Source organism: Streptoverticillium reticulum (assembly GCF_047456005.1).
Classification (GTDB): Bacteria; Actinomycetota; Actinomycetes; order Streptomycetales; family Streptomycetaceae; genus Streptomyces; species Streptomyces reticulum.
Genome location: NZ_CP179755.1, coordinates 5236906 through 5293218, shown reverse-complemented (window position 1 = coordinate 5293218; position 56313 = coordinate 5236906). Strand labels below are relative to the sequence as shown.

At 72.2% G+C, this 56313-nt stretch carries 51 protein-coding genes and 4 tRNA genes (2 of these 55 cut by a window edge); 33 read left to right on the top strand and 22 right to left on the bottom strand.

Going from position 1 to position 56313, the window contains the following annotated elements; genetic code table 11:
* On the bottom strand, positions 1-947 hold the start of the coding sequence (gene kdpB / locus ACMATS_RS24215; RefSeq protein WP_414169018.1) for a potassium-transporting ATPase subunit KdpB. The gene continues 1207 nt to the left of window position 1, outside the view; only the first 947 of its 2154 coding nucleotides appear in the window; its start codon is at positions 945-947; the stop codon falls past the left edge of the window.
* 139 nt (positions 948-1086) lie between these two features.
* Positions 1087-2058 (bottom strand): agmatinase, encoded by a 972-nt coding sequence (gene speB / locus ACMATS_RS24210; protein WP_390781057.1) that lies wholly within the window; start codon positions 2056-2058, stop codon positions 1087-1089.
* A gap of 192 nt (positions 2059-2250) precedes the next feature.
* On the opposite strand from speB, the gene ACMATS_RS24205 reads away from it, so the two are divergent.
* On the top strand, positions 2251-3048 hold the full coding sequence (locus tag ACMATS_RS24205) for a phosphatase (RefSeq protein ID WP_391151274.1): 798 nt from the start codon (positions 2251-2253) through the stop codon (positions 3046-3048).
* Between the two features lie 22 nt (positions 3049-3070).
* Here ACMATS_RS24205 and tesB read toward each other — a convergent pair whose 3' ends face one another.
* The 3 genes from tesB to ACMATS_RS24190 form a co-directional block, all read right to left on the bottom strand.
* Complete coding sequence (tesB, locus tag ACMATS_RS24200) at positions 3071-3958, bottom strand: acyl-CoA thioesterase II (RefSeq protein ID WP_390781055.1); 888 nt, start codon at positions 3956-3958, stop codon at positions 3071-3073.
* 23 nt (positions 3959-3981) lie between these two features.
* A complete protein-coding gene (locus ACMATS_RS24195) occupies positions 3982-5139 on the bottom strand; it encodes an acyl-CoA dehydrogenase family protein (RefSeq protein WP_414169017.1) in 1158 nt (385 codons plus the stop codon).
* 148 nt (positions 5140-5287) lie between these two features.
* The gene (locus tag ACMATS_RS24190; protein WP_414169016.1) at positions 5288-5911 is read right to left on the bottom strand and encodes a TetR/AcrR family transcriptional regulator; all 624 of its coding nucleotides are present in this window, start codon (positions 5909-5911) and stop codon (positions 5288-5290) included.
* Positions 5912-6002: 91 nt separating this feature from the next.
* On the opposite strand from ACMATS_RS24190, the gene ACMATS_RS24185 reads away from it, so the two are divergent.
* From ACMATS_RS24185 to glmS, 7 genes are all read left to right on the top strand, one after another.
* Entirely contained in the window at positions 6003-7634 is a 1632-nt protein-coding gene (locus ACMATS_RS24185) for a carboxyl transferase domain-containing protein (RefSeq protein WP_390781053.1), read from the top strand.
* A gap of 17 nt (positions 7635-7651) precedes the next feature.
* Entirely contained in the window at positions 7652-9706 is a 2055-nt protein-coding gene (locus tag ACMATS_RS24180) for an acetyl/propionyl/methylcrotonyl-CoA carboxylase subunit alpha (RefSeq protein WP_414169015.1), read from the top strand.
* On the top strand, positions 9703-10641 hold the full coding sequence (locus ACMATS_RS24175) for a hydroxymethylglutaryl-CoA lyase (RefSeq protein ID WP_390781051.1): 939 nt from the start codon (positions 9703-9705) through the stop codon (positions 10639-10641). Before ACMATS_RS24180 ends, ACMATS_RS24175 begins: the two co-directional genes overlap by 4 nt.
* Before the next feature lie 9 nt (positions 10642-10650).
* Complete coding sequence (locus ACMATS_RS24170) at positions 10651-11811, top strand: acyl-CoA dehydrogenase family protein (protein ID WP_390781143.1); 1161 nt, start codon at positions 10651-10653, stop codon at positions 11809-11811.
* A gap of 58 nt (positions 11812-11869) precedes the next feature.
* Positions 11870-12787, top strand: a complete 918-nt coding sequence (locus ACMATS_RS24165) for a DUF4429 domain-containing protein (protein ID WP_414169014.1) — start codon at positions 11870-11872, stop codon at positions 12785-12787.
* An 86-nt stretch (positions 12788-12873) separates the two neighbouring features.
* Positions 12874-13149 carry a hypothetical protein gene (locus tag ACMATS_RS24160; protein ID WP_390781049.1) on the top strand — a complete coding sequence of 92 codons (276 nt, stop codon included), beginning with the start codon at positions 12874-12876 and terminating at the stop codon, positions 13147-13149.
* A gap of 104 nt (positions 13150-13253) precedes the next feature.
* Positions 13254-15074, top strand: a complete 1821-nt coding sequence (glmS, locus tag ACMATS_RS24155; protein ID WP_336413326.1) for a glutamine--fructose-6-phosphate transaminase (isomerizing) — start codon at positions 13254-13256, stop codon at positions 15072-15074.
* A gap of 354 nt (positions 15075-15428) precedes the next feature.
* Here the strand turns inward: glmS and ACMATS_RS24150 are convergent, their stop codons facing one another.
* Positions 15429-15950, bottom strand: a complete 522-nt coding sequence (locus ACMATS_RS24150) for a universal stress protein (protein WP_336413325.1) — start codon at positions 15948-15950, stop codon at positions 15429-15431.
* Between the two features lie 409 nt (positions 15951-16359).
* On the opposite strand from ACMATS_RS24150, the gene ACMATS_RS24145 reads away from it, so the two are divergent.
* The 4 genes from ACMATS_RS24145 to ACMATS_RS24130 all read left to right on the top strand — a co-directional run bounded on the left by ACMATS_RS24145 (position 16360) and on the right by ACMATS_RS24130 (position 19310).
* Positions 16360-16692 carry a hypothetical protein gene (locus ACMATS_RS24145; RefSeq protein ID WP_414169013.1) on the top strand — a complete coding sequence of 111 codons (333 nt, stop codon included), beginning with the start codon at positions 16360-16362 and terminating at the stop codon, positions 16690-16692.
* A gap of 368 nt (positions 16693-17060) precedes the next feature.
* A complete protein-coding gene (locus ACMATS_RS24140; protein ID WP_414169012.1) occupies positions 17061-18413 on the top strand; it encodes a helix-turn-helix domain-containing protein in 1353 nt (450 codons plus the stop codon).
* A 5-nt stretch (positions 18414-18418) separates the two neighbouring features.
* Positions 18419-19024 carry an oligoribonuclease gene (orn, locus tag ACMATS_RS24135; RefSeq protein ID WP_390781046.1) on the top strand — a complete coding sequence of 202 codons (606 nt, stop codon included), beginning with the start codon at positions 18419-18421 and terminating at the stop codon, positions 19022-19024.
* Between the two features lie 213 nt (positions 19025-19237).
* Positions 19238-19310: transfer RNA gene (locus ACMATS_RS24130), tRNA-His, on the top strand.
* An 82-nt stretch (positions 19311-19392) separates the two neighbouring features.
* Here the strand turns inward: ACMATS_RS24130 and ACMATS_RS24125 are convergent.
* Both ACMATS_RS24125 and ACMATS_RS24120 read right to left on the bottom strand, forming a co-directional pair.
* A complete protein-coding gene (locus ACMATS_RS24125; protein ID WP_390781045.1) occupies positions 19393-19953 on the bottom strand; it encodes a CAP family protein in 561 nt (186 codons plus the stop codon).
* Between the two features lie 85 nt (positions 19954-20038).
* Positions 20039-21097 (bottom strand): LacI family DNA-binding transcriptional regulator, encoded by a 1059-nt coding sequence (locus tag ACMATS_RS24120; RefSeq protein ID WP_414169011.1) that lies wholly within the window; start codon positions 21095-21097, stop codon positions 20039-20041.
* Positions 21098-21307: 210 nt separating this feature from the next.
* Here ACMATS_RS24120 and ACMATS_RS24115 point away from each other — a divergent pair, with 210 nt between their 5' ends.
* From ACMATS_RS24115 to ACMATS_RS24100, 4 genes are all read left to right on the top strand, one after another.
* On the top strand, positions 21308-22627 hold the full coding sequence (locus tag ACMATS_RS24115; RefSeq protein ID WP_414169010.1) for an ABC transporter substrate-binding protein: 1320 nt from the start codon (positions 21308-21310) through the stop codon (positions 22625-22627).
* Positions 22624-23631, top strand: a complete 1008-nt coding sequence (locus ACMATS_RS24110) for a carbohydrate ABC transporter permease (protein ID WP_414169009.1) — start codon at positions 22624-22626, stop codon at positions 23629-23631. Before ACMATS_RS24115 ends, ACMATS_RS24110 begins: the two co-directional genes overlap by 4 nt.
* Positions 23632-23634: 3 nt before the next feature.
* A complete protein-coding gene (locus ACMATS_RS24105; protein ID WP_414169008.1) occupies positions 23635-24492 on the top strand; it encodes a carbohydrate ABC transporter permease in 858 nt (285 codons plus the stop codon).
* A gap of 76 nt (positions 24493-24568) precedes the next feature.
* Positions 24569-25966, top strand: coding sequence for a GH1 family beta-glucosidase (locus ACMATS_RS24100; RefSeq protein ID WP_414169007.1), 1398 nt, complete (start codon positions 24569-24571; stop codon positions 25964-25966).
* 10 nt (positions 25967-25976) lie between these two features.
* Here ACMATS_RS24100 and ACMATS_RS24095 read toward each other — a convergent pair whose 3' ends face one another.
* On the bottom strand, positions 25977-26846 hold the full coding sequence (locus ACMATS_RS24095; RefSeq protein ID WP_390781039.1) for a spermidine synthase: 870 nt from the start codon (positions 26844-26846) through the stop codon (positions 25977-25979).
* A 31-nt stretch (positions 26847-26877) separates the two neighbouring features.
* Positions 26878-27339, bottom strand: coding sequence for a hypothetical protein (locus ACMATS_RS24090; RefSeq protein ID WP_390781142.1), 462 nt, complete (start codon positions 27337-27339; stop codon positions 26878-26880).
* Between the two features lie 306 nt (positions 27340-27645).
* Here ACMATS_RS24090 and ACMATS_RS24085 point away from each other — a divergent pair, with 306 nt between their 5' ends.
* The gene (locus tag ACMATS_RS24085) at positions 27646-29037 is read left to right on the top strand and encodes a tetratricopeptide repeat protein (RefSeq protein WP_390781038.1); all 1392 of its coding nucleotides are present in this window, start codon (positions 27646-27648) and stop codon (positions 29035-29037) included.
* Positions 29038-29132: 95 nt separating this feature from the next.
* On the opposite strand, the gene ACMATS_RS24080 is transcribed toward ACMATS_RS24085, so the two are convergent.
* Entirely contained in the window at positions 29133-29726 is a 594-nt protein-coding gene (locus tag ACMATS_RS24080; protein ID WP_390781037.1) for a histidine phosphatase family protein, read from the bottom strand.
* 190 nt (positions 29727-29916) lie between these two features.
* On the opposite strand from ACMATS_RS24080, the gene ACMATS_RS24075 reads away from it, so the two are divergent.
* From ACMATS_RS24075 to ACMATS_RS24045, 7 genes are all read left to right on the top strand, one after another.
* The gene (locus ACMATS_RS24075) at positions 29917-30858 is read left to right on the top strand and encodes a phosphatase PAP2 family protein (protein ID WP_414169006.1); all 942 of its coding nucleotides are present in this window, start codon (positions 29917-29919) and stop codon (positions 30856-30858) included.
* Positions 30779-31921, top strand: a complete 1143-nt coding sequence (locus tag ACMATS_RS24070; RefSeq protein WP_414169005.1) for a hypothetical protein — start codon at positions 30779-30781, stop codon at positions 31919-31921. The genes ACMATS_RS24075 and ACMATS_RS24070 overlap by 80 nt, the downstream gene beginning before the upstream one ends.
* Complete coding sequence (locus ACMATS_RS24065; protein WP_414169004.1) at positions 31918-33438, top strand: hypothetical protein; 1521 nt, start codon at positions 31918-31920, stop codon at positions 33436-33438. Before ACMATS_RS24070 ends, ACMATS_RS24065 begins: the two co-directional genes overlap by 4 nt.
* Positions 33439-33446: 8 nt before the next feature.
* Complete coding sequence (locus tag ACMATS_RS24060) at positions 33447-34796, top strand: AAA domain-containing protein (RefSeq protein ID WP_390781141.1); 1350 nt, start codon at positions 33447-33449, stop codon at positions 34794-34796.
* Positions 34797-35348: 552 nt separating this feature from the next.
* Entirely contained in the window at positions 35349-35717 is a 369-nt protein-coding gene (locus ACMATS_RS24055) for a hypothetical protein (protein WP_390781033.1), read from the top strand.
* Positions 35718-35875: 158 nt separating this feature from the next.
* Positions 35876-36421, top strand: coding sequence for a bifunctional DNA primase/polymerase (locus ACMATS_RS24050; RefSeq protein ID WP_390781032.1), 546 nt, complete (start codon positions 35876-35878; stop codon positions 36419-36421).
* 55 nt (positions 36422-36476) lie between these two features.
* A tRNA-Lys gene (locus tag ACMATS_RS24045) sits at positions 36477-36550 on the top strand.
* 64 nt (positions 36551-36614) lie between these two features.
* Here ACMATS_RS24045 and ACMATS_RS24040 read toward each other — a convergent pair.
* Complete coding sequence (locus ACMATS_RS24040; RefSeq protein ID WP_390781140.1) at positions 36615-37835, bottom strand: M6 family metalloprotease domain-containing protein; 1221 nt, start codon at positions 37833-37835, stop codon at positions 36615-36617.
* A gap of 431 nt (positions 37836-38266) precedes the next feature.
* Here ACMATS_RS24040 and ACMATS_RS24035 point away from each other — a divergent pair, with 431 nt between their 5' ends.
* On the top strand, positions 38267-40036 hold the full coding sequence (locus ACMATS_RS24035) for a putative bifunctional diguanylate cyclase/phosphodiesterase (protein WP_414169003.1): 1770 nt from the start codon (positions 38267-38269) through the stop codon (positions 40034-40036).
* 88 nt (positions 40037-40124) lie between these two features.
* Here the strand turns inward: ACMATS_RS24035 and ACMATS_RS24030 are convergent, their stop codons facing one another.
* Positions 40125-41153, bottom strand: a complete 1029-nt coding sequence (locus ACMATS_RS24030; RefSeq protein WP_414170780.1) for an LLM class flavin-dependent oxidoreductase — start codon at positions 41151-41153, stop codon at positions 40125-40127.
* Positions 41154-41502: 349 nt separating this feature from the next.
* Between ACMATS_RS24030 and ACMATS_RS24025 the strand changes: the two genes are divergently transcribed.
* The 5 genes from ACMATS_RS24025 (at position 41503) to ACMATS_RS24005 (ending at position 44617) form a co-directional block, all read left to right on the top strand.
* A complete protein-coding gene (locus ACMATS_RS24025) occupies positions 41503-42261 on the top strand; it encodes an IclR family transcriptional regulator (protein ID WP_414169002.1) in 759 nt (252 codons plus the stop codon).
* Positions 42262-42337: 76 nt separating this feature from the next.
* Positions 42338-42411 (top strand) — tRNA-Lys (locus tag ACMATS_RS24020).
* 88 nt (positions 42412-42499) lie between these two features.
* Complete coding sequence (locus ACMATS_RS24015) at positions 42500-42859, top strand: hypothetical protein (protein ID WP_414169001.1); 360 nt, start codon at positions 42500-42502, stop codon at positions 42857-42859.
* Positions 42860-42950: 91 nt separating this feature from the next.
* Entirely contained in the window at positions 42951-43796 is an 846-nt protein-coding gene (locus ACMATS_RS24010; protein WP_414169000.1) for a DsbA family protein, read from the top strand.
* On the top strand, positions 43793-44617 hold the full coding sequence (locus tag ACMATS_RS24005) for a cytochrome c biogenesis CcdA family protein (RefSeq protein ID WP_391151253.1): 825 nt from the start codon (positions 43793-43795) through the stop codon (positions 44615-44617). The genes ACMATS_RS24010 and ACMATS_RS24005 overlap by 4 nt, the downstream gene beginning before the upstream one ends.
* Positions 44618-44660: 43 nt before the next feature.
* Here the strand turns inward: ACMATS_RS24005 and ACMATS_RS24000 are convergent, their stop codons facing one another.
* Together ACMATS_RS24000 and ACMATS_RS23995 are read right to left on the bottom strand one after the other, a co-directional pair.
* Positions 44661-45251 carry a lytic polysaccharide monooxygenase gene (locus tag ACMATS_RS24000; protein WP_414168999.1) on the bottom strand — a complete coding sequence of 197 codons (591 nt, stop codon included), beginning with the start codon at positions 45249-45251 and terminating at the stop codon, positions 44661-44663.
* A 145-nt stretch (positions 45252-45396) separates the two neighbouring features.
* Positions 45397-45966, bottom strand: a complete 570-nt coding sequence (locus ACMATS_RS23995) for a C40 family peptidase (RefSeq protein ID WP_414168998.1) — start codon at positions 45964-45966, stop codon at positions 45397-45399.
* Between the two features lie 126 nt (positions 45967-46092).
* Here ACMATS_RS23995 and ACMATS_RS23990 point away from each other — a divergent pair.
* The 3 genes from ACMATS_RS23990 (at position 46093) to ACMATS_RS23980 (ending at position 50314) form a co-directional block, all read left to right on the top strand.
* Positions 46093-46166 (top strand) — tRNA-Lys (locus tag ACMATS_RS23990).
* A gap of 330 nt (positions 46167-46496) precedes the next feature.
* Entirely contained in the window at positions 46497-48362 is a 1866-nt protein-coding gene (locus ACMATS_RS23985; protein WP_390781025.1) for a glycosyltransferase family 2 protein, read from the top strand.
* Positions 48359-50314 carry a galactose oxidase-like domain-containing protein gene (locus ACMATS_RS23980; protein WP_390781024.1) on the top strand — a complete coding sequence of 652 codons (1956 nt, stop codon included), beginning with the start codon at positions 48359-48361 and terminating at the stop codon, positions 50312-50314. Before ACMATS_RS23985 ends, ACMATS_RS23980 begins: the two co-directional genes overlap by 4 nt.
* 2 nt (positions 50315-50316) lie before the next feature.
* Here ACMATS_RS23980 and ACMATS_RS23975 read toward each other — a convergent pair whose 3' ends face one another.
* The 7 genes from ACMATS_RS23975 to ACMATS_RS23945 form a co-directional block, all read right to left on the bottom strand.
* On the bottom strand, positions 50317-51354 hold the full coding sequence (locus ACMATS_RS23975; protein ID WP_390781023.1) for a glycoside hydrolase family 6 protein: 1038 nt from the start codon (positions 51352-51354) through the stop codon (positions 50317-50319).
* A gap of 173 nt (positions 51355-51527) precedes the next feature.
* Positions 51528-52211: a class F sortase gene (locus tag ACMATS_RS23970; protein ID WP_390781022.1), complete on the bottom strand. Its 684-nt coding sequence runs from the start codon at positions 52209-52211 to the stop codon at positions 51528-51530.
* Positions 52212-52230: 19 nt separating this feature from the next.
* Positions 52231-52881, bottom strand: a complete 651-nt coding sequence (locus ACMATS_RS23965) for a hypothetical protein (RefSeq protein WP_390781021.1) — start codon at positions 52879-52881, stop codon at positions 52231-52233.
* A gap of 142 nt (positions 52882-53023) precedes the next feature.
* The gene (locus ACMATS_RS23960; protein ID WP_390781020.1) at positions 53024-53803 is read right to left on the bottom strand and encodes an HAD-IIA family hydrolase; all 780 of its coding nucleotides are present in this window, start codon (positions 53801-53803) and stop codon (positions 53024-53026) included.
* A 118-nt stretch (positions 53804-53921) separates the two neighbouring features.
* Complete coding sequence (locus tag ACMATS_RS23955) at positions 53922-54977, bottom strand: 2-aminoethylphosphonate ABC transporter substrate-binding protein (protein ID WP_414168997.1); 1056 nt, start codon at positions 54975-54977, stop codon at positions 53922-53924.
* A gap of 33 nt (positions 54978-55010) precedes the next feature.
* A complete protein-coding gene (locus ACMATS_RS23950; protein ID WP_390781018.1) occupies positions 55011-55811 on the bottom strand; it encodes an ABC transporter permease in 801 nt (266 codons plus the stop codon).
* On the bottom strand, positions 55798-56313 hold the 3' end of the coding sequence (locus tag ACMATS_RS23945) for a 2-aminoethylphosphonate ABC transporter permease subunit (protein ID WP_414168996.1). It continues 525 nt past the right edge of the window; only the last 516 of its 1041 coding nucleotides appear in the window; its start codon lies off the right edge, out of view; it ends in the stop codon at positions 55798-55800. The genes ACMATS_RS23950 and ACMATS_RS23945 overlap by 14 nt, the downstream gene beginning before the upstream one ends.

The following is a 56313-nucleotide window of genomic DNA, read 5'->3' as shown; positions in this document are numbered from 1 at the left end:
AGCGCGACGACGTTGCGCTGGACGAGCCGGTCCATGCCCGCGATGCCGATCGCGGAGAGCAGGGCACCGATGGTCGTCGGGATGAGAGTGACCAGCAGGGCGACCAGAACGGTGATGGTCTGCGGCGCACCCGCCCAGTCGGCCATGGGCTGCAGCGAGACGACGGCCAGGATGAAGATGACGGTGAGCGAGGCCAGCAGGATGTTGAGCGCCAGCTCGTTGGGCGTCTTCTGCCGGCTGGTCCCCTCGACCAGGGCGATCATGCGGTCCAGGAAGGTGTGACCGGGGCGTGAGGTGATCCGGACGACGATCCGGTCGGAGAGCACCTTGGTGCCGCCGGTGACGCTGGAACGGTCGCCGCCCGACTCGCGGATCACGGGGGCGGACTCGCCGGTGATGGCCGACTCGTCGACCGAGGCGACGCCCTCGACGACCTCGCCGTCACCGGGAACGGTCTCGCCGGCCGCCACGACCACGAAGTCCTGCGGCCGCAGATCGGTCGCCGGTACCTGCTCCTCCTCCCAGTCGTAGCTCTGGATGCCGACCCGCCAGCTGCGCAGCCGCCGGGCGACGGTGGTGCTGCGCGTCCGGCGCAGCGCCTCCGCCTGCGCCTTGCCGCGGCCCTCGGCGACGGCCTCGGCGAGGTTGGCGAAGATGACGGTCAGCCAGAGCCAGACGCTGATCACCCAGGCGAAGGCCGAGGGTTCGAGCACGGCGGAGAGGGTCGTCAGGACGGAGCCGACCTCGACGACGAAGAGCACGGGGTGCTTGACCATCACCCGCGGGTGCAGCTTCCGGACGGCCTCCGGGAGGGACGCGACCAGCTGTTTGGGGTCGACGAGGCCACCGCCCACCTTCCGGTGGCTGCGCCGCCCGCCTCCGGTCGGGGGCGGCGGGTTCGGGGTGGGGGTCGCCTGTACGTCCTGGTCCGGCAGCAGGTGCAGCATCGGGATGGCCTTAGCGGTCGGATGGCGTGGAATGACCGACTCAGCCAATCGTCTCCGGCACATCTGCCGGGATCCCCTGACGGGCCTTTGTCGCAAGGCCCGTCAGGTCTGACGCCGTTTTAGCGCCGGAGCAGGAACCTCAGCCCCGGGCTGCTGCGATCTGCCGCGACATGATCGTGGTCAGCTCGTACGCCGTGTGCGACGCGGCCACGGAGGTGATCTCCGCGTGGTCGTACGCCGGGGCCACCTCGACCAGGTCGGCGGAGACCAGGTGGCAGTCGGCGAGCCCGCGGACGATCTCCAGCAGCTCGCGGGAGGTCAGGCCGCCCGCCTCCGGGGTGCCGGTGCCGGGGGCGTGGGCCGGGTCCAGGACGTCGATGTCGATCGAGATGTAGAGCGGGCGGTCGCCGATGCGCTGGCGCAGCTGGTCGGCGACCTCGTCCACGCCGCGGCGCATGACGTCGGCGGACGTGACGATGCCGAAGCCCATCTTGGCGTCGTCGTCCAGGTCCTTCTTGCCGTACAGCGGGCCGCGGGTGCCCACGTGGGAGAGCGCGGAGGTGTCGAGGATGCCCTCCTCGACGGCGCGGCGGAAGGGCGTGCCGTGGGTGTACTCGGCGCCGAAGTAGGTGTCCCAGGTGTCCAGGTGCGCATCGAAGTGCAGCAGGGCCACCGGGCCGTGCTTCTTGGCGACCGAGCGCAGCAGCGGCAGGGCGATGGTGTGGTCGCCGCCGAGCGTCATCATGCGCGCGCCGGTGCCGAGGATGTCGTCGGCCGCGGCCTCGATGGTCTCGACGGCCTCGTCGATGTTGAACGGGTTCGCGGCGATGTCGCCCGCGTCCGCGACCTGCGCCAGGGCGAAGGGGGAGGCGTCCTGCGCCGGGTTGTACGGGCGCAGCAGGCGGGAGGCCTCGCGGATGGCGTTGCCGCCGAAGCGGGCGCCCGGGCGGTACGAGACACCGGTGTCGAAGGGCACGCCGACGACGGCGACGTCCGCGGTGCCGACCTCGTCCAGGCGGGGCAGCCGGGCGAACGTCGCGGGGCCCGCGTAGCGGGGGATGCGGGAGGAGTCGACAGGGCCGCGCGGTTCACGGGGGGCGGGGGTGCTCATGCTGGGGCCTCTCGGGATCACGGACGGGTCACGGTCGCGTCGATGTGGTCACGTTCGCATCAACGTCGGGGCGGCCGCGGTGGCCGTACCCGAGGGTAGGCAGGGAGCCTGGTTCCGCACATGTACGGATTGCAGGGTCCGGAACGTCCATATGGACACCGCGTCCATCGCACGCCGGGGGAGAATCACCACATGCCGAGCACTCCGACCACGCCGATACCCAGCCGCAGCGAACTGATCGACCACCTCGTCCGCACCCGCATCGCGGGCGCCGTCGCGACCCCGCGCGAGAACAACCTCGACCACTACCGCAGGCTCGCGCAGGGCGACCGCAACTTCTGGTTCGGCCTGGAGCTCGGCGACCGCTGGACGGACGAGCAGGACGTCCTGGCCGTCATGGCGGAGCGCTGCGGCGTCAGCGACGACCTCGAACACCGCTCCGGGCAGGACACGATCGACCCGGAGCTCACGGCCGCGGCCCTGGAGCGCATGGCCATAGTGCTGCGCAAGGCCGCCGAGAGCCGCCTGAGCGTGCTGCTCGCCACCGGCCACCCGGGCGGCCTGCTGGACGTCCACCGCACGACGGCCGCCGCACTGCGGGCGGCCGGCTGCGAGATCGTCGCCATCCCCTTCGGGCTGCGGGCGGACGACGGCAACGTGCACCAGGTCGCGGACGTGGCGGTGTACGAGCGCGGGGCGTCCCTGTGGCACACGCACTCGCCGCACCCGATGGCGGCGATCCTGGACGGCCTCGCAGCCGGAGGACGGCCGCTGCCGGACCTGGTGGTCGCCGACCACGGCTGGGCCGGGTGCGCGGCGCAGCGCGGAGTCGACGCGGTGGGGTACGCGGACAGCAACGACCCCGCGCTGTTCCTGGCGGAGGCGGAGGGGACGCTGCAGGTGGCGGTGCCCCTGGACGACCACGTGGCGGACCCGCGGTTCTACGAGCCGATGACCGCGTACCTGCTGGGGGCGGCCGGGCTGCTGTGACGGCGCGGTGCCCCGCGGCGCATCACCCGCGGGGCACCCGCACCACGCCCTCCTGGATCACCGAGACCGCCAGCCTGCCGTCCGCCGTGAAGATCCGGCCCCTGGCCAGGCCCCGGCCGCCCTGGGCCGTCGGGCTCTCCTGGTCGTACAGCAGCCACTCGTCCGCCCTGAACGGCCGGTGGAACCACATCGCGTGGTCCAGGCTCGCGCCGACGACGTCGCCGACCGCCCAGCCGCCGCGCCCGTGTGCGAACAGCACGGAGTCCAGCAGCGTCATGTCGGAGACGTAGGTCGCCAGGCAGACGTGCAGTAGCCAGTCGTCGGTCAGTTTGCCGTTCGTCCGGAACCACACCTGCGACTTCGGCTCCCGCACCTCCCCCACGCTGGCGAACGGCGGTGCGTCCACGTAGCGCAGGTCCACCGCGTCCCGCGTCTCCAGGATCCGCTGCACGGTCTCCGGGCCGCCCAGCAGGTCGGTGTAGGCGGGCAGCATCTCGGCGGCCGTGGGCAGGGACAACGGGTCGGGCGCCGCGGGCATGGGCTCCTGGTGCTCCAGCCCCTCCTCGTACGTCTGGAAGGAGGCCGACAGGTGAAAGATCGGCTGCCCGTGCTGCACGGCGACGACGCGCCGCGTGGTGAAGGACCGCCCGTCCCGGATGCGGTCGACGGTGTAGACGATCGGCGCTGCCGGATCGCCGGGCCGCAGGAAGTAGGAGTGCAGGGAGTGCGCGGGCCGGTCGGCCGGCACCGTACGCCCGGCGGCCACCAGGGCCTGCGCGGCGACCTGCCCGCCGAACACCCGCGGCACGAGGGTGGGATGACTGGTGGTCCCGCGGAATATGTTCTCCTCGATCTGTTCGAGGTCGAGCAGACTCAGGAGCTCGTCCAGCGGCGTAAGGGGCTCGTTCATTGGGCCGGTGGTCCTTACAGGCCTTACAGGCCCATTGATTTGGCGACGATAGAGCGCATGACCTCGCTCGTGCCGCCGTAGATCCTGCTGACGCGGGTGTCCGCGTACAGACGGGCGATCGGGTACTCCATCATGTAGCCGTATCCGCCGTGCAGTTGGAGGCACTTGTCGATGACGACGGCCGCGTGCTCGGTGGTGAAGAGCTTTACGGAGGCCGCGTCGGCGGCGGTCAGCTCGCCCGCGTCGTGCGCGTCCAGGGCGCGGTCGACAACCGCCTGCATCGCGTCGACCTCGGACTTGCAGTCGGCGAGCACGAACTTGGTGTTCTGGAAGGACGAGACGGTCTTGCCGAACACCGTGCGCTCCCGCACGTAACCGGTGGCGAACCGCACGGCTGCGGCGGACTGCGCGTACGCGCCGACGGCGATGCCGAGGCGCTCCTGCGGCAGGTTGTGGGTGAGGTACTCGAACGCCCTGCCCTCCTCGCCGAGGCGGTCCCCGACGGGCACCACGACATCGGTGAAGGAGAGTTCGGCCGTGTCGGAGGAGTGCAGGCCGAGCTTCTCGAGCTTGCGGCCGACCGCGTAACCCTCGGAGGTGGCGTCGACGACAAGGATGGAGATGCCGCCGCGCCGGTCCTCGGGCGTGGCGGGGGCGGTGCGGGCGCAGACGAGGACCCGGTCGGCCTGGACGCCTCCGGTGATGAAGGTCTTGGCGCCGTTGAGCACGTAGTGCGTGCCGTCGGCGGAGAGCTCGGCCATGGTCCGCATGCCGGCCAGGTCGGAGCCGGTGCCGGGTTCCGTCATGGCGATGGCGGTCATCATGTCGCCGGAGACGAACGAGGGCAGCCAGCGCCGCTTCTGCTCCTCGGTGCCGTAAGCGAGGAGGTACGGCAGGCAGAGCGCGGTGTGCACGCTGCTGCCGCCGAAGCTGACGCCCGCGCGGGCACACTCCTCGGTGATGACGGCCTGGAACTTGAAGCTCGTCTCGCCCGCTCCGCCGTACTCCTCGGGCACCTGGATGCCGAACACGCCGAGTGCGCCGAGCTTCTTGTAGAACTCGCGCGGCACGGCGCCGGCTTCGCGCCACTGCTCGTAGGACGGGACGACCTCGGCGGCGATGAAGTCGCGGATGGTCTCGCGGAACGCCTCGTGGTCCTCGTTGAACACCGTGCGACGCATCATCGCCTCCCCGGCTGCTGCACAGCTGTATAAGCGCTTGCTCAGCCAGAAGCTACTCGGGGGTCACCGGACCTGTCCAGATCCGATTGCTCCGTGGCCCGATCGGCACCCCCTGTCCCGATCGGCCCCGCCGGTCCCGACAAGCCGGTCAGTCCGAGAGGGCCGCCAGGGCCCCCAGCGCGAGGCGGCGCAGCAGGGCGGCGGTGGCAGCACGGCCGGGCAGGGCGCCGGGACGGCCGAGGTGCGGCGTGGAGTTGAGGAGCCCGAACACGGCGTGCACGGCCGCGCGGGCCTCGGCCTCCGCCGCACCCGGGTGCAGCTCGCGCACGACCCCGACCCAGAGCTCGACGTACTGGCGCTGGAGCGAGCGCACCAGCTTGCGGTCGCTGTCGCGGAGCTGACCGAGCTCACGGTCGTGGAGGGTGATCAGCGCCCGGTCGTCGAGGGCGAAGTCGATGTGCCCGTCGATCAGCGAGTCGAGCACGGCGGACGGGCCCGCACCGGCCTCCGCCGCGTCGGCGACGCGCTGCCGGCCGCCCGCGAGGAGCCGCCCGCTGATCCCGACCAGCAGCTCGGCGAGCATCGCGTCCTTGCCCGCGAAGTGCCGGTACAGCCCGGGGCCGCTGATGCCGACCGCCGCCCCTATCTCGTCCACGCCGACGCCGTGGAACCCGCGCTCGGCGAAGAGCCGGGCGGCCTCCTGGAGGATCCGCTCACGGCGCGTGGGAACCGGGGCGACGACGGACTGGGCGCGGGTTGCTGCTTCCTTCACAAGGCAATTCTAGACAGCCGGGTTAGCGCGCGTTAACGTGGGGAACAGAGATGTTAACGCTCATTAACACGAGCAAGGGGGCTCGAGGACGATGCAGCAGGCACCGGTGCTCGGGAGCGCCGCAGATCCGGCGTCCGACGCCTGGCGGGCCAACGAGGCCGCGCACCACGAGCTGGCCGAGCAGCTGCGGCGGAAGCTCGCAGCGGCCCGGCTGGGCGGAGGCGAGAGGGCCCGCGAGCGGCACACCGCACGCGGCAAGCTGCTGCCGCGCGACCGGGTGGACGCCTTGCTGGACCCCGGCTCACCCTTCCTCGAGCTCGCCCCGCTCGCGGCGGACGGGATGTACGAGGGGGCGGCCCCGGCCGCGGGCGTGATCGCGGGCATCGGGCGGGTCTCGGGCCGCGAGACGGTGATCGTCGCCAACGACGCCACGGTCAAGGGCGGCACGTACTACCCGATGACGGTCAAGAAGCACCTGCGCGCCCAGGAGATCGCCCTGGAGAACAGGCTCCCCTGCCTGTACCTGGTGGACTCGGGCGGCGCCTTCCTGCCGATGCAGGACGAGGTCTTCCCCGACCGCGAGCACTTCGGCCGCATCTTCTACAACCAGGCGCGGATGTCGGGGGCCGGGATCCCGCAGATCGCGGCGGTGCTGGGCTCCTGCACGGCGGGCGGCGCCTACGTCCCGGCGATGAGTGACGAGGCGGTGATCGTGCGCGGCCAGGGCACGATCTTCCTCGGCGGCCCGCCCCTGGTGAAGGCCGCGACGGGCGAGATCGTCACGGCGGAGGAGCTCGGCGGCGGGGAGGTCCACTCCCGGGTCTCCGGCGTCACCGACCACCTCGCGGAGGACGATGCGCACGCCCTGCGCATCGTGCGCACCATCGTCTCGACGCTCGGCGACCGCGGCCCGCTGCCCTGGTCGGTGGAGCCAGCGGAGGAGCCGAAGGCCGATCCCGCCGGGCTCTACGGAGCGGTGCCGGTGGACTCGCGGACGCCGTACGACGTGCGCGAGGTCATCGCGCGCGTGGTGGACGGCTCCCGGTTCGCCGAGTTCAAGGCCGAGTTCGGGCAGACGCTGGTGACGGGCTTCGCCCGGATCCACGGCCACCCGGTCGGCATCGTCGCCAACAACGGCATCCTCTTCTCCGAATCCGCCCAGAAGGGCGCCCACTTCATCGAGCTGTGCGACCAGCGCGGCATCCCACTGGTCTTCCTGCAGAACATCTCGGGCTTCATGGTCGGCCGGCAGTACGAGGCGGGCGGCATCGCCAAACACGGCGCGAAGATGGTCACCGCCGTCGCCTGCACCCGGGTCCCGAAGCTGACCGTCGTCATCGGCGGCTCGTACGGCGCGGGCAACTACTCCATGTGCGGGCGCGCCTATTCGCCGCGCTTCCTGTGGATGTGGCCCAACGCGAAGATCTCGGTTATGGGCGGCGAGCAGGCGGCCTCCGTCCTCGCCACCGTCAAGCGCGACCAGCTGGAGGCGCGCGGCGAGGAGTGGAGCGCGGACGCGGAGGAGGCGTTCAAGGCCCCGGTCCGCCGGCAGTACGAGACCCAGGGCAGCGCCTACTACGCCACGGCGCGGCTGTGGGACGACGGCGTCATCGACCCGCTGGAGACCCGCCAGGTGCTGGGCCTCGCGCTCACCGCGTGCGCCAACGCCCCGATCCCCCCTCGAGACCCGGCCGCCCCCGGCTACGGCGTCTTCCGTATGTGAGAGGACACGGACCCACCATGTTCGACACCGTACTGGTCGCCAACCGGGGCGAGATCGCCGTGCGCGTCATCCGTACGCTGCGGGATCTGGGCATCCGTTCCGTCGCGGTCTTCAGTGACGCGGATGCGGACGCCCGCCACGTCCGGGAGGCCGACACGGCCGTGCGGATCGGCCCCGCCCCGGCATCTCGGAGCTACCTGTCCATAGAGCGCCTGCTGGCGGCCGCCGGGCGCACGGGCGCCCAGGCCGTCCACCCCGGCTACGGCTTCCTCGCGGAGAACGCCGCCTTCGCCCGCGCCTGCGCCGATGCGGGGCTGGTCTTCATCGGGCCGCCCGCCCCGGCCATCGAGCTGATGGGCGACAAGATCCGCGCCAAGGAGACGGTGCGCGCGGCAGGCGTTCCCGTGGTGCCGGGCTCCTCCGGCAGCGGGCTCGGCGACGCCGAACTGATCGCCGCCGCACGGGAGATCGGCATGCCGGTGCTCCTCAAGCCCTCGGCGGGCGGCGGCGGCAAGGGCATGCGGCTCGTCCGCGACGAGGCACTGCTCGGCGAGGAGATCGCCGCCGCCCGGCGCGAGGCGCTCGGCTCGTTCGGGGACGACACCCTGCTCGTCGAGCGCTGGGTGGACCGCCCGCGGCACATCGAGATCCAGGTGCTGGCGGACGGCCACGGCACCGTCGTCCACCTCGGCGAGCGCGAGTGCTCCCTGCAGCGCCGGCACCAGAAGATCGTCGAGGAGGCGCCCTCCCCGCTGCTGGACGGGGCGACGCGGGCCGCCATGGGCGAGGCCGCGGTCCAGGCCGCGCGGTCCTGCGGCTACACGGGCGCGGGCACGGTGGAGTTCATCGTGCCGGGCGGCGATCCCTCCTCGTACTACTTCATGGAGATGAACACCCGCCTCCAGGTCGAGCACCCGGTCACCGAACTCGTCACCGGGCTGGACCTGGTGGAGTGGCAGATCCGGGTCGCCTCCGGTGAGCCCCTCGGCTTCGGCCAGGAGAACGTGACGCTCACCGGGCATGCGGTGGAGGCGCGGATCTGCGCGGAGACGGCGCGGGTGAGCGGCGAGCGCGTCGACTTCCTGCCGTCCGCCGGCACGGTGCTCGCCCTGAACGAGCCGTCGGGCGAAGGCATCCGGGTGGACTCCGGGCTCGCGCCCGGCAGCGCCGTGGGCACGGCCTACGACCCGATGCTCGCGAAGGTCGTCGCGCACGGCCCGGACCGGGAGACGGCGCTGCGCAGACTGCGCGGGGCGCTGGCGGAGACCGCCGTGCTCGGGGTGGACACCAACGCGGGCTTCCTCCGCAGACTGTTGGAACATCCGGACGTGGTGTCCGGCGCGCTGGACACGGGGCTGGTCGACCGCGAGGCCGCGGCGCTCGTCTCCGCGACGGTGCCGGACGAGGTGTACGTGGCGGGTGCGCTGCTGGCGCAGGCACGGTTGTCCCCCGCGGAGGACGGGCGCTGGGTGGACCCCTTCGCGGTCCCGTCCGGCTGGCGCCTGGGCGGCGAACCCGCCTGGACGGCACACCACTTCCGCGTCCCGGGCCACGCCCCGGTGACGGTCCGCGTGCGCGGCACGGACGTCCTCCTGGACGACGCGCCGCTCGGCAGCGCCAGGCTGCTGCCCGCTCCGCGGCCCGGGGAGCTGAGCCTCGAACTCGACGGCGTCACCCACGTGTTCACCCGCTCCCCCGGCCCGGAGGGCGTCTGGCTGGCCCGCCGGGGCGACACCTGGCACCTCACCCCGCACGACCCCGTCGACGCCACCGGCGGCGCGGCGGCCGCCCATGCCGGCACCCTCACCGCCCCCATGCCCGGCACCGTCACCGTGGTCAAGGCGGCCGTGGGGGACAGGGTCACCGCGGGGCAGGGCCTCCTCGTCGTCGAGGCGATGAAGATGGAGCACCTCGTCTCCGCCCCGCACGACGGCACCGTCACCGAGCTGGACGTCACCGCGGGCAGCACCGTCGCCATGGACCAGGTGCTGGCGGTCGTCACCCCTCAGCAACCGGAACAACCGGAACAACCGGAGCAACCAGAACAAGGGGCACAAGGGGAAGAGTCATGATCAGCGGACTGCCGATGACCGTTCCGGACCCCGCCCTCCCGGACCGCGTCCGGATCCACGAGGTGGGCCCCCGCGACGGCCTGCAGAACGAGAAGGCCGTCGTCCCGGCGGAGATCAAGGCGGAGTTCATCCGCCGCCTCGCCGCCAGCGGCCTGTCCGTCATCGAGGCGACCAGCTTCGTGCACCCGAAGTGGGTGCCGCAGCTGGCCGACGCCGAGCAGCTGATGCCCATGCTGGCGGACGTCCCGGCCCGGCTGCCGGTCCTCGTGCCCAACGAGCGCGGCCTCGACCGCGCCCTCGCCCTCGGTGTCCGCGAGGTCGCGGTCTTCGCCAGCGCCACGGAGTCCTTCGCCAAGGCCAACCTCAACCGCACCGTGGACGAGTCGCTGGAGATGTTCGCGCCGGTCGTCGCGCGGGCCCGGGAGGCGGGCGGCAGCGTGCGCGGCTACCTCTCGATGTGCTTCGGCGACCCCTGGGAGGGCGCCGTCCCCGTCGACCAGGTGGTCCGCGTGAGCCGCCGCCTGCTGGACCTCGGCTGCGACGAGCTGAGCCTCGGGGACACCATCGGCGTCGCCACCCCGGGCCACGTCGCGGCCCTGCTGACCGCGCTCGGCGAGGCCGGGGTGCCCGTCGGACGGCTCGCCGTGCACTTCCACGACACCTACGGCCAGGCCCTCTCCAACACCCTCACCGCCCTGCGGCACGGGGTGACCACCGTCGACGCCTCCGCGGGCGGCCTCGGCGGCTGCCCCTACGCCAAGAGCGCCACCGGCAATCTCGCCACCGAGGACCTCGTCTGGATGCTGGAGGGCCTCGGTATCTCCACCGGGGTCGACCTCGGCCTGCTCACCGCCACCAGCGTGTGGATGGCCGCCCATCTGGGACGGCCCAGCCCCTCCCGCACCGTCCGCGCCCTCTCCCACCAGGAGCACTGAGCCATGTCGCTGGACCACCGCCTCACCCCCGAGCACGAGGAACTCCGCCGCACCGTCGAGGAGTTCGCGCACGACGTGGTCGCCCCCAAGATCGGGGACCTCTACGAGCGCCACGAGTTCCCGTACGAGATCGTGCGGGAGATGGGCCGCATGGGCCTGTTCGGGCTGCCCTTCCCCGAGGAGTACGGCGGCATGGGCGGCGACTACCTCGCCCTAGGCCTCGCCCTGGAGGAGCTCGCCCGGGTGGACTCCTCGGTCGCGATCACCCTGGAGGCGGGCGTCTCGCTCGGCGCCATGCCGGTCTTCCGGTTCGGCACGGAGGAGCAGAAGCGCGCCTGGCTGCCGAAGCTCTGCAGCGGCGAGATGCTGGGCGCCTTCGGCCTCACCGAGCCCGGCGGCGGCTCGGACGCGGGTGCCACGCTCACCACGGCCCGGCTGGACGAGGCCACGAACGAATGGGTGATCAACGGCACCAAGTGCTTCATCACCAACTCCGGTACGGACATCACCGGCCTGGTCACGGTCACCGCCGTCACCGGCCGCAAGCCGGACGGCCGCCCGGAGATCTCCGCGATCATCGTCCCGTCCGGCACCCCGGGCTTCACGGTCGCGGCCCCCTACTCCAAGGTCGGCTGGAACGCCTCCGACACCCGGGAGCTCTCCTTCTCCGACGTCCGGGTCCCGGCGGCCAACCTGCTGGGCCAGGAGGGGCGCGGCTACGCCCAGTTCCTGCAGATACTGGACGAGGGGCGGATCGCCATCTCGGCGCTGGCGACAGGCCTGGCCCAGGGCTGTGTGGACGAGTCGGTGTCGTACGCGAGGACGCGCGAGGCGTTCGGCAGGCCGATCGGGGCCAACCAGGCCATCCAGTTCAAGATCGCGGACATGGAGATGCGGGCGCACACGGCCCGGCTCGCCTGGCGGGACGCGGCCTCCCGGCTGGTCCACGGCGAGCCGTTCAAGAAGGAGGCGGCGCTGGCCAAGCTGTACTCCTCGGAGATCGCGGTCACCAACGCCCGCGAGGCCACGCAGATCCACGGCGGCTACGGCTTCATGAACGAGTACCCGGTGGCCCGGATGTGGCGGGACTCGAAGATCCTGGAGATCGGCGAGGGCACGAGCGAGGTCCAGCGGATGCTGATCGCCCGGGAACTGGGGCTCACGGACTGACGGTTCGGCGGCTCCCGGACGGTTCGTGCCGGGCGGGCCTGCTGGGAGAATTGCCCGCATGGTTGAAATCCTTCAGAAGGACGGCACTTGGGCGTTCGAGGGTGATGCGATACGCATCGTCCCGGGCTGGGACAAGGGGGTGCACGCCGCGCGGCAGACGCTCGGCGAGCTGACCGTGCCGCTGACGGCCGTTGCGGGCATCTCCTTCGAGCCGGGCCGCAAGGGCGGCCGGCTGCGCCTGCAGCTGCGTCACGGGGCCGACCCGCTGTCCCGGGCGACGGGCGGCCGGCTGCCGGACGCCGCCGACCCGTATCAGCTGACGGTCGACGCCTCGGGCGCGGACGTCGCCGCCTACCTGGTGGACGAGGTCCGCCAGGCGCTGCTGCTGGACCAGGTGCCCTCCGGCCCGGTGGAGCGCTATCTGCTGCCGGGCCCGGCCGTGCCGCTGTCGGTGTCCGCCGGTGACGGCACCGTCCACTTCGACGGCGAGTGCGTCCGGCTGGAGTGGAACTGGAAGACGGACGAGGACAAGCGGACGGCCGGCCCGACCGTGCTCCCGCTGGCGGAGATCCGCGCCGTGGAGTGGCGGCCGTCGGCCGGCCTGGAGAACGGCTGCCTCCGGTTCACCACCGCCGGCGGCCCGAGCAGGCTCCCGGCCAAGCGGGATCCGCACGCCGTGGAGCTGTACGGCTTCAAGAAGGACCCGCTGATGGCGCTGGTCGCCGCGGCGGTCACCGTCCGGCTGCCGCATCCGTCGGGCGGAGCAGGCGGAGCGGAACCGGCCGCCCCTCTTCCGGCGTCCTCTTCCGTGCAGCAGCTCGAAGGCGCCGCGCCCGCGGCCCCGGCGGCCGAGCCCGGCGCCGATCACGACACCCTGCTGCGCCGCCTGCGCGAGCTGGGTGAGCTGCATCACGCGGGAGTCCTCACCGACGAGGAGTTCACCGCTGCGAAGCAGGCCATACTTCGTCGCTTCTGACCGTTTCCTTTGCACTTCGACCGCAGCCCTGCCCGATTTCGGGCAGGATTCTTGCGAAAGCCTTCGGGACCCCTCAGTATCGACGGGTGCTCGAACGCCGCATGACCCACGACGACCTGGTCGACCACCTGGTGCGCAGCACACCGCTGCAGCGCGGTGAGGCCGCCCGGGTGGTGCTGGACGTGCTGGCGTACTTCGACGAGACGACCGAGGAATTCGTCCGCCGCCGTCACCGCGAACTGCAGTCCGGCGGCATGACGAACGCAGACATCTTCGAGCGGATCGCGGCCGAGCTGCCGCACAGGGCGGTGTCACCGCCCGAACTGTCGCTGCGGCAGCTGCGCCGCATCGTCTACGGCTGAGCGCACAGCGGCCCGCACGCCGCACCGCCGCCACGGCAACCGCCGTCGCCCCACGTCATCGTCGCCGCAGGGCACCACTGCTCGCTTACCTGGGAGGGTTACATATGTGCGGAATCGTCGGATACATCGGGAAGCGTGACGTCGCACCGCTGCTCCTCGAAGGCCTCCAGCGCCTGGAGTACCGCGGCTACGACTCCGCCGGCATAGCCCTGCACGCGAGCGGCAAGACCGGCGGCCTGAAGGCTGCCAAGGCCAAGGGCCGCGTCCGCGAGCTCGAGTCCCGCCTGCCCAAGCGCTTCAACGGCACCACCGGCATCGCCCACACCCGCTGGGCCACCCACGGCGCCCCGAACGACGTGAACGCGCACCCCCACCTGGACGCCGAGGAGAAGGTCGCGGTCGTCCACAACGGCATCATCGACAACGCCGCCGACCTGCGCACCCGGCTGACCGCCGAGGGCTTCGTCTTCGTCTCCGACACCGACACCGAGGTGCTCGCCCACCTCATCGGCCGCTCCCAGGCCGGCACCCTGGAGGAGAAGGTCCGCGAGGCCCTGCGGCACATCGAGGGCACCTACGGCATCGCCGTGCTGCACGCCGACTTCCCGGACCGCATCGTCGTCGCCCGCAACGGCTCCCCCGTGGTGCTGGGCATCGGCGAGAAGGAGATGTTCGTCTCCTCCGACGTCGCCGCCCTGGTCAGCCACACCCGCCAGGTCGTCACCCTGGACGACGGCGAGATGGCCACCCTCAAGGCCGACGAGTACCGCACGTACACCACCGAGGGCTCCGCCACCTCGGCCCAGCCGACCACCGTCGAGTGGGAGGCCGAGTCGTACGACATGGGCGGCCACGACACGTACATGCACAAGGAGATCCACGAGCAGGCCGACGCCGTGGACCGCGCGCTGCGCGGCCGCATCGACGACCGCTTCTCCACCGTGCACCTCGGCGGCCTCAACCTCGACGCCCGCGACGCCCGCGCCGTGCGCCGCGTCAAGATCCTCGGCTGCGGCACCTCGTACCACGCCGGCCAGATCGGCGCCCAGATGATCGAGGAGCTGGCCCGGATCCCCTCCGACGCCGAGCCCGCCTCCGAGTTCCGCTACCGCAACCCGGTCGTGGACCCCGACACGCTCTACATCGCGGTGTCCCAGTCCGGCGAGACCTACGACGTCCTCGCGGCCGTCCAGGAGCTCAAGCGCAAGGGCGCCCGCGTCCTGGGCCTGGTGAACGTCGTCGGCTCGGCGATCGCCCGGGAGACCGACGGCGGCATCTACGTGCACGCCGGCCCCGAGGTCTGCGTCGTCTCCACCAAGTGCTTCACCAACATGGTGGTCTCCTTCGGCCTGCTCGCCCTGCACCTGGGCCGCATCCGCGACCTGTCCGTCGCCGACGGCAAGCGGATCATCGAGGGCCTGCGCAAGCTCCCCGCCCAGATCTCCGAGATCCTGGCCAACGAGGAGCAGATCGAGAAGCTGGCCGCGGAGTACGCCGACGCCAAGTCGATGATGTTCATCGGCCGGGTCCGCGGCTACCCCGTCGCCCGCGAGGCCTCGCTGAAGCTCAAGGAGGTCTCGTACATCCACGCCGAGGCCTACCCGGCCTCCGAGCTCAAGCACGGCCCGCTGGCCCTGATCGAGCCCGCGATGCCGACGGTCGCGATCGTGCCGGACGACGACCTGCTGGAGAAGAACCGCGCCGCGCTGGAGGAGATCAAGGCCCGCAGCGGCCGCATCCTCGCCGTCGCGCACCGGGAGCAGGAAAAGGCCGACCACACCATCGTGGTGCCGAAGAACGAGGACGAGCTGGACCCGATCCTCATGGGCATCCCGCTCCAGCTGCTCGCCTACTACACGGCGAAGGCCATGGGCCGCGACATCGACAAGCCGCGCAACCTGGCGAAGTCCGTCACCGTCGAGTAGCCGCCGGACCGGCCCCGCACGGGGCCATGAGCTCTCGTACCTGTCCGCACCTGTCCGCGACAGGTCCGAGAAGGACGGTCCTCCCCGCACGTGCCACCACGCGCGCGGGGAGGACCGCCTCCCCTGTGCCGGCGTCGCCCTCGCGCCGGCGGTGATGCCGCCGGGGCCCGGGAACCGTCACCTCCCGTCCGGCAGCACGCAAGCGTCCTGTCGACGGATGCCTACCCCCCGGAACGGCGCCTGCCACCTCTGCGCCCGGGTGGATTCCGGAAACCGCCACTTCACCCCGCCCTCATGTCGCCGACGGCATGGGGGAGTTGACGTTTCCGCAGGGAATGACAAGCGGCGCACCGCTCAGGGAATGACCACCACCGGGCGCTGTGCGCGCCGCGCCAGCCGCCCCGCCACCGAGCCGAAGATCCGGCCCACCAGGCCGTGCGTGGAGCCGACGACGATCGCGTCCGCCGCGTACTCCCGCCCGACTTCCTCCAGTTCGTGGCAGATGTCCCCGCCGCGCTCCACCAGGATCCACGGGACCTCGGACAGGTGGTCCGCGCAGGCCAGTTCGAGGCCGAGGACCTCGGTGCGGTGGTCGGGGACGTCCACGAAGACCGGCGGCTCACAGCCCGCCCAGACGGTCGTCGGCAGCCGGTTGGCCACATGGACGATGATCAGCCCCGAGCCGGAGCGCCGGGCCATCCCGATTGCATACGCAAGCGCTCGCTCGCTCGACATGGAGCCGTCGAAGCCCACCACGACGCCGTGCTGGAATGCCGGATCGCAGGAATGACGTGTTTCTTCCGCCGCTTCGGGATTCGCCATCTGATCGGCGATCCGCTTGCGGTCCGCGGGTTCGGAGAATTCGTGACCGGCCATCGGTGTCTCGGCGAAGAAGTCCTCGGACGGAGGGATCGGCAGTGGGCTGGTTGAAGTTGTCGACGGAGCTGGGGGGCGCTGCCCGCAGATGGATCATGGACGGCAAAATCCGTCCGGGATTCATCTTTTCAAGTGCTTACCCCCAGGGTACGGCGCCACTCCCCGCCTGCCCAGATGCCTGCGGATGATGCACGCCCCCCGGAACCGGCCGTTCGGCACCGGGTCCCGCCGTGCGGAACCGCGGCACTCGGCGCCCTTGGCCAAGGCGCTCGGGCTTCCCCGGAGCATGCACGAGGGCGGCGCCCAGCGCAATGGGCCGGGCTTCCCGGAGATGCCCGTGTCCCCAGTGACCCGGGCGGCGGGAGCGGCGTTGTAGTACCACCAGCAGCCGCCACCAGGGAGCCGCTCCGTGCCCGGAACCCGTGACCACACCCGCGACGACGACACCGAGGGGGAATCCCCCGATCCGGTGAGCGACGTCGTGCGCTGGGCGGCCTTCAGCTGCGCCCTGGTCCCGGTCGTTCTGCTGATGTGCGGTCAGTCCTTCGGCGGTGCGGTCGGCAGCGCGGCCGGGCTGGTGGCCCTCACCTGCGTCTGCCACGCCCTGCTGCGCCAGGCCGAGCGCACCGCCGCGCGGGTCGCCGCGGACCGGACCGCGCCGCACCGCGGACGGCACGGCAGGACGGGCGCCGGCACGCACCGGGGCGCACGCCATCCGGGCACCGGACATCCCGTCGACTGACGCTCTCGTACGCCTGCACCCGTAGGTTTTCAGCCAACTTCAGGCCGAACTCCCCACCTTGGCCGCAGCCGCTCCCAACAGCCGGTCGACCAGCAAGGAAAGGACCGCTGAGGGCGGTTGCCGCCTACGCTGTGTGGGCAGGGGCGGGAGGCGTACTTTTCACCGAGCCCTGCAAGTGCAACGCTTCGTGATCGAACGCTTCGCGCCAAGTTGTCATGTCGACATAGAGCCGGGTGGTGAACTGGTCACCGCGTCTCCATGCGACGCAGTAGATTCGATCTTGGCCATGACCGGCGGGGGAACCGTTCAGGACCGAGGGGAAACGTGCAGGACCGAGAGGACTCGACCGCCGAGGGGGGCTTAGCGCCATGAGCCAGGACTCCACGACCGTACCGGAGACCGCGCGCAAGCTCTCCGGACGCCGCCGCCGGGAGATCGTCGCCGTGCTGCTTTTCAGCGGCGGCCCCATCTTCGAAAGCTCCATCCCGCTCTCCGTGTTCGGAATCGACCGACAGGACGCGGGAGTTCCCCGCTACCGATTGCTGGTGTGCGCGGGCGAAGATGTGCCATTGCGAACGACCGGCGGCTTGGAATTGACCGCACCGTACGGCCTGGAGGCACTCTCCAGGGCCGGCACCGTCGTCGTACCGGCCTGGCGGTCGATCACTCAACCGCCGCCCGCCGCCGCACTCGACGCACTGCGCCGTGCCCACGAGGAGGGCGCCCGCATCGTGGGGCTGTGCACCGGTGCCTTCGTACTGGCCGCGGCGGGGCTGCTCGACGGCAGGCCCGCCACCACCCACTGGATGTACGCGCCCACGCTCGCGAAGCGCTATCCGTCGGTCCACGTGGACCCGCGGGAGCTCTTCGTGGACGACGGCGACGTACTGACATCCGCGGGCACCGCGGCAGGCATCGACCTGTGCCTGCACATCGTCCGCACCGACCACGGAGCCGACGCGGCGGGGGCCCTGGCCCGGCGTCTCGTCGTGCCGCCGCGCCGCAGCGGAGGACAGGAGCGCTACCTCGACAGGTCTTTACCGGAGGAGATCGGTGCCGACCCGCTCGCCGAGGTCGTCGCCTGGGCGCTGGAGCACCTCCACGAGCAGTTCGACGTGGAGACCCTGGCCGCCCGTGCCTATATGAGCCGTCGCACCTTCGACCGGCGGTTCCGTTCGCTCACCGGGAGCGCTCCCCTGCAGTGGCTGATCACTCAGCGGGTGCTCCAGGCGCAGCGGCTCCTGGAGACCTCGGACTACTCCGTGGACGAGGTCGCCGGGCGCTGCGGCTTCCGCTCGCCCGTGGCCCTGCGCGGCCACTTCCGCCGGCAGCTGGGGTCCTCCCCCGCCGCCTACCGGGCCGCCTACCGGGCGCGCCGCCCGCAGGCCGGTACGGACGGCAGGCCGGAGCGGAGCGAGCGGCCGGAGCGGGGCGACCGCGGCGAGCGGTTCGACCGGCCCGAGCCGGCCGAACCCCGGCCGGGGGATCCCTCGCTGGTGGCGATGCGGCGGGCGGCCATGGCCACCACGGCGCACGCCGTCACCGGGGCACCCCTGGGGGCTCCGCCGCCCCATGGAGGCCATGGCAGACATACGGGACATATCGTTCATGACCCCGGTTCCGCCGGGGGGCATCTCGCCGGAGGTCCGGAGCCGGGCAAGCCCGACACCGACCTCTACACTCCGCGCCTGCCCGGTCAGCGGGAGCGCCCCGTAGGGTGAGATGCATGAACGATCGCATGGTGTGGATCGACTGCGAGATGACCGGGCTCTCGCTGTCGGACGACGCACTCATCGAGGTGGCCGCACTGGTCACCGACTCCGAGCTGAACATCCTCGGCGACGGCGTGGACATCGTGATCCGCCCGCCCGCCGAGGCCCTCGCCACCATGCCCGAGGTGGTGCGCCAGATGCACACGGCCTCCGGGCTGCTGGCGGAGCTGGACGGCGGGACCACGCTCGAGGAAGCCGAGCAGCGGGTCCTGGCGTACATCCGCGAGCACGTCCCGGAGCCGGGCAAGGCCCCGCTGTGCGGAAACTCGGTCAGCACCGACCGCGGTTTCCTCCTGCGGGACATGCCCGCGCTGGAGGGTCACCTGCACTACCGGATCGTGGACGTCTCCTCGGTGAAGGAACTGGCCCGGCGCTGGTTCCCGCGCGCGTACTTCAGCAGTCCCAAGAAGAACGGCAACCACCGGGCGCTCTCCGACATCCGCGAGTCGATCGCCGAGCTCCGCTACTACCGCGAGGCGATCTTCGTGCCGCAGCCCGGCCCGGACTCGGACACCGCGAAGGCCATCGCGGCCAAGCACGTCCTGCCCGCCGAGGCCTAGCACCTCCGGCGGGGTGCGGCCGTTCTTCGGCTGCCGGTCCGTTGTGGCTGGTCGCGCAGTTCCCCGCGCCCCTTACGGGGCGCGGGTCCGCGCCGGATCACAGAGTGACGCAGGTCGCTCCCGATCATGGTGGAAGCCGGGAGCGAGCACCCCTCCGGACCCTGTACACTTTTTCTCGGCCGGTGGGAAACACGGAAACAAACGCCGGACGTGGTGGGTATAGCTCAGCTGGTAGAGCACCTGGTTGTGGTCCAGGATGTCGCGGGTTCGAGTCCCGTTACTCACCCTGAAGCCGAGGGCCCGGTCTGCGGAAGCAGACCGGGCCCTCGGCGTTGTGCGCACCGGACGGACCGTCAGGCCGGCCCGGTTCACCGCCGCGGGAGGACGTTCTCCCGGAAGGCCCCGTCCACATTGCCCGGCGGGGCGAACGCGAAGACCACGTAGCTCTCGGTGCGGCCGCCCGCCCGGCCGCTGACCCGGGCGGCGCCGAGCCGGTCCGAGGCCTTCCACACCAGCTGGGTGAAGTCGCCGGTGGCCGCGCTGAAGCCCGGCTTCCGCCAGTCGTACGAGCGCGCCTCGGCGTACCAGGTCTCGACGGCCTGTGCCGCGCCCGCGGCCGGGGCGCGTTCGGCCCCGGCGGACGACCAGAAGAGGTCCTCCCCCAGCCGCGGGTCCGCCCCCTCGGTGCTCAGCCGCCCGGGAGCGCCCCGGGAGATCTCCCGGGCGCGCTTCCTGGCGTACGCGGTGAGGGCGGGGTCGAGCGCCAGGGGCGGGACCCCGTGCTGCGCGCGGTGGCGGTTGGCCGCGGCCACGGCCTCCTTGAGGAACCCGCCGTCCGTGGTGTCCGGCAGCGGCGGACGGGCCGTGGCCGGGACGGCGGGTGCGGTGAGCGCCAGGACGGCGGCGGGCAGCAGCAGTTTCTTCCACATGCCCCCGACCCTGCCCGTCCGGACGCCTCATCCCCGGTTGCCCGGCGGGGCGTTCACCCGGAATGACCGCCGGGCCGACGGTGCGTCAGGACGATTCCCGCACGATCAGTTCGGTGGGCAGGACGATCCGGGGGCCCGCCGGTGCCGCGGGGTCCTGGATCCGGGAGAGCAGGACCGCGGCCATCGTGCGGCCCACGGCCTCGGTCGGGTGGCGGACGGTGGTGAGCGGCGGGTCCGTGTGGCGCGCGACGGCGGAGTCGTCGAAGCCCGCGACGGCCACGTCGGCGGGGACGCGGCTACCGCGGGCGCGGAGCACCTGGAGGGCGCCGGCGGCCGCCGCGTCCGAGGCCGCGAGGACCGCGTCCAGGCCGGGGCGCCGGTCCAGCAGGGCCCGCATGGCACGGCGGCCGCCGGACTCGGTGAGGGCTGCGGACTCGACGAGGGCGGCGTCGGGGGCGGAGCCGAGCGCCTGTCGGCAGCCGTCGAGAAAACGCCGGGCCGCGTCCGTCCCGGGCGGGCCGGCGATGACGGCGACGGTACCGCGGCCGCGGGCCAGCAGGTGGCCGAGCGCGGCCCGGGCGCCGCCCGTCTCGTCGGAGTCCACGCACGTCAGCGGCAGGCCGACGGGCCTGCGGCCGGTGAGGACGGCGGGCACGCCGAGCTCCGCGATCAGGCCCGGCAGGGGATCGTCGTCGTGGAGGGAGACCAGCAGCACGCCGTCCACGCGCCGCGCGGCGAGCTGGTCCGCGCAGCGGCGGCCCTCCTCCGGGCCGCGGAGGAGGGTGAGCTGCAGCTGCAGGCCGCTGTCGGCGAGCCCGGAGCCGACGCCGCGCACGAGGTCGGCGAAGTACGGGTCGGCCGGCAGGCCCGCTCCGGGCTCGGGGAGGACGAGGGCGACGGCGTCCGCGCTGCCCGCCGCGAGGGCACGGGCAGCGCGGTTGGGTATGTACCCCAGATCCGCGACGGCCTGCTCGACGGCCGCGCGGGTGCGGGCGCTGACCCGCGGCGAGCCGTTGATCACCCGGGACGCCGTGCCCCGGCCCACACCGGCGCGGGCCGCCACCTCCTCCAGGGTGGGAACGGTGCGGCGCGGGCCGCCGCGGGCGGTGTCCGTGCTGCGGGCTGTCTCTCCGGTCCGGGACATCGGGCGCCTCCATGGCACGTCGCACGCCGCGTCCTTGACACTCCGCCAGGTTGCGGCAACGCTTCGACTTGTCGTTCTGGGAGCGCTCCCACCGTACTGCGGGCCCCGCAGGCCCTTAAGACCTGCGCCAGGACCTCCGCGCCCCTTCGGATCCACCCGACGTGAAGCCCGACGCCCCGCTCCGGCGCGGCAGTTGACCGGGAGGACGCGATGCCCCGCACCCGCACCCGCACCGCCGGCCGCATCCGCCGTGCCGCGGCGGCGGCCGTGGCACTCGGCACTGTCCTGCTCGGCGCGGTCCTGCTCGCCGGCTGCGCACGCCACGGCGACGAGGCCGGGAGGACCACGGTCACCATCGGCACCTACGGCATCTTCGGCTACAAAGAGGCCGGTCTGTACCGGGAGTACGAGCAGCTGCACCCCGATGTCGTCATCAAGGAGAGCGTGGTCGAGCGCAACGACACCTACTATCCGCAGCTCCTCACCCACCTCGCGGCCGGCAGCGGGCTGGCGGACATCCAGGCCGTCGAAGTGGGCAACATCCACGACGTGGCCACCGGGCTGGGCGACCGCTTCGAGGACCTGTCCCGCGCACCGGGCGTCCGCCGGAGCGACTGGCTGGACTGGAAGTGGGCGCAGGCCACCACCCCCGGCGGCAGGACGATCGGCCTCGGCACCGACATCGGCCCCATCGCCGTGTGCTACCGCAAGGACCTCTTCCGGCAGGCCGGGCTGCCCACGGACCGGACGGCCGTCGGCAGGCTGTGGGCCGGCGACTGGCAGAAGTTCATCGACACCGGCAGGGCGTACATGCGCCACGCCCCCGCGGGCACCGTGTTCACCGACTCGGCCGCCGGGGTCTACAACGCGTCCGTCCACGGTTATGCCGAGCGCTACTACGACCGGCGCGGCAGGCCCGTCTACCACAACAGCCCGGCCGTCACCGCCTCCTGGGACCTGGCCATGCAGGCGGCGCGTGACGGACTGACCGCCCGGCTGCGGCAGTTCGAGAAACCCTGGGACCAGGCGTTCGCCAACGGCCGCTTCGCCGCCGTGGCCTGTCCGCCGTGGATGCTCGGCTACATCAAGGAGAAGTCCGGCGACGCGGGCCGGGGCGCGTGGGACATCGCCGCCGCGCCGCGGCCCGCGAACTGGGGCGGCTCGTTCGTCACCGTGCCGAAGGCCGCGCGGCACAAGGCCGCCGCGATCGCCCTCGCCGTCTGGCTGACCGCTCCGGACCGGCAGGCCAGGCTCTTCGCGCGGCAGGCCGCCGTCCCCTCCACCCCGGCCGCGTACGCCATGCCGGAGGTCGGGAACGCCCGCAACCCCTACTTCGGCGACGCACCTGTCGGAGCGATCTTCGCCGCCGCGGCCAGGGGCATTCCGACCCTCCTCTTCGGCCCCATGGAGCAGCAGATCGGGACGGCCTTCACCGACGTGGGCATCCCGCAGGCCGAGCAGCAGGGCAAGCCGCCCGCGGAGGCCTGGAAGGCAGCGCAGAAGGAGATCGAGAACGCGGTGGACGAATGACGGCCACGACCGCAGCGGTCGAGGACCCGGAGGCGCGGCCGCCCGGACCGCACGACGGCACCCGTACCCCCCGCAACGCCCGGCGTCCGTCGGCTGCTTGGCGCAGTCGGCTGCACCGCTGGGACGTGCGCTACAGCCCGTACGCCTTCGTGGCGCCGTTCTTCCTGTTCTTCGCCGCATTCGGACTCTTCCCCCTCCTCTACACGGGCTGGGCCTCCCTGCACCGCGTGGAGCTCACGGCGCCGGACCACGCGACCTGGGTCGGACTGCACCACTACACGCGGCTGTTGGGCAGCCCGTTCTTCTGGAACGCCCTGCGCAACACCCTCACCATCGGACTCCTGGCGACCGTGCCCCAGCTGCTGATGGCCCTGGGCCTCGCCCAGCTGCTGCACTACCGGCTGCGCGCCGCCACCTTCTGGCGGGTCGCGCTGCTGACCCCGTACGCCACGTCGGTCGCCGCGGCCACGCTCGTCTTCGTGCTCCTCTACGGGCGGGACTACGGGATGGTCAACTGGGCGCTGGGCGCGGTGGGTCTCGGGCCCGTCGACTGGCAGAGCGGCACGTGGAGTTCGCAGATCGCGGTCTCCTCGATCGTCGTCTGGCGGTGGACGGGCTACAACGCACTGATCTACCTGGCGGCCATGCAGGCCGTGCCGGACGAGCTCTACGAGTCCGCCGCGCTGGACGGGGCCTCGCGAAGGCAGCAGTTCCTGCACATCACGGTGCCGATGCTGCGGCCGACGATCCTGTTCACCGTGGCCGTCTCCGCGATCGGGGCCACCCAGCTCTTCGGCGAGCCCCTGCTGTTCGGCGGGGCGGCCGGGCAGAAGGGCGGGGCCTCGCACCAGTTCCAGACGCTGGGGCTCTACCTCTACGAACAGGGCTGGTTCGACTTCCACCTCGGGCGTGCCTCGGCCGTCGCCTGGACGATGTTCCTGATCCTGGTGCTGATCGCCGCAGGACAGCAGGCGGTCGCCCGGCGGCTGCACAGGGGCAGGTGAGCCGTGTCGCCCCGTACCCGGACGTCCGGGAACCGCGCCGGACGGCAGCTGCACGGCGGGCCGTTCGCGTACACCGTGCTCGCCCTCTGCACCGCGGGCTCCCTCTTCCCGCTGCTCTGGACGGCCGTCGCCGCCTCGCACGACAACACGCGGCTGGCCAGGACGCCGCCGCCCTTCTGGTTCGGCGGCAACCTCGGCAGGAACCTGCGCTCGGCCTGGACCGACGCCGGTCTGGGCCTGGCGCTGGGCAACACGCTGCTGGTGGCCGGCAGCATCGCGCTGGGCACGGTGCTCTTCTGCACCGTCGCCGGCTTCGCCTTCGCCAAGCTGCGGTTCCGCTTCCGCGGGCCGCTGCTGGCGCTGGTGATCGGCACGATGATGGTGCCGCCCCAGCTGGGCGTGGTCCCCCTCTTCATGATCGTCGCCCGCCTGGGGTGGACCGACCGGCTCCCGGCCGTGGCGATGCCGACCCTCGTCAGCGCCTTCGGGGTGTTCTTCATGCGGCAGTACCTGGTGGAGGCGCTGCCCACCGAGCTGATCGAGGCCGCCCGCGTCGACGGCGCGAGCAGCCTGCGCATCGTGCGGCACGTCGTCCTCCCCGTGGCCCGGCCGGCGATGGCCGTGCTGGGGATGCTCTCCTTCGTCCAGGCGTGGAACGACTTCTTCTGGCCCGTGATCGCGCTGACCCAGGAGAACCCCACCGTGCAGGTGGCCCTGACCGGGCTCGGCCGCGGCTACGTGCCGGACCAGGCCGTGGTGATGGCCGGCGCACTGCTGGGGACCCTGCCGCTGCTGCTCGTCTTCGCCGTCTTCGGCCGGCAGATCGTCGGCGGCATCATGCGCGGCGCGGTCAAGGGCTGACACCCCGTGAACTCCCATGTGCCCATTCCCCCACGTTTCCCCGTCCATCGGTCCCATCCGTCCATCGGAGCACTGCATGAGCGTGAACTTCCCTCCCGGCTTCCTCTGGGGCGCCGCGACGGCCGCGTACCAGGTCGAAGGAGCGGCGCGGGAGGACGGCCGCACCGACTCGGTCTGGGACGTCTTCTCCCGCACCCCCGGCCGGGTGCTGGGCGGCGACACCGGTGACATCGCCGCCGACCACTACCACCGCCGCGCCGCCGACGTGGCGCTGATGGCCGAACTGGGCCTGGGCGCCTACCGCTTCTCCGTCTCCTGGCCCCGCGTCCAGCCCACGGGCCGCGGCCCCGCGTCGCAGCGGGGCCTCGACTTCTACCGGGAGCTCGTGGACGACCTGCTCGCCCACGGCATCCGGCCGCTGCTGACCCTCTACCACTGGGACCTGCCCCAGGAGCTGGAGACGGCGGGCGGCTGGCCGGCCCGGGAGACGGCGCACCGCTTCGCCGACTACGCGTACCTCGTGGGCGAGGCCCTGGGCGACCGCGTCGGGATGTGGTGCACCCTCAACGAGCCCTGGTGCAGCGCCTTCCTCGGCTACGGCTCCGGCGTGCACGCCCCGGGCCGCACGGACCCGGCGGACGCCCTGCGCGCGGCCCACCACCTCAACCTGGCGCACGGCCTCGGGGCACAGGCACTGCGCTCCGTGCTCCCCGGCGGGGCCCTGCTGACGGTGGCCCTCAACACCGCGGCCGTCAGGGCCCTCACGTCCTCCCCGCAGGACCTGGACGCTCAGCGGCGCATCGACGCCCTGTCCACCCGTATCTTCACCGAGCCCATGCTCAACGGCGCATACCCCGCCGACCTGTTGGCGGACACGGCACGGATCACGGACTGGTCGTTCGTCCGCGACGGCGACCCGGACATCGTCAAGCACCCCCTGGACGCGCTCGGCATCAACTACTACGCACCCACAGTGGTATCAGCGGGCACTGACAACGGCCCCTCGCGCGCCGACGGCCACGGCGGAGGCGAGCACTCCGCCTGGCCCGGCGCCGAACGCCACGTCGCCTTCCACCAGCCCCCCGGCAGGCGCACCGCGATGGACTGGAGCGTGGACGCCACCGGCCTCCACGACCTGCTGATGCGCTTCACCCGCGAACTGCCCGGCCTGCCGCTGCTCGTCACCGAGAACGGCGCGGCCTACGACGACAAACCCGACGCGGACGGTGCGGTGCACGACCCGGAGCGCATTGCCTACCTGCGTGCGCACCTGGAGGCGGTTCTGCGCGCCGTCTCCGAGGGCGCGGACGTCCGTGGGTATTTCGTGTGGTCGTTGCTCGACAACTTCGAGTGGGCCTATGGGTACAGCAAGCGGTTCGGGGTGGTGTACGTCGATTATGCGACGCAGGCGCGTACGCCCAAGTCAAGTGCCCGGTGGTATGCGGAGGTTGTGCGTACGGGACGGCTCGGCTGATTCCACCGCTCTACTCGAAGACCGACGGCGGCGGGGCCGGGGACGGGCGGGCGGTCGCGTCCGTGACCGGCGCCGCGCCGCCGGTGAAGTCGGCCAGCCCCTTGCCGTGTTCCACGCGCCCCTGGTGCGGATCCGTCGCGGCGCGCCGGGTCAGCTCCGCGAGCGGCAGCTCCCGGTCCGAGGCCAGCAGCACGGCGTTGCCGAAGCGCTTGCCGCGCAGCACCGCCGGGTCGGCGGTCAGGCACAGCTCGGGAAAGACCGTCCGCACCGTCGCGATCTGTGCCTTGAGGTGGGCGAGCGGCGGGCCGTCGGCGAGGTTGGCGACGTAGAAACCGCCGGGGCGCAGCGCGCGGCGCACCTCGGCGACGAACTCGGTGCTGGTCAGATGCGCCGGGGTGCGGGCGCCGCCGAAGACGTCGGCGATGATCAGATCCGCCCAGCCGTCCGGCACCTTGCCGAGCCCCTCGCGGGCGTCACCGCCGCGGACCCGGATCCGCCAGCTGCCGTCCAGCGGCAGCTCGGTGCGTATGAACTGCACGAGCGGGGCGTCGATCTCGACGATCTGCTGCGTCGACCGGGGCCGGGTCGCGGCTATGTAGCGCGCGAGCGTGAAGGCGCCGCCGCCGAGGTGCAGCGCCTGGACGGGCCTGCCGGGCGGGGCCACGAGGTCGGCGATGTGACCGATCCGGCGCTGGTAGGCGAACTCGAGGTACGCGGGGTCGTCGAGGTCCACGTGGGACTGCGGCGCCCTGTCGATCAGCAGGGTCCGGCCGCGGGGGCGGTCGCGATCGGGCACGAGCTCCGCGAGACCACCCGCCACCTGCGCCGATATCGGTTCCGCCGCGCGCCCGCGGCCCTGCTTCTGTTTGCCCTTTGCCACACGGCAAGTATCCCGCGGGCTGCTCGGGCGGCTATCGGCAGCGGTCGACGGCCTCGATCGTGCGGGCCGCCTCGCCGAGCGCCGCACGCAGCACGGCGGGGTCCGTGGCGGAGGTGAAGGCCACGTCCGGGGCGACGAGCCAGCCGGTGCCCGTGACCGGCGGCTCGGCGACGCCGTCGGGCGCGCCCGTGCGCAGGCCGCGCCCGTAGGTCTCGGTGCAGGCGCTGCCCGGCAGGTCCCAGGCGGCGGCGGTGCCGGGCGGTACGAGGAAGCCGAGGGTGTCGCAGTCGCCGTCGTGCAGCACGGGCCCCACGCCGTCGCGCAGCCGCAGGATGTCGACCGCCTCCAGGCCCTGCCGGGCGGGGACGGTGACGAGGTCGCACGGACCGCTCTCCGCGGCCGCCGGCGGCGGGTACGGGGAAGCGCTGCGGTCCTGACGCGGCTGGTGCAGTGCCGTCGTTCGCGAGCTGCCGATGTCCACTCCGGCCTCCACCACGGGAAACCCCTCCTCCGCCGCACAAGTCCGCTCCGCAGTGAACGGACCGTGCGCGGGCCCCGGTCACGGGCCTGCTCCAGTCCGTTCACCCGGTTCAACGCCCGTGCGGTGTCAACGGCTACGGCGCCGCGCCGCCGCAAAGGATGGCAGTTCATGGCGGATGGCAGGTGGGATATCCGTTTTGTAGAGAAACCAGGCGTAGTGGTCCCGCCACAGCCGGTACGGTCATCACGCCATACGGCAGCACAGCCACCCGTCCCGCAGGCACCTCGCGGGGCGGCTCGCCAGGGAGAGGGTCCGGCCATGGCGTCGTCTCGCACATCTTCCTCCGCGTCCTCGCCACGTCGCCCGAACACCGCCTTCCGCCGGCTCCGGGGACAGCGCTCACCAGGCGAGTTCGCGGCGGAGGTGCGCCGGGCGGCCCGTGAGATCGGCGAACACGTCTCCTGCGACGCGCGCTACATCGGGCGCGTCGAGTCCGGCGAGATCCGCTGTCCCAACTATGCCTACGAGCGAGTGTTCCGCCATATGTTCCCCGGCTGCGAACCGGCGGACATGGGGTTCGCGCCGCGGGAGGCAGTGCGCGGACGGGGGGCGCGCGACAAGGGTGGTGCGCCGCCCGCTTCCACCGAGAGCCCCTCGGGCGGCCGCAACCCGGGTTCCGGGGGCGGTCCCCTCGACCGCTTCGACAGCAGCAAGGAGAGCGACGTGTTGCGTCGCGCGTTCATTTCCTCCGGCCCGGCCGCCATGGCCGCCGCCTCCCTGGGCGGAGCGCCGGGTGCCCGCACGCCCCGGCACGCGGGCGAGGCCGAGGCCTCCGCCCTCGAACAGGCGGTCCGGCGGATCCGGCTGCTCGACGACCGGCACGGCGCCGACCACCTCTACCGGCGTGCTGCGCAGCCGCTGCGGGCGGCGTACGAACTGCTCGACGCGGAGACCCGGCGGCAGTCGGTGGCGGACCGGCTGCACGCGGGCGCAGGCGAACTCGCCATCTCCGTCGGCTGGCTGGCCCACGACTCCGGACGCTTCGGCGACGCCCGCTCCCACTACGCGGAGGCCCTCGCGACCGCACGGGTCGCCGGGGACGCGGCACTGGAGGCGCACGCCTTCTGCAACACCGCCTTCCTCGCGCGCGACGCCGGACGGCCGCGGGAGGCCGTCCGCGCCGCGCAGGCCGCACAGCAGGCCGGCCGGCAGCTGGCCTCGGCACGGCTGATGTCCCTGCTGACCCTGCGCGAGGCCGGCGGCTGGGCGCAGCTGGGTGACCGGGCGGCCTGTGAGGAAACGCTGCTGCGCGCACGGACGCTCTTCGAGCGCGGGCGGAGCGAGGACGACCCGGAGTGGATGACGTTCTTCGGCGAGGCCGAGCTGGAACTGCTGGAGGCGCAGTGCTGGTCCGCCCTCGGCGACTGGCGGAGGGCGGCGGAACACGGCGGGCGGGCCGTGGAGCTGGCCGATCCGCACTTCGCGCGGAACATCGCCCTGTACACGGCGCAGCTGGCCGGGGACCTGGCGCAGGGGGGCGCGGTGGCGGAGGCGGCGGTGGCCGGGGAGCGGGTCCTGGACCTGCTGGCGCAGGTCCAGTCGGCGCGGATCCGGGGGATGCTGGCGTCCATGGCGCGGGTGCTGCGCTCCCACGCGCGCGTACCTGCGGTCGGCGCGTTTCTGGCGCGGCACGACACGCAGGCCGTGTGAGGCGCGAAGCGTTCGAGGCTCGAACCGTTTGGGGCCCCGGACGCGAAACGTGTGACGCTCCGGACGTCAAGATCCGGGGCGCCAGGATCCAGGCGTCAGGCCAGGTGCCCCGTGTCGTTCCAGCGCTCGATGGCCGGTTCGCCGTACGCCCAGCCCAGGATCGACAGCGACGTCGGGTCCAGGCGGATGCGCGCCGCGAACGACGCGTCCTGGCCCAGCCAGCGGGAACCGATCACGCGCAGGATGTGGCCGTGCGCGAAGATCATGACGTCGCGGTCCGCCGACTTCGCCCAGCGGATGACCTCGTCCGCGCGCGCCGACACCTCGGCCAGCGCCTCGCCCTCCGGCACGCCGTCGCGCCAGATGAACCAGTCCGGGCGGCCGGACTTGATCTCGGCCGGGGTCATGCCCTCGTACGCGCCGTAGTCCCACTCCATCAGCGCGTCCCAGTCGGCCGCCCGGTCCCCGAAACCGGCCAGCTCGCAGGTCTCCTTGGCGCGCACGAGCGGGCTGGTGCGGATCTCGACGTCCGGCAGGCCGTTCCACGGGGTGCGGTGCAGGCGCTCGCCGAGCAGCTTGGCTCCGCGCCGCCCCTCGTCGAGGAGCGGGATGTCCGTGCGGCCGGTGTGCTTGCCGGAGAGCGACCATTCGGTCTGTCCGTGCCGGGCCAGCAGGATGCGCGGTGCCATGGAGTGGGCCCCTTCACAAGTGTGCGGTGACGTTCCTCTCCATCATCACTCACTCCCCTACCAGGCAACCCTTGGGACGCTTGAGACGTCTCCTTCCTCGCGCCCAGGGGCGGTGTGCGGCCAATGTGGCGTACACCGTACGGTTGCATGTCCGCTTGTTGGCCGCCTGAACAACATGGAGAGCGTCCGGATGTACCGCACCGCACCACTCGGGAAGCGGCCGCGCTGGTGGACCGAGCTGCCCCTGATAGCCGTCGTCTACGGCCTGTACTCGGCAGGCCGGCTGCTGGTGCGGGGGGACGTGCAGACGGCGGTCGACCACGGGCTGTCGATACTCGACCTTGAAAAAACGTTCCGAATAAACATCGAGCCCCCGCTCAACCGGCTCTTCACCGACCACCCCGCGCTCGGCATACCCGCCGACTTCGCCTACGCGTCCCTGCACTACCTGCTCACGCCCGCCATCCTGATCTGGCTGTTCCGGCGTCGGCAGGAGCACTACCGCCGGCTGCGGACCTGGCTGATGATCTCCACCCTCATCGGCCTCATCGGCTTCACCCTGCTGCCCACCTGCCCGCCCCGGCTGCTGGAGGCCGGCTACGGGTTCGTCGACACGATGGCCCAGTACGGCTCGTACGGCTGGTGGGGCGGCGACGCGAGCGCCCCGCGCGGACTCGGCGGGTTCACCAACCAGTACGCGGCCATGCCGAGCCTGCACGTCGGCTGGGCCCTGTGGTGCGGGGCCGTGCTCTGGCGGCACGCGCGCAGCGTCTGGGCGAAGGCCGCCGGTGCGGTCTACCCGCTCGCCATCGCCCTCGTGGTGATGGGCACCGCCAACCACTACCTCCTGGACGCGGTCGCCGGCGCGGCCGTCATGGGCGTCGGCTACCTCCTGTCCCGGCCCGCACTGCGCCTCGCCGGCCGCATCCGGGCCCGCTTCACCGGCCCGGACGGCGCGGAAAGCCGTGAGGTGCCCGCGGTTGTCAGTGGCGGATGCGAGACTGCGGCGCGTACGGCGGATACAGCGCACCGACTTCGCGAGGCGGACGCCAGTGACCAGATCCCTCGACAGCCGGCCCGGGGCGAGGCCGGAGACAGCCGCACCGACGACGCTGCGACGGCAGCTCGCTGAGCTGCGCGGCCCGGAGGCCGCGCAGCGCCCTCTGGACGCCCGCGCACTGGCGGCCCTGGCCGCCAACCCCGGCTGCCGTCGCCGGGCCCTGCTCGACGGTGCCGGGGTGGACAAGGCCTCGTTGGCTCGGGCGCTGGGGGCTCAGGCGACGTTCGGACAGTCCCAGTTCGCGTTCGTGCGCGGCCACGCCTTCGAAGCGCGGGTGAAGGGCGACGGCGGGGCGGAGCTGGTACGGCTGCTGTGCGGCCGGCTGCCCGGGGCGGAGCCGCCGGAGGCGGATGCCGTGGACGTGCCCGACCTGTCGGCTGCCGGCCCCGAGGGCCGCACGGCACGGACGGCCCTGGCCCTCCGCGAGGCCACGGAGGCGGGGCGCTGGGCGCTGCTGGACCACCCGATGCTGAGCCTGACCGTCGCCGGGACGCCCGCCTTCCTGGAGCCGGATGCGGTGATCGTCCATCCCGACGGGGACTGGACGGTCGTGGAGATCAAGTCCTTCGCCATGGTCGACGGGGCGGCGGACTCCGCCAAGGTCGGCGCCGCGGCGCGGCAGGCCGCGGTGTACGCGCTCGCGCTGGAGGCCCTCGGCGGGCGCGTCCGCCCGGAGGCGCTCCTGGTCTGCCCGAAGGACTTCTCCAATCTGCCGGCCGCGGCACTCGTCGACGTCCGCCGCCAACTGGCCGCCACACGGCGCCAGCTGACCCGGCTGGAGCGGGTGGCGGACATCGCCGCCGCACTGCCGCCCGGCCTCTCGTTCGCGACGGACCGGCCGCCGGCCGAGCTGGCCGAGGCGGTGGGCGCGGTCGAGGCGGCGTACGCGCCGGAGTGCCTGGCGGCCTGCGAGCTCGCCTTCCACTGCCGGGAACGGGCACGGGAGGAGGGGGCTGTGGCAGTGCTCGGGCGGGGACTGCGGGCGGAGTTGGGGGACCTGACGACCGTCGAGGCGGTGCGGGGCGCTGCCGTCGGCGCTGCACCGGGCGAGGTGGGGGATCCGGTCGTTGCCGCGTTGCGGCGTGCCGCCGGGCTGCGAGCTGAGGCGCTCAGCAGTGCGGAGGAGCTCGTATGAGCCTCCTCACCACCCTCGCCCGCATCGAAGCCGTTCACGCCGGCAAGGCGCAGCCGCTTGCCACCGTGCGGCATCGGTATCTCTCCGAGCGGCCGCTCGTTCTCGTGCTGTTCACCACCGCCGGTGAAGCGGGTGCGCCGCTCGGCGCACTGGTCGGGACCGAGCGGGACGCCCCGCGGCTGCTGGCCGTTCCCCAACCGCGCGACAGGGACCTGCGGTTCGCGTTCCTCGCCGAACTGGCCGACGTGATGCTGCCGTACATCGAGCAGTACGGCGAAGAGGACGGCGGCGAGGGCGGCGGTGAGGGCGAGGAGCCCTGCTCCGATGCGCCGCAGATCCTCGTGCCCAACGCGCCCGGCGTGGAGTACGTCCGCCTGCTCGGCCGTTCCATGCGCTTCCGCCGCACCGCCGAGCAGGATCCCGAGACCCCGTACCCCGCGCCCCCGCGCGTCCCGCTGCTGGGCCGGTGGCTCACGCACGTCGGGGAGCGGGCCCGGGTGCCGGGAGCGTCCCTGCTGCTGCCGATGACGCACCTGCTGGGCCGGCACTGGGCGACGGGCCAGAGCCGCCTGGAGGACCAGCACCTCGGCGCGCTGCTCGCCTGGATCGATCCCCCGCCGGGGACGACGGGTGCTGCGGCGGCCCTGCGCGCGGAGACGGAGCGCGGCCCCGACGGGCTCCTCCGCCACCCCCCGGCCGGGCCCGCCACGGATCCGGTCTTCGACAACAAACGTCTGGCGCCCGCCGCTTCGCGCCACGACCTCGCGCGCACCGCGGCACAGCGGTCCGCCGCCGAGGAGGAGATCCGCGAGCTCCTCGCCTCCCAGCTCCGGCCCACGTGGGACGCCATGTGGCGCGGCATCGACCTGCTGCGCGCCCTCCCGGAGGGTGCCCGGGTCGCCGACCGCTGGAGGCGGGACCGCTGGTCGTACACCGCGCACCGCGACCGCATCCGCGCGGGCGAACCCCCGCAGCCCCGGCGGGACGACGCGGTGACGGCGGCCCGGAAGCTCGCCGCGCGCGAGAGCGCGCTGGCGCAGCTGGACGCCCAGGAGGCGCTGGACGATCCGCTGGTGATGGCCGAACGGCGGCTGGCAGGCGAGGCCTTCGCGGGAGAGGTCACCGAGGTGGTGATGGAGTACTCGGAGGCGAAGGTCCCGCGCCCGCGCCCCCTGGTCACGGTGCGCACGGAGGACGCCCCGCACCTCGCCGAGGGCGTGAAGCTGTACCGGGCGCTGCCCGACGGCCGTGCCCAGGCCGGGGAGTTCGTGTCGTACGGGCCGGACGGCGCGCCGACCGTGCGGCTGACCGGCGGGATGGGCCGGGGCAAGGTCCCCGAGCCGGGTTCGGTGCCGGAGAAGGGCGACCGGGTCTGCTGGACGCTCTTCGAGCACGCGCCCCGGGGCGGCCCCGAACTGCCCGATCCCGAGCGCACGCCCTGGACCCACGGCGGCCCCCCGGGCCCGGCGGCACCGCCCGACGCCCCCGACCCCGTGACCGCGGAGGACCGGCTGTGAGCGTACGCATGGCGCGCGGACGCGCCTTCGACCCGGCCAAGGCGGCGGCCGAGGCCACCGGGGCGATCCTGCACGACACCCTGCACAGCCCGCACCGCGGCGTCGTCGTGGACTCCCCGCCCGGCGCGGGCAAGTCCACGCTCGTCGTCCGGGCGGCCCGCGAACTGGCCGCCGCCGGGCGCCCGTTGATGGTCGTCGCGCAGACCAACGCCCAGGTCGACGACCTGGTGCTGCGCCTGGCCGAGGCGGAGCCGGGGCTGCCGGTCGGCCGACTGCACAGCAACGAGCGCCGTCCGTACGACCCGGCGCTCGCCGACGTGGACTCGGTGGTGACGTCCGCGAAGGCGGCGGACCTGGCCGGGCTGGACGTCGTGGTCTCCACGGCCGCGAAGTGGGCGCACACCAAGGTCGAGGAGCCGTGGGGGCATGCGATCGTCGACGAGGCGTACCAGATGCGTTCGGACGCGCTGCTGGCCGTGGCGGGTCTCTTCGAGCGGGCGCTGTTCGTCGGCGACCCGGGCCAGCTGGATCCGTTCAGCGTGGTCGGGCCCGAGGGCTCGGCCCAGTGGGCAGGGCTGTCGTACGACCCGTCGGCGAGCGCGGTGACGACGCTGCTGGCCCACAACCCCGGTCTGCCGCAGCACCGGCTGCCGGTGTCCTGGCGGCTGCCCGCCTCGGCCGCGCCGCTGGTGTCGGACGCCTTCTACCCGTACACGCCCTTCCGCAGCGGCACGGACCACGGGGACCGGCGGCTGGCCTTCGGGGTGCCGTCCGACGGCTCGGGCCCGGACCGGGTGCTGGACGAGGCGGCGGAGTCGGGCTGGGGCCTCCTGGAACTGCCCGCGCGCCACACGCCGCGGACGGATCCGGAGGCGGTGGGCGCGGTGGCCCTGGTGGTCCGGCGGCTGCTGGACCGGGGCGGCGCGACGACCAGCGAGCGCTCGCCGGACCCGGTGCCGCTGACGGCGGAGCGGATCGCGGTGGGCACGGCCCACCGCGACCAGGCGGCGGCCGTGCGCGCGGCACTGGCGGAGCTCGGGGTCCACGGCGTCACGGTGGACACCGCCAACCGGCTCCAGGGCCGGGAGTTCGACGTGACGGTCGTGCTGCACCCGCTGTCGGGCCGCCCGGACGCCACGGCCTTCCACCTGGAGACGGGCCGGCTGTGCGTCCTGGCCTCGCGCCACCGGCACGCGTGCGTGGTGGTGTGCCGGGCGGGCGTCGACCGCCTGCTCGACGACCACCCGTCGACGGAGCCGGTGCAGCTGGGCGTCACGGTGAAGTTCCCGGACGGGTGGGAGGCCATGTTCGCCACGTGGCAGCACTGGTCCGAGCACCGTGTGCACTGGCGCCCTTGAGGCGCGGGCCGTCGGGCGGCTCCACACTCGCCTGGGCAGTACCAGCGAACGCCGGGCGAAGCCCGGCACGCCGCCGGAGGCGGCCATGGGATACAGCCCGGACGGGTGGGAGGCCATGTTCGCCACGTGGCAGCACTGGTCCGAGCACCGTGTGCACTGGCGCCCTTGAGGCGGGGGCCGTCGGGCGGCTCCACACTCGCCTGGGCAGTACCAGCGAATGCCGGGCGAAGCCCGGCACGCCGCCGGAGGCGGCCATGGGATACAGCCCGGACGGGTGGGAGGCCAACCATGCGGTGCTGGCGCACCTCGGCGAACACCGGGTGCGGTGGACACCGCCGTGAGGGGGCGGGGCTTCGCCCCGGACCCCCTGGGTGGTGCGCCGGCTGCAGGCCGTCGATGGCCGGTCGCGCAGTTCCCCGCGCCCCGCCGGGTGCACGGCAGCTCCGGTACGGCGGCGGTCCTGCGCCCCGCGAGGGAACCGCCCTGCTCGACGGCCCCCTTGCACGACGCAGGAGAATGGATGGCGGTGCAGACGATCCTGGAGGTATGTACATGTGCGAGCCGAAGCAGGCTCCCGGCGCGCGTGACGGCAGTGGTCCGCGTCGTCTGAAGCCCGCCCAGTTGCTCTTCGAGCCGCCCGAGGCCGTCACCGATCCCGAACACTTCTTCGACCTCGAATCGATCGAGGACCCGCGCGAACTGCTGGCCCGCTCCACCGAGCTGGCGCTGGCCTTCCGCGCGGCGGCCGACCGTGCGACCGAGTACCAGGCGGTCGCGGCGGCCCAGCTCGCCGACCCCCGGCGCTTCGACCGGCTGCCGACGGCCGTGATCGCGGAGCGCGCCGAGTGGAGCGAGGACTACACCAGAAAGATGGTGGAATTCGGCCGCGGGCTGCTGCGCGACGGCAGCGTGGTCGAGTAGCGGCCGAGCAGCCGCCCGGCGGGACGAGTGCGGCCCGGGGTCCGGGGACCATGGGCCGCTGGCATATGCGGCGCACAAGGTAGCGCACCGTCCGCCGCCCTGTCCCGGATTCGGGCAAGCACCCGGGGGCCGGGCCTGTGACGCAGATCATGGGACCCATGACCTCCCGAGAGCACTCGCCGCGCCCCCCGTACGCCGCACCGGTCGCCGCCCGGGTCACCCTGGCCGGTGCCGACTGGCTCGCCTCCGCCAGCAGGTTCCCGCGCAGCGTCCACGCCCTGTGGGCCGAGAGCCCGGGGTCCTCGGTCGTGCTCCCCTGCGGCACCGCGTTCGACGTGATCGGCACCCCCGCGCTCTTCGGGCGCCGGGTGCTGGACCGGCTGTGGGCGGCCGGGCCGGGCTCCGGACCGGTCGCGGCCCAGCGCGGCCGGCTGCTGCTCTTCGCCGCCCCCGGCACCGCCCAGCGGCTGCCCGCGCTGCTGAGCTGGGAGGAGTGGGGAGGCCGCGACCGCCGGGTGCCCCCGCTGCTGTGCCACGGCACGGGTGACACGGTGGCCGTCCCCCCGCTGTTCCCGGCGGACGAGACCGAGCCCGTGCCTCCCGCCGCCCGCTGGCTGGTCGCCCCGGAGACCCGGGACCCCTGGCTCCCGGGGCCCGACGTGCTGCTCTGGGCCTGCGTCCGAGCCGCTCGCGCAGCGGTTTAAACATCCGGATTTTCTTTCCACCGGATCCGGGTGCTAAAGTCTTCCACGTCAGCAGGCGCCGCTAGCTCAGTTGGTTAGAGCAGCTGACTCTTAATCAGCGGGTCCGGGGTTCGAGTCCCTGGCGGCGCACAGACAGAAGAAAGGCCCTCGCACTCCGGTGCGGGGGCCTTCTTTCTTTTCCTTCCGCCCCGCGTCACTCCCGCCGCACCCGGACCGTCCAGGCGCCGCCCGCCGTGCGCGCCCGGACGCTCACCTCGACGCCGTCCGCGTGCTCGGCCGCCAGCGTCTCGCCCACGCCGAGCGGCGCGTCCGCCAGCTGCGGATTGACGGACTCGCCCCAGCAGGCCTGCCGCCCCGGGTGACCGTCCAGCACCTGGATCGGCCCGCTGCCCGAAGGAACGTCACTGCGCACCCGATAGACCAGGACGCCCTCGGTGCAGGTGGAGGCGTCGTTGCCGGAGGCGCCCCGCGCCTCGACGACGATCGCGCTGTTCAGGCCCGTACGCACCACCACCAGCCGGGTGCGCGGGTCCGTGCCCGGCACCATCGGGGCCTCGACCGGCTGGAGGGTGTGCAGCGTGCTGCCCCGGCCGAGGACGCAGTCGACCTGCCGGGCGGTGAGCCAGCCCAGCTTCCACTTGTGCCAGCCGAAGGGGTCGGAGGCGAGCCCGAACTGGCTGCCCATGAGGTCCCAGTCGCCGACGTGGGTGTCCCAGTCGCCCTTGCCGTCCACGGGCCGGTGGTAGAGGTCGGGCAGGTCCAGGGCGTGGCCCGTCTCATGGGCGAGGACGTTGCGGTCCGGCGGGTGGTGCTCGAAGACGGTGACGACGCGGCGCAGGTCGGTGTTGTCGACATGGATCGGCTGGTCAAGATTGACCACCTTGGTGGCATCGGAGTCCACGCCGGGTGCGTCGGGATCGGCCACGAGGTAGACGAGCCCGTAGCGGCTGAAGTCCACCTCGCCGTCGGCCGCGGCAATGGCGTCCTTGAGGTAGGCGGAGCGCAGGTCGCCGTCCCAGTCGCGCTGTATGCGGTAGTCGACCGAGGGCCGGGGCATGCGGATCCACTTCTTCAGCGGGTGGACCCGCAGCGAGAACTGCCCGTAGGAGGCCCGCTCGAAGAAGCGGGAGGTGCCGGGGAAGTGGTCCGCCGCGAGCCGCTCCGGGGTGACGTAGGGGCGGGAGTCCGGGAAGGACAGGAAGACCATCACGGCGTCGAGCCGGCCGACCGGGCGCGGGAAGGCCGGGTTCCAGGTGTCGAGCCCCTCGGAGTGATGGGCCTCGCTGCGCGGCAGCGCGCACGGGCCGCCGGGCCCCACGGCGTGCGCGGGCCCGGTCGCGATCGTCGTGGCGATCGCACACAGGGAAGTGATCACGGCCCCGGCGCGACGCAGCCGGGGCCGGTCCACTCCCATGGGTGTCTGCGGACGCACCACGTCGACCTCCGGGGACGGATTCGGGAGACCTCCACCACCCTCTTGTTATTTGCGGTGTTATGCCCCGTTTCACTACCCCAGTCGAGTGACTAAGCCGACTTCTGGGTACATCACACTCAGTCACGGTCAGTCAATCGGGAAGCCACTGTCATGCAGCTCCGGACATGAGTGCGCATGGGCGGGCACGGAAGAACGGAATCGGTCACCGCATGGCCGGCGGCACCGCCGCTCGCGGGCGGGCCGCTGGAACGGGCCCGATGCGAGCCCTATGATCGCCACATTTCCAGCACGGAAACCCCCCTACAGACGGCCATTCAGCCCCATTTCGACCACTCGTACGACCCACGCACACGATTCGAAGACCCCTGCACTCCAGCAGTGCGGACCCCGATGCCACGCGGGAGCGAGCGGTGAGCGGACCCCTCGACGGCCAGGGCGGTACCCCCGGCACCATGCCGCCAGTCGTCACGCAACGTAATCTGACCCCCCAGGAATTCCGGGCTGCCTTCCGAGCCGCGCACCTCGGCATGGCCGTCGTCGGCCGCGACGGCCTCGTACGCACCGCCAACGACGCCCTCGGCGTCCTGCTGGGCACCGACCCCGCCCGGCTCCAGGACTCCCCCGCCGCCGAGTTCACCGGACTGCGCGACGACACCCGGACCTGGCTGAAGTACCGCGAGGTGCTGCTGGGCCGCCGCGACCGCCTGCACTGCACCCGGCGGTTGAGACAGTCCGGCGGACGGGGACTGTGGGCCGAGGTGACCGTCACCCCGCTGCCCGAGAGCCACGACGCGCTGCTGTCGGTCGCGGACGTGAGCGACCGGCGCGACCTGCGGGCCCGGCTGCGGCACGTCCGGATGCACGACCCGGTGACCCGGCTGCCCAACCGGAGCCTGTTCTTCGAGCGGCTGACCGGAGCACTGGCCGCCGCCTCGGCCCTGCCGACCCTGCCGGGCGGAACGGGCAGAACGGGCGGAACAGGTAGCACAGGCCGGATCGGCCTGTGCTACCTCGACCTGGACGGCTTCAAGGCCGTCAACGACACCCTCGGCCACGGCGCCGGCGACCGGCTGCTGATCGCCGTGGCCGACCGGCTCGCGGCCTGCGCGGCACCGGGCGGGCACCTCGTGGCCCGGCTCGGCGGCGACGAATTCGCCCTCCTGGTCGAGGAGTCCGCGGGCACCCAGCAGCTGATCGACCTCGCCGTGGCCGTACAGGCCGCCCTGCAGCGGCCGTTCGAGGTGGCCGGACAGCAGCTGTCGGTGTCGGCGAGCATCGGCGTGGTCGAGCGCCCGGCCGCCGGGACGCACGCCACCGAGCTGATGCAGGCCGCGGACACCACGCTGTACTGGGCCAAGGCGGACGGCAAGGCCCGCTGGACCCTCTTCGACCCCGAGCGCAACGCCCACCGGATGAATCGGCAGGCGCTCTCCCGCACGCTGCGCCCCGCCGTCGAGCGAGGCGAGTTCGCGCTGCAGTACCAGCCGCTGGTGGGACTGGCCGACGGCGTCGTACGAGGGGTGGAGGCCCTGGTGCGCTGGTGCCACCCGCAGTTCGGCACGCTCGGACCGAACCGGTTCATCACGCTCGCGGAGGAGACCGGCGCCATCGTCCCGCTGGGCCGCTGGGTGCTGGCGACCGCGTGCCGCCAGGCCCGGCGCTGGCAGCTGGAGCGGCCGGACGGGCCGCCGCTGGTCGTCAGCGTCAACGTGGCGGTGCGTCAGGTGTGGGACTCCGACCTGGTCGCGGACGTGGCCACGGCCCTCGCCGAGACCGGGCTGCCGCCGCGCCTGCTGCAGCTGGAACTCACCGAGTCGGCCGTGATGGGCACGACCGGGCGGCCACTGCAGCAGCTGCGGGAGCTGAGCGACATGGGCGTCGCCATCGCCATCGACGACTTCGGGACGGGGTACTCCAACCTCGCCTACCTCAGCCGACTGCCGGTGTCCGCGCTCAAGCTGGACGGCACGTTCGTGCACGGCCGCAATCCCGCGGACGAGGCGATCGTGGAGGCGCTGGTGCAACTGGCGCACCGGTTGGGGCTGACGGTGACGGCGGAGTGCGTGGAGAGTGCGGAGCAGGCTGAGCGCCTGGGGCGGATGGGGTGCGATACCGGGCAAGGGTGGTTCTATTCGCGGCCGGTGCCGGCCGAGCGGATCTCGGAGTTGCTCGGGGCCTGAGCGGTCGGTACTCGGCTGCGGGTCGTCCTTGGTTGCTCGCGCAGTTGCTCGCGCAGTTCCCCGCGCCCCTTACGGGGCGCGGGGAACTCTACATTTCGTACATATTCGCGATCAGCTCAAGGCTCCGCACCCGCGCCTCCGCCCCATGCACGTTCGAGGTGAGCATCAGCTCGTCCACGCCCGTCCGGCGCACCAGTGCGTTCAGCCCCTCCCGTACCTCGTCCGGCGTGCCGTACACCACATTGCGCAGCCAGTCCGCCACGAACTCCTTCTCCGCCGGGGTGAAGGCGTACGTCTCCGCCTCCTCCGGTGTGGGGACCAGGCCGGGGCGGCCCCTGCGCAGGCGGAGCATCGCCAGTGCGCCCGTCATGACCTGGCGGTGCGCCTCGCGGGCGTCGTCCGCGGCGAAGGCCTGGACGCCGATCTTGGCGTAGGGGCGGTCCAGGACCTCGGACGGGCGGAAGGACTCGCGGTACAGCTCCAGCGCCGGAACCGTGTTCGCGGCCGAGAAGTGGTGTGCGAAGGAGAACGGCAGGCCGAGCAGGCCGGCCAGGCGGGCGCTGAAGCCCGAGGAGCCGAGCAGCCAGACCGACGGGCGGTCGGCGCGCTGCACCCCGCCGGGCACCCGGCCCTGGACCGGGCCCGGCACGGCGTGGATGCGGGCGAAGCGGTGGCCGTCGGGGAAGTCGTCGTCCAGGAAGCGGGTGAGTTCGGAGAGCTGTTGGGGGAAGTCGTCCGCGCCTTCCTGCAGCGTGTCTGTGCGGCGCAGGGCGGCCGCGGTCGCGCCGTCCGTGCCGGGGGCGCGGCCGAGGCCGAGGTCGATGCGGCCGGGGGCGAGGGCCTCGAGGGTGCCGAACTGTTCGGCGATCACCAGCGGCGCGTGGTTGGGCAGCATCACCCCGCCGGAGCCGAGGCGGATGCGGTCGGTGTGGGCGGCGAGGTGGGCGAGGATGACGGCCGGCGAGGAGCTGGCCACCCCCGGCATGGAGTGGTGCTCGGCGACCCAGAAGCGGTGGTAGCCGCGGCGCTCGGCGAGGCGGGCCAGTTCGACCGTGGTGCCGAGCGCCTGCCGGGCGGTGCGGCCGCTGCCGACGGTCGCCAGGTCCAGTACGGACAGGGGGACGGGAGCGCTGCCGCGGGGCCTCGCCCGGACGGTCCCGTCCTGAACATCCTGAACATCCGAAACGCCCTGAACGTTCTCCTGTGCGTCGGCCACGGTGGCCCGCCTCCCTGCGGTCGTCTCCGCGCGCGTGTGCGCCGTCGCCGCAACCAACCGGAGCCGTTCTCCGGTTATTCCCGCGCGGCCGCCTACGACTACGGCATATGCCAAGGTCCGACGGTCCAGGACAGGGGTACGGACCAAGCCGGGATTCTGCTCAACACCCTCTCCGTGCAGGCCCTTTCGCCCTTATCGTGGGGAGGGCGACAACCGGGGACACCCGCAGGAAAACCGCAAGGGGGAGACCGTGGCGCTCAGGCCCGACCCGACCGCACCGTTCCACTCGGTGCAGTACGCGCTGCGCGTGCTGGAGACCGTCGCCAAATACACCGGAGGCGTCAGCGAGTCACAGATCGCACGCGAGACCGGGCTGCCCCGCGGTCACCTCGCCCACCTCCTGCAGATGCTGCGGCACGAGGAGTACGTGGAGCGCACCGCCGACGGCGGCTACGTCACGGGCGACGCGGTACCCCTGCTCACCGCGGGCCGCGACCGCACGAAGGCCCTGGAGGCCAGACTCCAGCGGTCGCTGTCCGTGCTGCGCGACACCCTCGGCGCCGCCGTCTACCTGAGCAGCTACGTCGACGGCGAAATCACGATCACCCAGTACGCGGACGGCCCGCGCACTCCCAAGGTCAACGAGTGGGTCGACTTCCGCTCCGCCGCCCACGCCATGGCGGCCGGAAAGTGCCTGCTCACCCAGCTCGACCACGACGATCGGCGCGACCACCTCGCGCGGCACCGCACCGCCCGGCTCACCTCCCGGACGATCACCAGCGAGCAGCTGCTCTTCCGCAGGCTCGACGCCCAGCCCGCCAGCGTCCCCGTGCTCGACCTCCAGGAGTACGCGCTCGGCACCGTCTGCGCCGCCGTCCCGATAACGGCCGGGCGCGCGGTGGGATCCCTGGCGCTCTCGCTCCCGCTGGAGCACGCGCACCGGCTGCGCCAGGCGGCCGAGGCGCTCAACCGGCACGCGGCGCCGATGCTGCTGTCGATGGCCCTCTGAGCGGGGTCCGGAGGGGCCGCGGAACGGGTGGTTCAGAGCACCCGTTCGGACCAGGTAGTATTTACCTCGTCAGCAAGCGCCGCTAGCTCAGTTGGTTAGAGCAGCTGACTCTTAATCAGCGGGTCCGGGGTTCGAGTCCCTGGCGGCGCACAGACTGAAGAAGGCCCCTCGTTCCGGCGAGGGGCCTTCTTCGTTCGGCCGGGAATGCGGCCGGGAACGGGACGGGAGGAGGAGGCAGATGCCGCAGCGGTACCGCACGCCGGCGGTCTCCGTGCTCGTCCTCCTCCTCGCCGTCGTCTTCGGCCCGGCCCTCTGCGGCGGCGGGGCGACGGGCGCGACCGTCCCGCCCGCACAGACGCAGACCGGCGCGCAGATGGCGTCCGCCCCGCAGGCCGACCACAACAACTGCCGTCAGCAGGACGTGCCGATCAAGGGCGCGGAAGTCGCCGTCGCCCACGGCTCGGCCGACCCGCTCACCGCCCCCGGCACCGCGCGCACGCCCCTCCCCCAGGCGCCTGCGCCCAAGGCCACCGCGCCCCGTGCCCCGCCCGCGCCGGTCGCAGGCTGCTCCGAGCTGCTCCCCGTCCTACGGATCTAGACCCGCCCCGCCACGGCCCGCTCCCCCGCGCGAGCGCCCGGCCGTGCCCCGGCATGCCCAGATTCCGTACGTCCCAGGGAGTTCCCCGCCCATGTCCGCACGCCCGCCCAAGAACGCTCAGAACACGCAGAACACCAAAACCGCCAAGAACGCCAAGAACGCCAAGAGCACCAAGCCCGGCAAGCCCGCCAAGCCCGCCCGTCGCATCGCCGCCATCGGCGCGATCGTCGCCCTGGTCGTCGCGGTCGCCGCCGCCGGCATCGCGATCGGCAAGAGCACGGGCGGCTCCGGCAAGCGCGAGCCCTCCGCGGCCTCCGGTGCGGCGAACGATCCGCAGCAGAAGGCCTACGACCAGTACGACAAGGCCAGCGCCCGCCGCCAGGACGGCGACCCGCTCGCGCTCGGCAAGGCGGACGCCCCGGTCGTGCTCGTCGAGTACGCCGACTACCAGTGCTCCTTCTGCGGCCGCTTCACCCGGGAGACCCAGCCCGAGCTGATCAAGAAGTACGTGGACACCGGCGTCCTGCGCATCGAGTTCCGCAACTTCCCGATCTTCGGCGACCCCTCCGTGCGCGCCGCCCGCGCCTCCTGGGCCGCCGGGCAGCAGGGCAAGTTCCACGCCTTCCACGACGAGCTCTTCGCCAAGCTCCGCAAGGGCGACGCGCTCGCCGAGGACAAGCTCGTCGACATGGCCCGCACGGCCGGCGTCGCCGACCTCGACAGGTTCCGCACGGACATGAACGGCTCCGCCGCCGAGGCCGCGGTCAAGAAGGACCAGGAGCAGGGCTACGCCATCGGCGTGCAGAGCACCCCGTCCTTCCTCGTCAACGGCCGTCCCCTCGCGGGCGCGCAGCCGATGTCGGCCTTCGAGGACGTCATCGCGCAGGCCAAGGCGGCCAAGGAGGCACAGGCCGGCGACGGGAAGCCGGGCAAGTGAGCGACATCGGCTACCTCGCCGCGTTCCTCGGCGGCGCCCTCGCCCTGCTGAGCCCGTGCAGCGCCCTGCTGCTGCCCGCGTTCTTCGCCTACTCGCTCGCCACCCCCGGCCGGCTGCTGGCCCGTACCGGCGTCTTCTACCTGGGGCTGGCCACCACGCTCGTGCCGCTCGGCGCGGCCTCCACCGCCGCGAGCCGGCTCTTCAACGGGCACCGCGACGTGCTGATCACGGCCGGCGGCTGGATCGTCGTGGCCCTGGGCCTCGCCCAGATCCTGGGCCTGGGCTTCGCCTCGAAGAAGGCCCAGGAGGCGGCAGGGCGGATCACCCCGCGGTCGGCCGCGTCGACGTTCCTGCTGGGCTGCGTGTACGGGCTGGCCGGCTTCTGCGCCGGGCCGATCCTGGGCGCGGTGCTGACCGTGACGGCCGTGCACGGCAACCCGGTGTACGGGGCGTCGATGCTCGCCGTCTACGCCCTGGGCATGGCGCTGCCGCTGTTCGTCCTCGCCCTCTTCTGGGACCGCTTCCAGCTCGGCGGCCGACGGTGGCTGCGGGGGCGGGAGTTCCGGGTGGGACGGCTGCGGCTGCACACGACGTCGCTGGTGTCAGGGCTGTTCTTCATCGGCATCGGCGTCCTGTTCCTCGTATACGACGGGACGACCGGACTGCCCGGCATTCTGAACGCCGATCAGGAGTTCAGGCTGGAGGAGTTCGCCTCGAAGGCGGGCAACGCCGTGCCCGACTACGCCCTGCTGGCGGTGGTCGCGCTGGTGGTCGCGGGCATCCTGGCGCGGATCGCGCTGAAGCGCGACCCGGACGAGTGAGGTACCGGGGGCGGGGGCCGTTCCGCCCGCCCCCGGTACCGGTTCAGAACTGGACGTCCGAACAGGCGTAGAACGCGTTGCCGGTGTCCGCGATCGTCCAGACGGCGAGGATCAGCTGCTTGCCGGTTCTCCCGGCGGGGACGACACCGTCGTGGGTGACGGTGGCGTCCGGGATACGGCCGTCGTAGGGCACCGTGAGGAAGGGCTCGGGGTCGAGCTCGTCCCGGGTGAGCGGTTTGGTGGGGTCGTAGGTGCTGTTGGTGAGGTAGTAGCGGAAGTCGGTGGTGGCGTGGCGGGCGGTGAGCCGCCACCGGAAGCTGAAGTTCTGGCCCGCGGTGACCGTGGTGGCCGGCCAGTTTCCGCCGCGCGGGTCGTCGAGCTCGGCGAAGCGGCTGTTGCCGCCGGCACAGAGTGTGCCGTCGGAGGGGCCGGAGTCCGGGAAGCCCTTGGGGCCCTCGACGCTCTGCGGCTCCCACTGGATCGCGCCGCAGTTCTGGACGGTGCCGTTGGCGCAGAACGCCTGGCGGCTGGTGGGCGCGTCGGTGTAGCCGTGACCGACGGCGCTGCCGGTGGAGAGGGCGGACACGCAGGCGATGCCCAAGCCGATGACCACCGCACTGATCTTTTTGCGCATGCTGAGCACTCCTCGAACGTGGGGGGTTCGTGGGTCGTGTGGGATGAGCGGTCCAGACCAATACGGAGGCTAGTACCGGCCAATAGTCATGTCCAGGCCAATCACATGCCCGGCCGCAGGCCCGATCGCAGGCCCGGCCGCACGCTCACCTGGCCACCGGCCGCCCGTAAAGATTCGGGCTGTAGCGGGAGAAGGCCGAGATCCGTACCTTCGTCCCCGGCCGGGCCGCCTCGATGTAGCGGCCCCCGCCCAGATAGACCCCGACGTGATGGATGCCGGACGCCCGGCCGTCGGAGGACCAGAAGACCAGGTCGCCGCGGCGCAGCGCCTTGCGCGAGATCCGGGACGTCGCCCGGTACTGGTCGGCCGCGATCCGCGGCAGCCGGACGCCCGCCCGGCGGTAGGCCTGCTGGACCAGCCCCGAGCAGTCCCAGCGGTGCGGGCCGTCGCCCCCCAGGGCGTACGTATCGCCCACATGGCCCATCGCGAAGGCCACCGCGGGCTCCAGCCCCCGCGCCCCCGCACCCCCGTCCGCGACCGCCTCCGCCGGGGCGTCCTCGTTCGCCGCGGGATCGGGGGGATCCGCCAGGGCGCCCGGGACCGCAGCGGCCGTACCGACGATCACCGCGGCCCCGACAACCGCCACCAGGGCCCCGCGCAGGGTGCATCGTCCCTGGTGGGAGGGGTGATCGTCGTCGGGTATCCGGTCGGGCATCTCCTCGCTGCCTTTCCTGCGACAAACCGCAGATCAATAGCCATTACGACACAAATACCGGCGTACGGCCTGCCGGGGTGGTCGGGAGCACCCTCCGGAGTCCTGTAAAGTTCTCTCTGTCAGCAGGCGCCGCTAGCTCAGTTGGTTAGAGCAGCTGACTCTTAATCAGCGGGTCCGGGGTTCGAGTCCCTGGCGGCGCACGCGAGACTCAGGGCTCCTCACCATCGGTGAGGAGCCCTGAGTCGTTCCCGTCCAGGTGTGCGCGCGATGCTTCTGCATGTTCGTGCGTTTCTCTGTTCGACCGTACCGCTTTGCCCGGTAACCACCTTGTTTCACCCTTGCGATCATGACTGACGGTCCGAGATCCTGACCTGAACAGCAACACCCCCAATATCACTGTCTGACCAGTGAGTTGGGTGGTGCCGGAGGGAGCCGGCACCGACGCACGCCCGCGCTCGGTCAAGGGGGGCCGGCCGGGCCCCGTGAACTGCAGCGCACACGCAGTCAGCATGCGTGCGGGGGGACGATTCATGACATCTACGCCTGCCGACTCCAGGCATCAGGAGACGCCGCCGAAAGCGATTCCGCGCGTGCGGGTCCCCGTTCCGACCAGTCGGGCCACCGCGCCCGACACCCGGCGGACCGTCACCGGAGCGGTCGTCCCGGCGCCGGCCCGCCGCCACCCGGGGCGGACGCGCCCGCGCTACGACTACGAGCACTACAGCCGCCTGGCCGGCCCGCTGACCCAGCCTCCCGAGGGCGTCCCGTACCGGGTCCGCTACCGCAGTCTGCTGGCCGACGAGCCGCACCGGATCAAGGCGGCGCTGCTGCTGGGCGCCGCCCCGGTCGTCTCGCTGGCCCTGCTGCTGTGGCTGATGCAGCCCGCGCACTGGACCCACCGGGACAACGCCACCGCGCTCATGCGCGTGCTGGACACGGTGATGCTGGTGTCGATCGGCCTGATCGAGCTGTTCCGCACCCTGAACGTCACGTCCAACGCCCACGCCACCCTGGTGGCCCGCGACCCGATACCCGTAGTGCCGCAGACCGGCACCAAGGTCGCCTTCCTCACCTCCTTCGTGCCCGGCAAGGAGCCGATCGCGATGGTGACGCGCACCCTGGAGGCCGCGGTCCGGGTGCGCCACCGCGGCCCGCTCGACGTCTGGCTGCTGGACGAGGGCGACGACCCCGAGGTGAAGGACGTCTGCAAGCGCCTCGGGGTGCACCACTTCACGCGCAAGGGCGTGGAGAAGTGGAACAGGCCGAAAGGCCCGCACCGCGCAAGAACCAAACACGGGAACTACAACGCCTGGCTGGACGCCCACGGAGAGCATTACGACTTCTTCGCCTCCGTGGACACCGACCACGTGCCGCTGCCCAACTTCCTGGAGCGCATGCTCGGTTATTTCCGTGACCCGGATGTCGCCTTTGTCGTTGGACCGCAGGTGTACGGGAACTACGACGCGGCCGTCACCAAGGCCGCGGAAAGCCAGCAGTTCCTCTTCCACGCCCTCATCCAGCGCGCGGGCAACCGCTACGGCACCCCCATGTTCGTCGGCACCAACAACGCCGTGCGCATCAGCGCGCTCAAGGGGATCGGCGGGCTCTACGACTCGATCACCGAGGACATGGCGACGGGCTTCGAGCTGCACCGGCACCGCAATCCCGCGACGGGCAGAAAGTGGCGCTCGGTCTACACCCCGGACGTCCTCGCCGTGGGAGAAGGGCCGAACGCCTGGACGGATTTCTTCACCCAGCAGCTGCGCTGGTCCCGGGGCACCTACGAGACCATCCTCAAGCAGTACTGGAAGGGGCCCTTCACCCTGCGCCCGGGCGCATTCCTGAACTACACGCTGATGGTTATCTACTATCCGATGACCGCGATCAACTGGATGCTCGGCGCCCTGAGTTGCGCCCTCTTCCTCGGACTCGGTGCCTCCGGCATCCAGATCAACTCCGAGGTCTGGATGATGCTCTACAGCGATGCGGCCGCCCTGCAGATCGGGCTCTACATCTGGAACCGCCGGCACAACGTCTCCCCGCACGAGCCCGAGGGCTCCGGCGGGCTGGCCGGCATGGCGATGTCCGCGCTCTCCGCCCCGATCTACGCACGCTCGCTGACGGATGCGGTGCTGCGCCGCAAGAGCCGGTTCGTGGTCACCCCGAAAGGCGATTCCGCCAGCCCCGACACCCTCTTCGGCACCTTCCGCATCCATCTGTTCTTCCTGGCGGTCTTCGGCGGTTCGCTGGTGGCCTCCTTCTTCCTCGGCCACACCCATGTGGCCATGCGCACCTGGGCCGCCCTCGCCGTACTGATCACCGTGGCGCCCATCGCCGCCTGGGCCTGGACCCTGCGCCGCACGCCCGAGCACCCCGAGGGGGCGCAGCAGTCATGAGATACCGGTTCAGCCGCCGCACCCGCCGCACGGCGATCGGCGCGGTGGTCGTGTGCGCCCTGGCGGGCATGAACGGCCCGGCGATCTGGGGGTACGCCTCCGACCAGTACTACGCCTACAAAATCAACAAGCCCGAGTACAAGGCGAAGAACGGCCACTGGGACGAGGTGGACGTCCCCAAGCAGTACCGCATCAACACGATCCACGCCGCCCTGCTGCACACCGGCAAGGTGCTGCTGGTCGCCGGCTCCGGCAACAACGCCGCCAATTTCAAGGCGAAGTCGTTCCGCTCGGTCCTGTGGGACCCGAAGGCGAACACCTTCAAGAACATCCCCACCCCGAAGGACCTCTTCTGCGCCGGGCACACCCAACTGCCCGACGGGAACCTCCTGGTGGCGGGCGGCACCCAGCGCTACGAGAAGCTGGAGGGCGATGTCACCAAGGCCGGCGGCCTGATGATCATCCACAACGAGAACCCCGACAAGCCGATGACGTTCCCCGCCGGGACGCGCTTCACCGGCAGGGCGAGCCACAAGACCTTCGAGTCGAAGGACGCCATTCTCGTCCCGCGCGCCAAGAAGGACCAGGACAAGGACGGCAAGGTGACCGTCACCGGCAGTACCGCGCGCGTCTATGTGGAGGCCCTGGAGAAGGGCCAGGAATACGAGACGGGGGCGACGGACAACTACCGCATCGAGGGCCTCTCCGGCACCGACGCGCAGAACTTCTACGGGATCGCCAACAAGCTGTCCTTCGACAAGAAGGATTTCCAGGGCATCAAGGACGCCTACGAGTTCGACCCGGTGGCCGAGCGCTACCTCACGGTCGACCCGATGGCAGAGGCCCGCTGGTATCCCACACTCACCACGCTCCAGGACGGCAAGGTCCTCTCCGTCTCCGGCCTGGACGAGATCGGCCAGGTCGTCCCCGGGAAGAACGAGATCTACGACCCGAAATCCAAGAAGTGGAGCTATCTGCCCACGCAGCGGTTCTTCCCCACCTATCCCGCCCTGTTCCTCACCGACAAGGGCCGGATCTTCTACACCGGCTCCAACGCCGGGTACGGACCGGCCAACGAGGGCCGCACGCCCGGGCTCTGGGACGTGCAGACCAACCAGTTCACCGAGGTGCCCGGCATCAGCGACCCCGACGTCCTGGAGACCTCCATGTCGGTGCTGCTGCCGCCCGCGCAGAACCAGCGCTACATGGTGCTGGGCGGCGGAGGCGTCGGCGAAGACCGCAAGTCCACGGCCAGGACCCGGATCGTGGACCTGCACGACACCACACCGCGCTTCCACGACGGCCCCGACCTCTACGCCAAGGTGCGCTACCCCAGCAGCGTCATCCTGCCCGACGACACCGTGCTGACCACGAACGGCTCCGGCGGCTACCGGGGCCGTAGCGACTCCAACGTCCTCAGCGCCGAGATCTACGACCCGAAGAGCAACTCCACCCGCCCGGTGGCCGATCCGCTCGTGGGGCGCAACTACCACTCGGGCGCCCTGCTGCTGCCCGACGGCCGGGTGATGACCTTCGGATCGGATTCGCTCTTCGGCGACGCGGACAACACCCGGCCCGGCACCTTCCAGCAGGAGATCGACCTCTACACCCCGCCGTACCTGTTCCGCACCATCCGCCCCGAGATCAAGGACAGGGACCCGCGGACGGTCGCACTCGGCGAGGACACGAGCTACCGGACCTCCGGCGAGGTCGGCACGATGCGGCTGATCCGGCCGGGGTCGTTCACCCACGTCACCAATGTGGAACAGCGGTCGATCGCCCTGGACTTCACGAAGACCAAGGACGGCGTGAAGGTCACCCTGCCCAAGGACCCGTCCCTGGTGCCGCCCGGCTGGTACATGCTGGAGGCGGTCGACGGCCAGGGGACGCCGTCCGAGGCGGTGTGGCTGAAGGTCCCCGTCAAGGACGTGAGCAAGGACGAAGGCCAGTAGGACTACTTCGCGTTGCGGGCCAGTTCGAGGGCGTACGCCTCCCACCACTGGCCCGCTCCCGGGCCTCCCTTGCACGAACCGTCCGACTCACCCGGCCGCTTGACCCACAGGTAGGCGTCCACCAGCGCGTCACCGGTCTTCGTCGTCGGGGGTTCGCCGAGGGCGCGGCCCTCCGGGTTGCACCAGGCCTTCTCGTGATCGGCGCCGGACAGCGGGCCGTTGCCGTTGCGGCTGGTGTCGATCACGAAGTGCTTGCCGCCGACGAGGGCCGAGAGCTGCCGGCCGTACTCCTTGCTGTCCTGCGTGGTCTGGAAGTTGGAGACGTTGAGCGCGAAGCCGTCGGCCTGGTCGATGCCGGCCCGCTTGAGCGGCTCGGCCATCCGGTCCGCGGGGGTGACCCAGCTGGGGTTGCCCGCGTCCAGGTAGACCTTGGTCCCGGGCAGCCGCTTGAGCCTGCCGACGGCCTCCTTGAGCAGCGCGTACCGCTCCTCGTGGAACTGCTTCGGGGTGCAGCCGTCCTCCATGTGCGGCAGGGCGTCGGGCTCGAGGACGACGGTGGCCCGGCGGTCCCCGATGCCGGCAACGGCCTTGTCCAGCCAGGCCCGGTAGGAGTCGCCGTCGGAGGCGCCGCCCTGGGAGTACTGGCCGCAGTCGCGGTGCGGGATGTTGTAGAGCACGAGCAGGGCGTCGCGGTCGGCCTTGGCGGCGGCCTCGGTGAAGCCGCGGGTCTGGCCCTCCGGATCGTCCACGCCGATCCACTCGGCCTCCGGCTGCGCGGCGATCCTGGCGATCAGCCGGGCGTCCTGCGTCTTGCCGGACTGCTGCAGCTGGATCATCTGCTTGGCCGCGGTGGCGTCCGGATTGACCCAGAACGGCGAGCGGGACTTGGGAAGTTGGGAGGGCGGCTGGATGGCCGCCGAGGCGTTCTGCGCGGCCGGCGTCTTCTCCTCGGAGGAACAGCCCGTCGTCAGAAGAAGCACCGCGACTGCCGCGCCGGTCAGCGCTAGGGCCCTCCGTGGGCCGGTGTTGCCGCCGTACATCCACTCCCCCTTGGGTGTACCGCCGGAGCCGATGGAGGTGCCTCGTCCATGGTCGCACAGTCCGGCCCGCGACCGGGGGCGCTCCCGCCGGGACACGGCGTGGAGTCGCTCTGTTGGGCGAGTGTTCGCCGGTGGTTCCACTGGGATCTCTCCGCTCGTTGCAGGCTGCGGGACTACGGCCGTGCGCTGCCGCCGGTCAGGTACGCCGACACCACGACGTTGGCGCTGTACGTCTGCCGCACCCGGTCGAAGGTGCCGCCGCAGGTGATCAAGTGCAGTTCGGCGCGGCCCTTTTCGTGTGGGCCGTAGACCTTGGCGGCGTCGAAGCGGTCCTTGGTGTAGACCGCCACGTCCTCGACCGTGAACTCGGCGGTGCTGCCGTCCGCGCGCTCGACCGTGATCGTCTCGCCGCGCGGGACGCCGCCGAGCCCCGCGAAGACCGCGCGGCCGTGCGCGGTGTCGACGTGCCCGACGAGGACGGCCGCGCCGAGGGTTCCGGGCTGGGGTCCGCCCCGGTACCAGGCGACGCTGCCGGGCCGGTTGTACGGCGGCGGTTCGACCGCGCCCTGCGGGGTGAGCCCGCGCTCCTCCACCGGGGCGCGGACGCCCATGGCCCGGATGGCGAGGACCCGCGGGCGCGCCTTGGGCAGGGGGTCCCGGGCCGGGGGCAGGGGGTGTGCGGGCGGGCGGCCGGCGGCCGCGGCGTCGCCCGTGGTGGGGGTGACCGACGCCGGCACCTCGGTGGCCTCGCGGCCCCACAGCCACAGGGCCACCAGCAGGGCCGCCCAGGCCAGGCCGGTCAGCAGCCGCCCGCGGCCGGTCGTCTGCGGTTCGCCCCCGGTACGCAGTTCTTCCATGGCACCCAGGTCGCCTCTCTCACCGCTGCTGCCGGCCGTCGGTGCGCCGGCGGTACCAGATCAGGCCGCCCGCGATGGCGGCCGTGGTGCCGGCGAGGACCAGCCCGGGGGTGTCGGGCGGCTGCGGGACGGCCACGCGCGCGGTGCCGCCGCCCCCCGCCGGGACGGGTGCGACCGGCGAGGCGAAGTGCCCGCTCGGCAGGGTGTGGGCCTCGTGCGGGCCGAGCCCGTCGTGCACGACGGGGGCGGTGCGCTGCTCGGGGGGCTGCGGGGCGGCCTGGGGTTCGGGCAGGTCACGGCCGTAGGGGACGACGGTCAGCCGGCCCTGGGCGGTCGAGTTGTAGCCGTCGCACATCACCTTCACCGGGTACGTGCCGGCGCGGGCGGTCTGCCGGACGGTCGCCTCGGCGAACAGCCCGGCGGAGTCCTTGGCCAGCCGGGCGTCGGAGACGAAGGCCTCGGAGGTGGCCGTGGCCCGCTCGCTGCGGCAGCCGGAGATGCGCAGCTGCACCTCGGAGCCGGGGCGGGCGGAGACGGGGGTGAGCTCTATCGTTCCCGACATCGTCGCCGGACCGTCGCCGGCGCGGGCCGGTCCGGCGGAGAGGGATCCGGTGCAGACGGCCACCGCAGCAGTGACGGCGCCGCACAGGGCGATGCGGAATGAGTCCATGGTGAACCTCCTGCTCCAGAGGTTCACCCGGCGGGCGAGCGCGGCGCATCCGCTCCGTAGACGTATTGCTCCATTTGGCGATCATCGGGCCCGATCGGCTCAGAATCCCGACCGGAACGGGCCCTGTTCCGCCCGTTGTCGCTCAGATCAGATCGACGAGATCGGCGATCGAGTCGACCACCCGGGACGGACGGAAGGGGTGGTGCTCGACCTCCTCGGGCCGGGTCAGCCCGGTCAGGACGAGGAAGGTCTCCATGCCCGCTTCCAGTCCGGCCAGCACGTCGGTGTCCATCCGGTCGCCGATCATGGCGCTGGACTCCGAGTGGGCCCCGATGGCGTTGAGCCCGGCCCGCATCATCAGCGGGTTGGGCTTGCCGACGAAGTAGGGCTCGCGGCCGGTCGCCTTGGTGATCAGGGCGGCCACCGAACCGGTCGCGGGCAGGGCGCCCTCGGCGGAGGGCCCGGTCTCGTCGGGGTTGGTGGCGATGAACCGGGCACCCGCGTTGATCAGCCGGATCGCCTTGGTCAGCGCCTCGAAGCTGTAGGTGCGGGTCTCGCCGAGGACGACGTAGTCGGGCTCGACGTCGGTGAGGACGTAGCCGATGTCGTGCAGGGCCGTGGTCAGACCGGCCTCGCCGATCACGTAGGCCGTGCCGCCGGGCCGCTGGTCGTCCAGGAACTGGGCCGTGGCCAGGGCGGACGTCCAGATGTTCGGCACGGGCACGTCGAGCCCGATCCGGGCGAGCCGGGCGTGCAGGTCGCGCGGGGTGTAGATCGAGTTGTTGGTCAGGACGAGGAAGGGCCTGCCGGACTCGCGGAGCCGCTTGATGAAGGCGTCGGCCCCGGGGACCGGGATGCCCTCGTGCATCAGCACACCGTCCATGTCGGTGAGCCAGGACTCGATCGGCTTGCGCTCTGCCATGTCGCTCCCGCTGTGGGTACGTGGGGTAACACCTTCACCCTATGTCCTTCGCTGCGGGTGCGTTGTGGCTGGTCGCGCAGTTCCCCGCGCCCCTGCGGGGCGCGGATGACGGGGAGCCTCAGCTGCCCGTGGCCTTCTTCCACTCGTCCACGTACGACGTCAGGTGGGCATTGATGTCCTGCCAGTCCGGGCGGAAGATGTCGACGCCCTTCATGATCTCGCCGAGGGCGATCGCGTTGCGGTCGGCCGGCTTGATGTCCGTGCGGGCCGTGAAGCCGCCGGCCACGGAGGACACCTCGCCCTGGACCTCGTCGGAGAGCAGGTAGTCGAGGAACTTCTTGGCGTTGGCCGTGTGCGGTGCGCTCTTGACCAGTCCGGCGGCGTAGGGCAGGGCGAAGGTGGTGGGCTTTCCGTTGTCCCCGGCGGGGAAGAAGATGCCCTGGTCCGCCATGAACTTGGTGTTGGCGTAGTTCATCTGCACGTCGCCGTTGGCGACGAGGAGTTCGCCCTTGGCGGTCTTGGGGGCGAGCTGGCCGGTGGAGGAGGACGGGCCGACGTTGTTGGCCTGGAGTTTCTTGAAGTAGGCCATGGCCGCGTCCTTGCCGCCGAAGTCGTGCATGGCCTTGATCAGTACGGCCGTTCCGTCGCCCGCGACGCCGGGGGTGGAGTACTGCAGCTTGCCCTTGAACTTGGGGTCCAGGAGGTCGTTCCAGGTCTTGGGCGGGCTGCTGAGCTCCTTGCTGTTGTAGATGAAGCAGAAGTAGTTGTTGACGACCGAGGTCCACTTGCCGGAGGGGTCCTTGTCGGCATCGGCGACCTGGTCGGAGCCTGCGGGCTTGTACTCCTCCAGCAGCCCCTTGCTCGACGCCTGCTGGATGAACGGCGGGAGGGTGACGACCACGTCCGCCTGGGTGTTGGCCCGTTCACGGTTGAGGCGCTGGACCATCTCGCCCGAGCCGCCCTCGACGTACTTGACCTTGATGCCGGTCTTGTCCTCGAAGTCCTTGAAGACCTTGTCGTAGAAGCCGGTGCCGTTCTCGGCCTTGAGGCCGTCGGCGCTGTAGACGGTGATCTCCTTGGCGGAGGCGTCGGCGGAACCGCCGCAGGCAGCGACGGAGGCGCCGAGGGCCAGGACGCCGAGGGCGGCGGTGAGCGGCCGGGAAGAGCGGGACATGGCGAGGTGAACTCCGTTGTCAGTGGTGGGTGGTTATCTGTAGGAGGCGCGGGTGCGGATGCGCGAGACGCCCAGCAGGGCGAGGAGGGTGGTGACCATCAGCACGACGGCGAGCGCGGCTCCGGAGAAGAGCGAGCCCCGGTCGGTGGCGCCGAAGATCTTGACGGGGAGGGGCAGCCAGTCCGGCGGGTAGAGCATCATCGTGGCGCTCAACTCGCCCATGGACAGGGCGAAGCAGAGGCCGGCGGCGGCCGTGAGGGAGGGCAGCAGGAGGGGGAGCTTCACACGCCACAGCACGTAGGCGGGGCGCGCGCCGAGGCTCGCGGCGCTCTGCTCGTACGCCGGGTCCAGGCGGGCGAGCGCTGCCGTCACCGACTGGTGGGCGAAGGCGGTGACGAGCACGGTGTGCGCGACGACCACGATCTCGCGGGTGCCGTTGAGGAGCAGCGGGGGCCGGGAGAAGGCGACGAGCAGCGACAGTCCGACGACGACGGAGGGCACCGCCACTGGGAGCATGAACAGCGCGTCCAGCACCTTGCGCGAGCGCCGGCCGCGCAGGGACTGCGCCGCGAGGGCGGCCCAGGTGCCGAGGGCGAGGGCGAGCAGGCTGGCGGCCACGGCCGTCACCAGGCTGGTGACCAGGGCGTCCGTCGCGTCGCCGTGGACGAGGTCCCGGTAGTGCGCCGTGGTGGCGCCGGAGGGGAGCGCGCCGCTCCAGCTCGTGGCGAAGGAGGCGGCGACGATGACCAGGAAGGGGAGTGCGAAGACGGGGAGGAAGAGGGCGAAGAAGACGGCCCATACCGCCCGGCGGGCGCGGCGGCTATGCACGAGCACGAGGACCTCCTGCGGGGCGCGTTCGGGAGAGCAGCAGCCGGTACAGGCCGTAAAGGCCCACGGAGAGCGCGATGTTGACGATCGCGACCACGCAGGCGGAGGTGTAGTCGCCGTCGAGGATGGCCTTGCTGTAGACGAGCGTGGGCAGGGTCGTCACGCCCTTGGCGCCGGTGAAGAGGACGATGCCGAACTCGTTGAGGCACATCACGAGGACGAGTGAGCCGCCTGCGGCGAGCGAGGGCAGCGCCTCGGGGAGGATCACCTGCCGCACGATCCGCGGCGCCTTCGCGCCGAGGGAGGCGGCGGCTTCGAGCTGCGCCGTCTCGACCTGGGAGAAGGCGGCGAGGAGGGGGCGCATGACGAACGGGGTGAAGTAGGTGACCTCGGCGAGGAGCACGCCCCAGGAGGTGTGCAGGAAGTCGAACGGCCCGGTGCCGCCGACGGTGTCGGCCCAGAGGCCGTTGGCCATGCCGACGGTGCCGTAGATGAAGAGGAGGGCGAG

Excerpts from the sequence above, each read along its gene's own strand:
- ACMATS_RS24055 (WP_390781033.1), top strand. The coding sequence starts at position 35,349 with ATGTGCGAGCCGAAGCAGGCTCCCGGCGCGCGTGACGGCAGTGGTCCG.
- ACMATS_RS24185 (WP_390781053.1), top strand. The coding sequence starts at position 6,003 with ATGCAGCAGGCACCGGTGCTCGGGAGCGCCGCAGATCCGGCGTCCGAC.
- ACMATS_RS24120 (WP_414169011.1), bottom strand. The coding sequence starts at position 21,097 with ATGTCCCGGACCGGAGAGACAGCCCGCAGCACGGACACCGCCCGCGGC.
- ACMATS_RS24175 (WP_390781051.1), top strand. The coding sequence starts at position 9,703 with ATGATCAGCGGACTGCCGATGACCGTTCCGGACCCCGCCCTCCCGGAC.
- ACMATS_RS24125 (WP_390781045.1), bottom strand. The coding sequence starts at position 19,953 with ATGTGGAAGAAACTGCTGCTGCCCGCCGCCGTCCTGGCGCTCACCGCA.
- ACMATS_RS24100 (WP_414169007.1), top strand. The coding sequence starts at position 24,569 with ATGAGCGTGAACTTCCCTCCCGGCTTCCTCTGGGGCGCCGCGACGGCC.
- ACMATS_RS23970 (WP_390781022.1), bottom strand. The coding sequence starts at position 52,211 with ATGGAAGAACTGCGTACCGGGGGCGAACCGCAGACGACCGGCCGCGGG.
- ACMATS_RS24140 (WP_414169012.1), top strand. The coding sequence starts at position 17,061 with ATGAGCCAGGACTCCACGACCGTACCGGAGACCGCGCGCAAGCTCTCC.
- orn (WP_390781046.1), top strand. The coding sequence starts at position 18,419 with ATGAACGATCGCATGGTGTGGATCGACTGCGAGATGACCGGGCTCTCG.
- ACMATS_RS23980 (WP_390781024.1), top strand. The coding sequence starts at position 48,359 with ATGAGATACCGGTTCAGCCGCCGCACCCGCCGCACGGCGATCGGCGCG.
- ACMATS_RS24065 (WP_414169004.1), top strand. The coding sequence starts at position 31,918 with ATGAGCCTCCTCACCACCCTCGCCCGCATCGAAGCCGTTCACGCCGGC.
- ACMATS_RS24050 (WP_390781032.1), top strand. The coding sequence starts at position 35,876 with ATGACCTCCCGAGAGCACTCGCCGCGCCCCCCGTACGCCGCACCGGTC.
- ACMATS_RS24000 (WP_414168999.1), bottom strand. The coding sequence starts at position 45,251 with ATGCGCAAAAAGATCAGTGCGGTGGTCATCGGCTTGGGCATCGCCTGC.
- ACMATS_RS24075 (WP_414169006.1), top strand. The coding sequence starts at position 29,917 with ATGTACCGCACCGCACCACTCGGGAAGCGGCCGCGCTGGTGGACCGAG.
- tesB (WP_390781055.1), bottom strand. The coding sequence starts at position 3,958 with ATGAACGAGCCCCTTACGCCGCTGGACGAGCTCCTGAGTCTGCTCGAC.
- ACMATS_RS23975 (WP_390781023.1), bottom strand. The coding sequence starts at position 51,354 with ATGTACGGCGGCAACACCGGCCCACGGAGGGCCCTAGCGCTGACCGGC.
- ACMATS_RS23955 (WP_414168997.1), bottom strand. The coding sequence starts at position 54,977 with ATGTCCCGCTCTTCCCGGCCGCTCACCGCCGCCCTCGGCGTCCTGGCC.
- glmS (WP_336413326.1), top strand. The coding sequence starts at position 13,254 with ATGTGCGGAATCGTCGGATACATCGGGAAGCGTGACGTCGCACCGCTG.
- ACMATS_RS24040 (WP_390781140.1), bottom strand. The coding sequence starts at position 37,835 with ATGGGAGTGGACCGGCCCCGGCTGCGTCGCGCCGGGGCCGTGATCACT.
- ACMATS_RS24080 (WP_390781037.1), bottom strand. The coding sequence starts at position 29,726 with ATGGCACCGCGCATCCTGCTGGCCCGGCACGGACAGACCGAATGGTCG.
- ACMATS_RS24205 (WP_391151274.1), top strand. The coding sequence starts at position 2,251 with ATGCCGAGCACTCCGACCACGCCGATACCCAGCCGCAGCGAACTGATC.
- ACMATS_RS24110 (WP_414169009.1), top strand. The coding sequence starts at position 22,624 with ATGACGGCCACGACCGCAGCGGTCGAGGACCCGGAGGCGCGGCCGCCC.
- speB (WP_390781057.1), bottom strand. The coding sequence starts at position 2,058 with ATGAGCACCCCCGCCCCCCGTGAACCGCGCGGCCCTGTCGACTCCTCC.
- ACMATS_RS23995 (WP_414168998.1), bottom strand. The coding sequence starts at position 45,966 with ATGCCCGACCGGATACCCGACGACGATCACCCCTCCCACCAGGGACGA.
- ACMATS_RS24115 (WP_414169010.1), top strand. The coding sequence starts at position 21,308 with ATGCCCCGCACCCGCACCCGCACCGCCGGCCGCATCCGCCGTGCCGCG.
- ACMATS_RS24150 (WP_336413325.1), bottom strand. The coding sequence starts at position 15,950 with ATGGCCGGTCACGAATTCTCCGAACCCGCGGACCGCAAGCGGATCGCC.
- ACMATS_RS23965 (WP_390781021.1), bottom strand. The coding sequence starts at position 52,881 with ATGGACTCATTCCGCATCGCCCTGTGCGGCGCCGTCACTGCTGCGGTG.
- ACMATS_RS24015 (WP_414169001.1), top strand. The coding sequence starts at position 42,500 with ATGCCGCAGCGGTACCGCACGCCGGCGGTCTCCGTGCTCGTCCTCCTC.
- ACMATS_RS24060 (WP_390781141.1), top strand. The coding sequence starts at position 33,447 with ATGGCGCGCGGACGCGCCTTCGACCCGGCCAAGGCGGCGGCCGAGGCC.
- ACMATS_RS24165 (WP_414169014.1), top strand. The coding sequence starts at position 11,870 with ATGGTTGAAATCCTTCAGAAGGACGGCACTTGGGCGTTCGAGGGTGAT.
- ACMATS_RS23960 (WP_390781020.1), bottom strand. The coding sequence starts at position 53,803 with ATGGCAGAGCGCAAGCCGATCGAGTCCTGGCTCACCGACATGGACGGT.
- ACMATS_RS23985 (WP_390781025.1), top strand. The coding sequence starts at position 46,497 with ATGACATCTACGCCTGCCGACTCCAGGCATCAGGAGACGCCGCCGAAA.
- ACMATS_RS24010 (WP_414169000.1), top strand. The coding sequence starts at position 42,951 with ATGTCCGCACGCCCGCCCAAGAACGCTCAGAACACGCAGAACACCAAA.
- ACMATS_RS24195 (WP_414169017.1), bottom strand. The coding sequence starts at position 5,139 with ATGCGTCGCACGGTGTTCAACGAGGACCACGAGGCGTTCCGCGAGACC.
- ACMATS_RS24180 (WP_414169015.1), top strand. The coding sequence starts at position 7,652 with ATGTTCGACACCGTACTGGTCGCCAACCGGGGCGAGATCGCCGTGCGC.
- ACMATS_RS24085 (WP_390781038.1), top strand. The coding sequence starts at position 27,646 with ATGGCGTCGTCTCGCACATCTTCCTCCGCGTCCTCGCCACGTCGCCCG.